The 53,592-nt window shown below is 59.0% G+C and carries 64 protein-coding genes and 1 tRNA gene (1 of these 65 only partly in view); 25 read left to right on the forward strand and 40 right to left on the reverse strand.

Annotation, left to right across the window (positions count from 1 at the left end):
• Positions 1-574 precede the first annotated feature (574 nt).
• Genes F3G95_RS11335 through F3G95_RS14000 form a run of 3 tightly spaced genes read left to right on the forward strand, consistent with a single transcriptional unit; the run spans position 575 to position 2,298 of the window.
• The gene (locus F3G95_RS11335; RefSeq protein ID WP_149795020.1) at positions 575-880 is read left to right on the forward strand and encodes a helix-turn-helix domain-containing protein; all 306 of its coding nucleotides are present in this window, start codon (positions 575-577) and stop codon (positions 878-880) included.
• Between the two features lie 14 nt (positions 881-894).
• Positions 895-1,863, forward strand: coding sequence for an Arm DNA-binding domain-containing protein (locus tag F3G95_RS11340; protein ID WP_243130369.1), 969 nt, complete (start codon positions 895-897; stop codon positions 1,861-1,863).
• Positions 1,864-1,878: 15 nt separating this feature from the next.
• Positions 1,879-2,298, forward strand: a complete 420-nt coding sequence (locus F3G95_RS14000) for a tyrosine-type recombinase/integrase (protein WP_243130371.1) — start codon at positions 1,879-1,881, stop codon at positions 2,296-2,298.
• Between the two features lie 423 nt (positions 2,299-2,721).
• Here the strand turns inward: F3G95_RS14000 and F3G95_RS11345 are convergent, their stop codons facing one another.
• Entirely contained in the window at positions 2,722-4,149 is a 1,428-nt protein-coding gene (locus tag F3G95_RS11345) for a tyrosine-type recombinase/integrase (RefSeq protein WP_149795021.1), read from the reverse strand.
• Between the two features lie 38 nt (positions 4,150-4,187).
• A complete protein-coding gene (locus F3G95_RS11350; protein WP_188117548.1) occupies positions 4,188-4,853 on the reverse strand; it encodes a helix-turn-helix domain-containing protein in 666 nt (221 codons plus the stop codon).
• Positions 4,854-4,935: 82 nt separating this feature from the next.
• Here F3G95_RS11350 and F3G95_RS11355 point away from each other — a divergent pair, with 82 nt between their 5' ends.
• The 9 genes from F3G95_RS11355 (at position 4,936) to F3G95_RS11390 (ending at position 9,631) form a co-directional block, all read left to right on the forward strand.
• On the forward strand, positions 4,936-5,154 hold the full coding sequence (locus F3G95_RS11355) for a helix-turn-helix domain-containing protein (protein ID WP_149795023.1): 219 nt from the start codon (positions 4,936-4,938) through the stop codon (positions 5,152-5,154).
• A gap of 3 nt (positions 5,155-5,157) precedes the next feature.
• Positions 5,158-5,388, forward strand: coding sequence for a helix-turn-helix domain-containing protein (locus F3G95_RS11360; protein WP_149795024.1), 231 nt, complete (start codon positions 5,158-5,160; stop codon positions 5,386-5,388).
• 4 nt (positions 5,389-5,392) lie between these two features.
• Positions 5,393-6,169: a DnaD domain protein gene (locus tag F3G95_RS11365; RefSeq protein WP_149795025.1), complete on the forward strand. Its 777-nt coding sequence runs from the start codon at positions 5,393-5,395 to the stop codon at positions 6,167-6,169.
• A complete protein-coding gene (locus F3G95_RS11370; protein WP_149795026.1) occupies positions 6,166-6,438 on the forward strand; it encodes a hypothetical protein in 273 nt (90 codons plus the stop codon). The genes F3G95_RS11365 and F3G95_RS11370 overlap by 4 nt, the downstream gene beginning before the upstream one ends.
• Before the next feature lie 21 nt (positions 6,439-6,459).
• The gene (locus tag F3G95_RS11375; protein WP_149795027.1) at positions 6,460-7,368 is read left to right on the forward strand and encodes a DnaB-like helicase C-terminal domain-containing protein; all 909 of its coding nucleotides are present in this window, start codon (positions 6,460-6,462) and stop codon (positions 7,366-7,368) included.
• Positions 7,365-7,532: a hypothetical protein gene (locus F3G95_RS13835; RefSeq protein WP_188117549.1), complete on the forward strand. Its 168-nt coding sequence runs from the start codon at positions 7,365-7,367 to the stop codon at positions 7,530-7,532. The genes F3G95_RS11375 and F3G95_RS13835 overlap by 4 nt, the downstream gene beginning before the upstream one ends.
• 69 nt (positions 7,533-7,601) lie before the next feature.
• Positions 7,602-7,841, forward strand: a complete 240-nt coding sequence (locus tag F3G95_RS11380; RefSeq protein WP_149795028.1) for a hypothetical protein — start codon at positions 7,602-7,604, stop codon at positions 7,839-7,841.
• 426 nt (positions 7,842-8,267) lie between these two features.
• Positions 8,268-8,561, forward strand: a complete 294-nt coding sequence (locus tag F3G95_RS11385; RefSeq protein ID WP_149795029.1) for a hypothetical protein — start codon at positions 8,268-8,270, stop codon at positions 8,559-8,561.
• Positions 8,562-8,656: 95 nt separating this feature from the next.
• Entirely contained in the window at positions 8,657-9,631 is a 975-nt protein-coding gene (locus F3G95_RS11390) for a sigma-70 family RNA polymerase sigma factor (RefSeq protein ID WP_149795030.1), read from the forward strand.
• Positions 9,632-9,815: 184 nt separating this feature from the next.
• On the opposite strand, the gene F3G95_RS11395 is transcribed toward F3G95_RS11390, so the two are convergent.
• The 3 genes from F3G95_RS11395 to F3G95_RS11405 form a co-directional block, all read right to left on the reverse strand.
• Entirely contained in the window at positions 9,816-10,244 is a 429-nt protein-coding gene (locus F3G95_RS11395) for a type II toxin-antitoxin system HicB family antitoxin (protein WP_149795031.1), read from the reverse strand.
• A 91-nt stretch (positions 10,245-10,335) separates the two neighbouring features.
• Positions 10,336-10,557 (reverse strand): type II toxin-antitoxin system HicA family toxin, encoded by a 222-nt coding sequence (locus F3G95_RS11400; protein ID WP_347562914.1) that lies wholly within the window; start codon positions 10,555-10,557, stop codon positions 10,336-10,338.
• Between the two features lie 270 nt (positions 10,558-10,827).
• A tRNA-Lys gene (locus F3G95_RS11405) sits at positions 10,828-10,903 on the reverse strand.
• A gap of 281 nt (positions 10,904-11,184) precedes the next feature.
• On the opposite strand from F3G95_RS11405, the gene F3G95_RS11410 reads away from it, so the two are divergent.
• Positions 11,185-12,402, forward strand: a complete 1,218-nt coding sequence (locus tag F3G95_RS11410) for a DUF3048 domain-containing protein (RefSeq protein ID WP_188117550.1) — start codon at positions 11,185-11,187, stop codon at positions 12,400-12,402.
• 19 nt (positions 12,403-12,421) lie between these two features.
• Entirely contained in the window at positions 12,422-13,519 is a 1,098-nt protein-coding gene (locus tag F3G95_RS11415) for a DUF3048 domain-containing protein (protein ID WP_149795032.1), read from the forward strand.
• Positions 13,520-14,210: 691 nt separating this feature from the next.
• Here F3G95_RS11415 and F3G95_RS11420 read toward each other — a convergent pair.
• From F3G95_RS11420 to F3G95_RS11425, 3 genes are read right to left on the reverse strand one after another with little or no spacing between them, the layout of a single operon-like run.
• Positions 14,211-14,816, reverse strand: coding sequence for a Tat pathway signal sequence (locus F3G95_RS11420; RefSeq protein ID WP_149795033.1), 606 nt, complete (start codon positions 14,814-14,816; stop codon positions 14,211-14,213).
• 37 nt (positions 14,817-14,853) lie between these two features.
• Positions 14,854-15,015 (reverse strand): hypothetical protein, encoded by a 162-nt coding sequence (locus F3G95_RS13840; RefSeq protein WP_188117551.1) that lies wholly within the window; start codon positions 15,013-15,015, stop codon positions 14,854-14,856.
• Positions 14,999-15,673: a histidine phosphatase family protein gene (locus tag F3G95_RS11425; RefSeq protein WP_149795034.1), complete on the reverse strand. Its 675-nt coding sequence runs from the start codon at positions 15,671-15,673 to the stop codon at positions 14,999-15,001. Before F3G95_RS11425 ends, F3G95_RS13840 begins: the two co-directional genes overlap by 17 nt.
• A gap of 280 nt (positions 15,674-15,953) precedes the next feature.
• Here F3G95_RS11425 and F3G95_RS11430 point away from each other — a divergent pair, with 280 nt between their 5' ends.
• From F3G95_RS11430 to F3G95_RS11455, 6 genes are all read left to right on the forward strand, one after another.
• On the forward strand, positions 15,954-16,655 hold the full coding sequence (locus tag F3G95_RS11430; protein ID WP_149795035.1) for a helix-turn-helix transcriptional regulator: 702 nt from the start codon (positions 15,954-15,956) through the stop codon (positions 16,653-16,655).
• 126 nt (positions 16,656-16,781) lie between these two features.
• Positions 16,782-17,405: a twin-arginine translocation signal domain-containing protein gene (locus F3G95_RS11435; protein ID WP_149795036.1), complete on the forward strand. Its 624-nt coding sequence runs from the start codon at positions 16,782-16,784 to the stop codon at positions 17,403-17,405.
• Between the two features lie 162 nt (positions 17,406-17,567).
• On the forward strand, positions 17,568-18,122 hold the full coding sequence (locus F3G95_RS11440) for a twin-arginine translocation signal domain-containing protein (RefSeq protein WP_149795037.1): 555 nt from the start codon (positions 17,568-17,570) through the stop codon (positions 18,120-18,122).
• A gap of 247 nt (positions 18,123-18,369) precedes the next feature.
• A complete protein-coding gene (locus F3G95_RS11445) occupies positions 18,370-19,005 on the forward strand; it encodes a phosphoribosyltransferase (RefSeq protein WP_015566035.1) in 636 nt (211 codons plus the stop codon).
• Positions 19,006-19,154: 149 nt separating this feature from the next.
• On the forward strand, positions 19,155-19,478 hold the full coding sequence (locus tag F3G95_RS11450; protein ID WP_149795038.1) for a type II toxin-antitoxin system Phd/YefM family antitoxin: 324 nt from the start codon (positions 19,155-19,157) through the stop codon (positions 19,476-19,478).
• Positions 19,475-19,804, forward strand: a complete 330-nt coding sequence (locus tag F3G95_RS11455; RefSeq protein ID WP_015566037.1) for a hypothetical protein — start codon at positions 19,475-19,477, stop codon at positions 19,802-19,804. The genes F3G95_RS11450 and F3G95_RS11455 overlap by 4 nt, the downstream gene beginning before the upstream one ends.
• Before the next feature lie 42 nt (positions 19,805-19,846).
• Here the strand turns inward: F3G95_RS11455 and F3G95_RS11460 are convergent, their stop codons facing one another.
• The 13 genes from F3G95_RS11460 to F3G95_RS11520 all read right to left on the reverse strand — a co-directional run bounded on the left by F3G95_RS11460 (position 19,847) and on the right by F3G95_RS11520 (position 32,265).
• On the reverse strand, positions 19,847-21,217 hold the full coding sequence (locus tag F3G95_RS11460; protein WP_149795039.1) for an MATE family efflux transporter: 1,371 nt from the start codon (positions 21,215-21,217) through the stop codon (positions 19,847-19,849).
• Between the two features lie 71 nt (positions 21,218-21,288).
• On the reverse strand, positions 21,289-22,113 hold the full coding sequence (locus F3G95_RS11465; protein WP_149795040.1) for a histidinol-phosphatase HisJ family protein: 825 nt from the start codon (positions 22,111-22,113) through the stop codon (positions 21,289-21,291).
• Positions 22,114-22,119: 6 nt separating this feature from the next.
• Complete coding sequence (gene hisIE, locus F3G95_RS11470) at positions 22,120-22,755, reverse strand: bifunctional phosphoribosyl-AMP cyclohydrolase/phosphoribosyl-ATP diphosphatase HisIE (RefSeq protein ID WP_149795041.1); 636 nt, start codon at positions 22,753-22,755, stop codon at positions 22,120-22,122.
• A 66-nt stretch (positions 22,756-22,821) separates the two neighbouring features.
• A complete protein-coding gene (gene hisF, locus F3G95_RS11475) occupies positions 22,822-23,577 on the reverse strand; it encodes an imidazole glycerol phosphate synthase subunit HisF (RefSeq protein ID WP_149795042.1) in 756 nt (251 codons plus the stop codon).
• 11 nt (positions 23,578-23,588) lie between these two features.
• Complete coding sequence (gene hisA, locus F3G95_RS11480; RefSeq protein ID WP_149795043.1) at positions 23,589-24,308, reverse strand: 1-(5-phosphoribosyl)-5-[(5-phosphoribosylamino)methylideneamino]imidazole-4-carboxamide isomerase; 720 nt, start codon at positions 24,306-24,308, stop codon at positions 23,589-23,591.
• Positions 24,309-24,446: 138 nt separating this feature from the next.
• Entirely contained in the window at positions 24,447-25,055 is a 609-nt protein-coding gene (hisH, locus tag F3G95_RS11485; RefSeq protein ID WP_149795044.1) for an imidazole glycerol phosphate synthase subunit HisH, read from the reverse strand.
• Positions 25,052-25,642, reverse strand: a complete 591-nt coding sequence (gene hisB, locus F3G95_RS11490) for an imidazoleglycerol-phosphate dehydratase HisB (protein WP_149795045.1) — start codon at positions 25,640-25,642, stop codon at positions 25,052-25,054. Before hisB ends, hisH begins: the two co-directional genes overlap by 4 nt.
• Before the next feature lie 3 nt (positions 25,643-25,645).
• A complete protein-coding gene (gene hisC, locus F3G95_RS11495) occupies positions 25,646-26,707 on the reverse strand; it encodes a histidinol-phosphate transaminase (protein WP_149795046.1) in 1,062 nt (353 codons plus the stop codon).
• 87 nt (positions 26,708-26,794) lie between these two features.
• Positions 26,795-28,069, reverse strand: a complete 1,275-nt coding sequence (gene hisD / locus F3G95_RS11500; RefSeq protein ID WP_149795047.1) for a histidinol dehydrogenase — start codon at positions 28,067-28,069, stop codon at positions 26,795-26,797.
• Positions 28,066-29,664, reverse strand: coding sequence for an ATP phosphoribosyltransferase (gene hisG, locus F3G95_RS11505; RefSeq protein ID WP_149795048.1), 1,599 nt, complete (start codon positions 29,662-29,664; stop codon positions 28,066-28,068). The genes hisD and hisG overlap by 4 nt, the downstream gene beginning before the upstream one ends.
• A 280-nt stretch (positions 29,665-29,944) precedes the next feature.
• Positions 29,945-30,253: a thioredoxin gene (gene trxA, locus F3G95_RS11510; protein ID WP_149795096.1), complete on the reverse strand. Its 309-nt coding sequence runs from the start codon at positions 30,251-30,253 to the stop codon at positions 29,945-29,947.
• A 211-nt stretch (positions 30,254-30,464) separates the two neighbouring features.
• A complete protein-coding gene (locus F3G95_RS11515; protein ID WP_149795049.1) occupies positions 30,465-31,412 on the reverse strand; it encodes a transketolase family protein in 948 nt (315 codons plus the stop codon).
• A gap of 1 nt (position 31,413) precedes the next feature.
• Positions 31,414-32,265, reverse strand: a complete 852-nt coding sequence (locus tag F3G95_RS11520) for a transketolase (protein WP_149795050.1) — start codon at positions 32,263-32,265, stop codon at positions 31,414-31,416.
• 409 nt (positions 32,266-32,674) lie between these two features.
• Here F3G95_RS11520 and F3G95_RS11525 point away from each other — a divergent pair, with 409 nt between their 5' ends.
• Positions 32,675-33,211, forward strand: a complete 537-nt coding sequence (locus F3G95_RS11525) for an ECF transporter S component (RefSeq protein ID WP_149795051.1) — start codon at positions 32,675-32,677, stop codon at positions 33,209-33,211.
• Between the two features lie 128 nt (positions 33,212-33,339).
• On the opposite strand, the gene F3G95_RS11530 is transcribed toward F3G95_RS11525, so the two are convergent.
• The 3 genes from F3G95_RS11530 to F3G95_RS11540 form a co-directional block, all read right to left on the reverse strand.
• Entirely contained in the window at positions 33,340-34,680 is a 1,341-nt protein-coding gene (locus F3G95_RS11530) for a gluconate:H+ symporter (protein WP_149795052.1), read from the reverse strand.
• A 112-nt stretch (positions 34,681-34,792) separates the two neighbouring features.
• A complete protein-coding gene (locus F3G95_RS11535; RefSeq protein ID WP_149795053.1) occupies positions 34,793-35,317 on the reverse strand; it encodes a 3-isopropylmalate dehydratase small subunit in 525 nt (174 codons plus the stop codon).
• A gap of 25 nt (positions 35,318-35,342) precedes the next feature.
• Positions 35,343-36,602 carry a 3-isopropylmalate dehydratase large subunit gene (locus F3G95_RS11540; RefSeq protein WP_149795054.1) on the reverse strand — a complete coding sequence of 420 codons (1,260 nt, stop codon included), beginning with the start codon at positions 36,600-36,602 and terminating at the stop codon, positions 35,343-35,345.
• Positions 36,603-36,901: 299 nt separating this feature from the next.
• On the opposite strand from F3G95_RS11540, the gene F3G95_RS11545 reads away from it, so the two are divergent.
• Complete coding sequence (locus F3G95_RS11545) at positions 36,902-37,552, forward strand: GntR family transcriptional regulator (RefSeq protein ID WP_149795055.1); 651 nt, start codon at positions 36,902-36,904, stop codon at positions 37,550-37,552.
• Positions 37,553-37,596: 44 nt separating this feature from the next.
• Here F3G95_RS11545 and sstT read toward each other — a convergent pair whose 3' ends face one another.
• From sstT to F3G95_RS11600, 11 genes are all read right to left on the reverse strand, one after another.
• Positions 37,597-38,844 carry a serine/threonine transporter SstT gene (gene sstT / locus F3G95_RS11550; RefSeq protein WP_149795097.1) on the reverse strand — a complete coding sequence of 416 codons (1,248 nt, stop codon included), beginning with the start codon at positions 38,842-38,844 and terminating at the stop codon, positions 37,597-37,599.
• A 287-nt stretch (positions 38,845-39,131) separates the two neighbouring features.
• Positions 39,132-40,232, reverse strand: coding sequence for a dipeptide epimerase (locus F3G95_RS11555; RefSeq protein ID WP_149795056.1), 1,101 nt, complete (start codon positions 40,230-40,232; stop codon positions 39,132-39,134).
• A 12-nt stretch (positions 40,233-40,244) separates the two neighbouring features.
• Positions 40,245-40,754, reverse strand: a complete 510-nt coding sequence (locus tag F3G95_RS11560; RefSeq protein WP_149795057.1) for a GNAT family protein — start codon at positions 40,752-40,754, stop codon at positions 40,245-40,247.
• Between the two features lie 157 nt (positions 40,755-40,911).
• Positions 40,912-41,298 carry a helix-turn-helix transcriptional regulator gene (locus tag F3G95_RS11565; RefSeq protein WP_149795058.1) on the reverse strand — a complete coding sequence of 129 codons (387 nt, stop codon included), beginning with the start codon at positions 41,296-41,298 and terminating at the stop codon, positions 40,912-40,914.
• Positions 41,299-41,538: 240 nt separating this feature from the next.
• Positions 41,539-42,207 carry a phosphate signaling complex protein PhoU gene (gene phoU, locus F3G95_RS11570; RefSeq protein ID WP_149795059.1) on the reverse strand — a complete coding sequence of 223 codons (669 nt, stop codon included), beginning with the start codon at positions 42,205-42,207 and terminating at the stop codon, positions 41,539-41,541.
• Between the two features lie 17 nt (positions 42,208-42,224).
• Positions 42,225-42,989, reverse strand: coding sequence for a phosphate ABC transporter ATP-binding protein PstB (gene pstB, locus F3G95_RS11575; RefSeq protein WP_149795060.1), 765 nt, complete (start codon positions 42,987-42,989; stop codon positions 42,225-42,227).
• 10 nt (positions 42,990-42,999) lie between these two features.
• Positions 43,000-43,857: a phosphate ABC transporter permease PstA gene (gene pstA, locus F3G95_RS11580; RefSeq protein WP_149795061.1), complete on the reverse strand. Its 858-nt coding sequence runs from the start codon at positions 43,855-43,857 to the stop codon at positions 43,000-43,002.
• On the reverse strand, positions 43,847-44,743 hold the full coding sequence (gene pstC, locus F3G95_RS11585; RefSeq protein ID WP_149795062.1) for a phosphate ABC transporter permease subunit PstC: 897 nt from the start codon (positions 44,741-44,743) through the stop codon (positions 43,847-43,849). The genes pstA and pstC overlap by 11 nt, the downstream gene beginning before the upstream one ends.
• Positions 44,744-44,771: 28 nt before the next feature.
• Positions 44,772-45,656, reverse strand: coding sequence for a phosphate ABC transporter substrate-binding protein (locus F3G95_RS11590; RefSeq protein WP_149795098.1), 885 nt, complete (start codon positions 45,654-45,656; stop codon positions 44,772-44,774).
• Between the two features lie 332 nt (positions 45,657-45,988).
• Positions 45,989-46,591, reverse strand: coding sequence for a GNAT family N-acetyltransferase (locus F3G95_RS11595; RefSeq protein WP_149795063.1), 603 nt, complete (start codon positions 46,589-46,591; stop codon positions 45,989-45,991).
• Positions 46,592-46,691: 100 nt separating this feature from the next.
• Positions 46,692-47,123, reverse strand: a complete 432-nt coding sequence (locus F3G95_RS11600; protein WP_223386688.1) for a glucose PTS transporter subunit EIIB — start codon at positions 47,121-47,123, stop codon at positions 46,692-46,694.
• Between the two features lie 207 nt (positions 47,124-47,330).
• Here F3G95_RS11600 and prmA point away from each other — a divergent pair, with 207 nt between their 5' ends.
• Complete coding sequence (gene prmA, locus F3G95_RS11605; protein ID WP_149795065.1) at positions 47,331-48,245, forward strand: 50S ribosomal protein L11 methyltransferase; 915 nt, start codon at positions 47,331-47,333, stop codon at positions 48,243-48,245.
• 84 nt (positions 48,246-48,329) lie between these two features.
• Entirely contained in the window at positions 48,330-49,073 is a 744-nt protein-coding gene (locus F3G95_RS11610) for an RsmE family RNA methyltransferase (protein WP_149795066.1), read from the forward strand.
• Positions 49,074-49,126: 53 nt separating this feature from the next.
• Here F3G95_RS11610 and F3G95_RS11615 read toward each other — a convergent pair whose 3' ends face one another.
• The 4 genes from F3G95_RS11615 to F3G95_RS11630 form a co-directional block, all read right to left on the reverse strand.
• On the reverse strand, positions 49,127-49,396 hold the full coding sequence (locus tag F3G95_RS11615) for a type II toxin-antitoxin system RelE/ParE family toxin (protein WP_015566063.1): 270 nt from the start codon (positions 49,394-49,396) through the stop codon (positions 49,127-49,129).
• On the reverse strand, positions 49,393-49,614 hold the full coding sequence (locus tag F3G95_RS11620) for a DUF6290 family protein (protein ID WP_149795067.1): 222 nt from the start codon (positions 49,612-49,614) through the stop codon (positions 49,393-49,395). The genes F3G95_RS11615 and F3G95_RS11620 overlap by 4 nt, the downstream gene beginning before the upstream one ends.
• A gap of 62 nt (positions 49,615-49,676) precedes the next feature.
• A complete protein-coding gene (locus tag F3G95_RS11625; RefSeq protein WP_149795068.1) occupies positions 49,677-51,287 on the reverse strand; it encodes a putative PEP-binding protein in 1,611 nt (536 codons plus the stop codon).
• Positions 51,284-52,456, reverse strand: a complete 1,173-nt coding sequence (locus tag F3G95_RS11630) for a patatin-like phospholipase family protein (protein WP_149795069.1) — start codon at positions 52,454-52,456, stop codon at positions 51,284-51,286. Before F3G95_RS11630 ends, F3G95_RS11625 begins: the two co-directional genes overlap by 4 nt.
• Before the next feature lie 135 nt (positions 52,457-52,591).
• Between F3G95_RS11630 and F3G95_RS11635 the strand changes: the two genes are divergently transcribed.
• Complete coding sequence (locus F3G95_RS11635; protein ID WP_149795070.1) at positions 52,592-53,242, forward strand: HAD family phosphatase; 651 nt, start codon at positions 52,592-52,594, stop codon at positions 53,240-53,242.
• Positions 53,243-53,278: 36 nt separating this feature from the next.
• On the opposite strand, the gene F3G95_RS11640 is transcribed toward F3G95_RS11635, so the two are convergent.
• A protein-coding gene (locus F3G95_RS11640) for a LytTR family transcriptional regulator DNA-binding domain-containing protein (protein WP_149795071.1) crosses the window boundary here: on the reverse strand, positions 53,279-53,592 show its end. It continues 418 nt past the right edge of the window; the window shows 314 of its 732 coding nt (coding positions 419-732); the start codon falls outside the window, past its right edge; the stop codon is at positions 53,279-53,281.

A 53,592-nucleotide genomic window follows, 5' to 3' on the forward strand; every position in this document is an offset into this window, starting at 1 on the left:
CCTGCTGAAAAATGCCGGGAAGTATGGCCTGACCTTCTCCAAGCACATCGAGGGAAAGTATCGCGGCTTCCGGGGCGTATGCGTCCACCCCGCCTTTGCTGCGGCATAAAACACACGAAAAGTGAAAATCTCCCGCCCCACGCGCCCTAAATCGACGGTTTTTACCTGTTATCGCTATTTTCTCCGGGTTTGTATCCGCCCTTTCCGGGCGGATGCGGGGCGGCAACACGCCCTTCGGGACGGGAGAGAAACCCGGACGCGCCCCAAGAGGGCGCGTGCATCCCAGCCATGCGCCCCCATAAAATCAACACAGAAAGGTACTTTACAGCAAGGCTCAGTGGCTCTAAAATTTTCAACGGCATCTTTGCTGCACGCGCTCCAACGCTGTTGCCAGCCTTTTGAAATGTTGGAGCGCAGTGTGTGGTTTGGGGCGCGTGGGGCGCGTAAATTCAAGTTCTCGCACTTTTTTGGGCTGCTGCTTCGGGTCAGGAGCGGCAGCCCCTTACATATTTACCGGCCCACAGGGTGCAGCTCAACCGGAGCTGCACCGGGTCTGGAGAAGTGCAAAGGAGACATGCCTATGACGAATGTCCGCAAAAATTCCACCAAACTGACCCGTGAGGACTTGAAAATCGCGCCCGAATCTCCTACAATGGAATTGTCCGAAACCCCTGCCGTAGAACCTTCTGACCAGACCAGCAAAACCGTCCGACACGCCCCGCTTGTCTACCGGGTGGAGGAGATTGCCCAGCTTTTGGCGATCTCCAATCGTGCTGCGTATAACCTGTGCAACACCACGAAGGACTTCAAGGTGATCCGCCTCGGTACCAGCATCCGGGTAAGCAAGCAGAGCTTTGACGATTGGTTCGATGCGGTCTGAGGGAGGGAACATCTATGGCATCTATTCTCAGGCGCGGAGATTCCTACTCCGTTCGTTTCAAATACAAAGACCATACTGGCCGGATCTGTGAAGGCTGGGAGAGCTTCAAAACCAAGAAGGAAGCGCAAGACCGCAAGATCTCGGTAGAGAAAGAACTCTTGGACGGTACGTTTCTCATACCCGATGCAATGACGGTAGCGGAAATGCTGTACAAGTGGCTCCCCATCCAGTCCAGCAAGCACAAGTGGGCACCCAAAACCTACACCCACACGGTAGCCATGATTCAGAATCTTGTCGTGCCCTATCTCGGCAAGAAGCAGATTCAGAAGGTTCAGACGTATGACCTCGAACAGTTTTACGCCACGCTGAGCCGGACACCGCGCGGACTGTATAAGCAGGGTGTCAAGCAAACGCTCACCGACAAACAGAAGCGGCAGTTTCTGACGGGTGCTTCCATCCGGGAAGTCCACGCCATGCTCAAGACTGCTTTTTCCTATGCCGTTGAGTGGGGTCTGCTCCTCAAGTCACCGATTCCGAGAGAAGCCCCGAAATCGACCTCGGAAGAACGTGCCATCTGGGACGAAAAGACCATGCTTGCTGCGTTGCAGACCATGACCGACCCTACGCTCCACCTTGCTGTTCATCTGAGCATGATTCTCTCGCTGCGTGTCGGAGAGATCCTTGGCTTGCAGCCGGGAGACATCGACTTCGATGCAGCGGATGGACGGGGAACCATCACGGTCGGCAGGAGCTTACAGCGCACCGAAAAGGCTGCACTGGAAAAGACCGACCCGAATCAGATCTACCACATCTTCCCCGACCAGCGTGAGGGCAGCAGCTCCGCACTGGTGCTGAAGAAGCCGAAAACCAAGAAATCCAGCCGCACCCTTTATCTGACGAGACCCTTGAAAGAGGAACTGCTGGCTTGGCTGGAAAAGCTCCGGCAGGACGAGCTTGCCATGGATGGCAGGTATCGCAACTGAGGTCAGCTTTTCCGCTTGCCCAACGGTATGCCTGTTGCCCCGGAAGCCCTTTCTAAATGGTACCGCACTTGGCGTGCGGAGCACCCGGAGTTTGAGAAGATCGTGTTCCACGGTCTGCGCCACTCCAGTGCCACCTACCAGCTGATTGAATCCGGCGGCAACATCAAGGCCGTGCAGGGCAACACCGGTCACGCCACCACGGGCATCCTGATGGACACCTACGCCCACACGCAGGACAAACCCCGGTTGGAGCTGGCTGAGAAGCTGGAAGCAGACTTCTATTCGCAGGACATCGGCTCCCCTAAATCCGGCTCTGTGCCGGTAAAAGAAAATCTGCCGGACAGCATCCAGATCACCCCCGAAGGGATGCTGAAAGTTGTCCGGCAGATGAACCCCGAGCAGCGGCGTGAGTTCACCCGCCTGCTGTTCGCCTGAAAAAAGTATGGAAAAAACGCTCACGATGCACAGAATGCAGACAATGCAAGGAAAAACACGGCTTTCCCGCCGGTGTGCAAAAAGTGTGCAAAAGTGTGCAGAGCCCCAGAAAATGGAAAATCCCACGAGGAATCTTACGATTCTTCGTGGGATTTTGGTGCGCTCGAGGGAACTCGAATCCCTGGCCCTCTGATTAAAAGAATGGCCGCTCTAGGATTTTGCCGTTTTTCGTCGTTCATTTTTATATAGAATCATCGTTGTTTTTGTTCTCAGTCGTGCATCTGCGCACCCAGCCTTTCTCGGTGGATAAGGCACAAATAAGGCACTTTCCAGAGGACACCCAACAATGAACAGAAAAAGAAGCAGCCCACAGACCCGGCGGAATTATCCCCGCCCTCTGTGGGCTGTATTTTTGTTTCCCGGTCATGCGTGGTTCTCTTCCCGAATGCGGGTGAACACATCCGTTAGAGCGTCCGCCGCCGCTGCATCCGCCGAACGGATAAACCCTGCGTAAATGTCGGTGGTGGTGCTGGTCTTGGCATGGCCCAGACGGCCAGAAACCGCCGTAACGGGAACATGGGCGGCTATCAGCAAGCTGGCATTGGTGTGCCGCAGACTGTGGAAGTGTACCGGCAGCAGGTCATACGCTGCCAGAAAGCCCGGAAACCACGTTGTTACCGTCTTGGGGTCGATGGGTGCGCCGTTCCATTTGGTAAACAACAGGTCATTTTCCACCGTCTTACCCTCTATTTCCACCTTGCGCACCCACTCGGAACCGATTTTGAACCGTTCCGCTTTTTGGTGTTTGCGGTATTCCTGTAGGAGCTGCACACAGTCTACGCCCATCTTGATGCACCGCCGGGAGCGTTTTGTTTTAGGCGAGGTGAACACCGTGCCTTTGCCCGGGATGTATTGCAAGGTGCGTTCAATGGAAATTGTACCCGCGTCCAAATCCACGTCAGACCAGCGCAGGCCGCAAATCTCGCCGCGCCGTGCGCCCGTGAACAAGGCAAGCTGTGTAATGACACTGAATTGTGTGGGAGCATCCTGCAAGGCGTCCAGTAGCTTGGCAACGTCCAGTTCTTCGAGGGCCTGCACGTCTATCTCTTCGGCTTTGGGTGCTTCTGCCCGCTTGCAAGGGTTTTCCGGCACAAGCCCCCACTGTACCGCCTTTGTGAATACGCTGGACAACATCCGGTGATAGTGCTGCACTGTGTTTCCGTTGAGCCTGCCGCCCTCTCTGGTGTGCTCTGTGAACGCTTTGGAAAGCGGAAGCCCAGCGGCCCGGGAAACCTTTTCCGCCGTGCTCTGGCTCACGTTCGCGCCCCTGTGTACGTTCCGCATGGTATCTTCCCCAATGCCTGCCGCTTTCGCAATCCCGCCCCGCTTGCCGTGCGGCAGCAGTTCCAGCAAAACAGGCGTTGCCGTACAGGTGCTATCTTCCCGCACGCCCTGTTCCTCTAGGTTCGAGTAAAAGGCCATAAGGTGCGAGGGCTTGACTTGGCAGACCTTGAGCTGCCCCAGCCCGGCGGAAATACGCGGCATGAGCCGCCGATAGTTGTAAACAGTCTTGGGCTTGAGTTTCTTTTCTGCGTACTCGGTGAACCACCGCTCTATCAAATCATCCATCTTCATAGACGCTTCAAGCGAAATGCCGTTGCGCACTTCCTGCTCGAATGCGTCCGCCTGCCGTTTCAGCTCTCTTTCCAGCTTCTTCCCGGTCATTCCCGGCGGGGGCATATAGGTGCGGTTTACCAGCACTTGACGGCCTGCCCGGTCATAGCCGTTGGAAACCCGGATGCCGTAGGAGCAGGAGCCGTCTTTCTTCATCCGCTTTGTTATCTTTGCCATGTGTCACCCCTCCGACATCCTGTGTTTGCTTGCTCTACTCAACCCATTTTAAGCTCTGCAGCGGCATCTTTGCACTGATATTTGGGGATTTGCGTCAGCTCTTCAACACGCTCTACTGCAACTTTTTTTCCAGTTTTGTTCAAGCGTCTAAACTTTTCCAAAAGCTTTTTCTCTTCCTCTGCTCTGATAGCCTCACCAGCCTCCCAGTTGACTTTTTCTATAAACCGCCGCAAATCATCTTCACCGTACAGCGGGACAGCATTTCTTAACTCAGCCTCCGAAATTTTACGATTGACCTTCATCAGCTTCTGAACAAGCTTATCCCACTCCTCCTGTGCGCTCTGTAAGGTTATTGTTTTCTCTGCTGCCATCTGGCGTTCAATGAATTCTCTCATCCTCTTATCCAGAACAAATGTCGGAGAAAGCTTATCTGTCGCAAAAGATTCCGAATCAAGCGTATAGTAGTCAACGCCTAAAGCCTCCGCAATTCTTGTAACCGTTTCAGTCTTTGGAACTCGGCCTCCGGATTCATATTGACCATAAGCCTGTTGACTTATGCCCATAAGAGAAGCCACTTCCTTTTGTGTCATTCCCTTCTTTTCTCGAATCTGCTTTATTTTTTCCGCGAGTGTCACAACACCACCTCCGCCTTTACTATAACAGCTTTTTTTGTAAAACACAAGAATTTTCTTTTCCAATCTCATTGACAAACGATTTCTCTTGTTGTATATTCTTGTTGAACAAGATTTTGCTTGTTTCGAAATCGACAGTTGAGGTGATAGAAGAATGGCTAAAACCGTAACCGTAGACCGAGTGAAAGTCATCGCTGAAATGGCACGGCAGAATCTAACCGGTGAAGAACTGGCCCAGAAGGCTGGAACTGGCAACAGTGCCATCTACAAAATGCGCAAGGGTCAGCCCGTCTGGCGCACCACTGCCGTCCACGTTTCCCGTGCTCTTGGCGTCTCTGTGGAAAGTCTGATGGAAGATAGAAAGGAGAGTTGAAGCATGGGTGACGCTATCCGCTATCCCAATATGGGAACCGTCAAAAAGGCTGCTGAAATCTATGGACTGTCACCATCCTATATCCGGCGGCTCTGCAAGACAGGGAAAATCCGGTACGTCAACGCTGGGCATATGTGGCTGGTCAATCTGGACAGCCTGGCCCGGTATTTTGAACAGGGCGACCCGGCGGAAAACAGCCAGACCGTCGGGGGCATCCGCCGGGTAGCGAGGTAGGCAAATGGCTGTAAAACGAATGTTCTCAAGTTCCGTGACTGAAACAGACAACTTTCTGGAATTGCCGCTAAAATCGCAGGCACTATACTTCCATCTCGGGATGCAAGGCGATGATGATGGATTCGTGGCAAACCCGCGCGCCATTATCCGTTCTATCGGCTGTACGGCCCGCGATTTGAAGCCTTTGGAAGCTGCCGGATACGTCATTTCTTTCCCTTCAAAAGTGCTTGTTATCACCGATTGGAAAGTCAACAACAATTTACGCAATGACCGATACAAACCGACCGCGTTTCAAAATGAACTTGTACAGTTGAAGGAAAGCACGAATAAGCGATATATTTTAACCAGTCTTGGTATACCAACTGGCAACCAAATGGATACCATTGGTATACCATCTGACAACCAAGTGACAACCCAGCATAGCATAGCAGAGCATAGCTTAGAAAGAAGTAGTAAGAAAGCCGCCACAACCGCCGCCGATTCTCGCACAGATTCAGGTCTTGCCGAAGTCGTTCAACACTTCGAGCAGGTGATAGGCAGCTTCCCACGCTCTGCACTGGACAAGCTGCAACGCTACCGCGATTCCATTCCCGCCGAGGTAATCTGCAAAGCCTTTGACGAGGCTGCCGAAAGCGGTCACCGGTCATGGAAGTACGCCAACGGCATTTTGAAAAGCTGGCAGGCTGACGGAGTAAGAACCCTTGGCGATGTAGAGGCCCGCCGGGAAGCCCGGAGAAGGCCCGCACAGCCGCTTGAGCAGGAAAGGAAGATGGCAACATGAATCTGCAAAAAGTTCTGCTTGGAGCGCTTCTCATCAAACCAGAGCTGGCCCCCTATGCTTTGCCAAACTTGGAAATCGAACACTTTCCGGCAGACTTGCAGCCAGTATTTGCCGCCATATCTGGCCTCTGGAATGCAAGGGGCCTTCTGGACGCGGTGGAAGCCTGCACCCGCTACCCAGAGCAGCAAAAGGTCATCATGGAATGCGTAGGAGAATGCGAAAGCGAGTGTATTGCCATAACCCGCGACCGCGTAGAAGAATGGACGTAGCTTGTCAGGGAACAGGCTGCCTTGACCCAATTCCAGAGTTTGGCCCTTCAGGCTGGAAGCAGCCTGACCACCTTTGCAGACCTGCCCGACCTGTATTCCCAGATGGGCGAAGCCTTGACCCTTGACCGGGAAGAACAGGACTTCAAACCCATCGGGGAGCTAGTAGACAATTATGTGTGCAAGCTGGATGAAAAGCCACGCTATATTCCAACCGGCCTTTCTGTACTTGACAAGCACTTGCATCTGTCCCCCGGCAACCTGTTTATCATCGGCGGCAGGCCAAGCGCAGGCAAAACGGCGCTGTCCTTGCAAATGGCCTGTGAGCAGGCCCGGAAAGGCTATAGGGTGTGCTACTTCTCTCTGGAAACCGACCCTGACACCCTGACAGCCCGCATCATTGCGAACCGTCTGGCGGTTTCTCTAGCCGATGTGAAAGCCAAGACTGTGCCGCAGTCTGAGCTTGACAACCTCGCAGAGCTGCATAGGCTGCCGCTATTCATCCGTTCCGCATCCGGCAAGGGTGTGGCATGGGTCAAAGCTCAGGCCCAGCGGATGAAAGCGCAAGTCGTGTTCATCGACTACCTGCAGCTGCTGGCCACTGGAAAAGCAAAAGACCGATACCAGCAAATCACCAGCATCTCTATCGCCCTGCATGAGCTGGCACAGACAACCGAAATTCTTGTGGTAGCTCTAGCCCAGCTGAACCGCAATTCAGCTCAATCTCTGCCTACCGTGTCCGACCTAAAAGAATCCGGCCAGATTGAGCAGGATGCAGACGCCATCCTACTGCTTGCAAACGATGTGACCACACAAAACCGCCCTGAGAAGCACTATCATTGCAGTCTGGAAAAAAACAAAGAGGGCAATTTGTGGACACTTCCCATCACGTTCGACAAGGAGCATCAACGCTTTTTGGAGGTAATCACATGAAGCGAAACCCCAACCGCCCGCGTCGCCGGGAACCGTACCACTACGATGCAACCGGCGCGCAGTATATCGCCTGCATCGAAACGGCCCTGCAGCATGGCCAGAGCATCCCGCTGCACGTCTTGCAGGTAGTCTACCATATGCTGCTGCCTTATATGCATAGTTGAACCACCAACCACATCCCGGCGGTGTGATTTTGAGCGCGCCCAGTAAGGGCACAGAAAGGAAACATAACCATGAATGACACCCACAAGACCACGGAATACACCGCATCTGTCCGCGAGTATATCAACAGCCTGTCCGAGAACGAGCTGATTGAGTACGGCCACAACGAATTTGACGGGAAAGACCAGATGTTCGCCGCACTGGACACCATCGACAAGCTGGCCGCCCACAGCGAAGAAGAAGCTCGCATGGCCTATCTGAACTTCCTTGAGGTCAATCTGTGCGGCTTCAGCACTGAATTTAAGGATTGACCCGCCACACAAAGCGAAAGCCGCCTATCCCTGCGCCAACAGGGACGGGCGGCGAATGGGTGGTATTTCGATTTGAGCACCGGTATACCGCCCTCATTGTATCAGAAAATGGAGGTTTTTACCATGTTGACCCACATGAAATTCGAGAATCGCCCTGTCCACCTGTTCAATATCTCTGGCCGAAAGTACTATGTAACCCGCAGCTCTGCCCCTCAGACAGGAGCGGTTGCGCTTACGTCTACCAATGGAGCCGCTGCCGTGCTTGCCCCGGCAAACATGAGTTACCAGCAGGCAGCTATGAAGGCTGCACAGATTTGCTTGACCCTCTGAACACAAGAAAAAAAAGAATTTCCCGAATTTTCGGAGGCCCTAAAAAGACTCCGATTTTTATTCAAGTATATAGGGGAGGGAGGGGGATACCAAACCATGCCCAAAACAAAGAGTGAATCCACAGACGCCGGACGGACGTTGCTTCAAATCATCGACCAGAACGCCGCCGATAACGCCAAGCTGGCCGAGAAGCTGAACGGTGTAGCAGGAGACGTCATTGATACCATCGTGAAGGTGATGCAGGCAGCAGACACACCCAATCCATCGAAACTTCAGGCCGCACAAACCCTGCTGAAAGCCCGTCAAGAGGTCAATGACCGTCTGTTAAAGGACGAAGAGAAAAAGCGTGAAAACAGCTTTGACCCTTTTAGCTTTGCCTCTTCTACCTGACCCATCCACCTGCAGGCGCGATACACGGCCCGCGTGTTATCGTGCCTGCTGTTTATTTTCCGACAATTCCGACGCCTAAAAAAGAGGGCCGAATAATGGAACAGAAATCACAGCAGACCGACCAGCAAGCCACAAACGCAGCTCTTGCCGCTCTGGCTGCCGCCGGGAATAGCTTTGCTCTAGGCCAGCTCTGGGAGATAAACCAAGGCTTTCTCCATCGGCTGTTCTGGCAGTGGTACAGCAAGAACAAGACCACCGCCGACGCCCACGGCTTGACCCTTGAAGACTTCGACCAAGAAGCGTTCTTTGCCGTGCAAGCCGCCGCGCAGGCTTACGACCCCGAAAAAGGCAGATTTCTCACCCTTTTGAGCTACTATGTGCAGAACCAAATCAACAAGGTAGTATGTGGGGAGCGTGGCCGCTATATCTCCACGGAAGACGGCAGACAGGTGAGAATCTCTGCAAACCCTCTGGATGACTGTACCAGCTTTGACGCTCCGCTTGATGCTGGCGACGATGGAAGCGGCACCAGAGGCGACCTCATCGAAGACCCGGCGGCTTCTCAGGCGTTCCAGAAATCCGAGGATGAAATCTATACCGAGGAGCTACATACCGCACTGGAAGAAGCGATGGCCCAGAATCTGACCGTGCGTGAAGCGCATATCTTGCGCCGCCGCTACTACGACTGCCAGAGCCTGCGAGCTGTCGGCAATGAGCTAGGTGTGCAGCGCGAAACCATCCGCCAAATCGAGCGCCGCTGCATCCGAAAGCTCCGAGAGCTGCCCAAGCTCCAGCGCTGGCATGATGACATCATCTCAACGCGAGCATGGCGGGGGACAGGCCTTGATGCATGGAAGCACAACGGCAGCGTTCAAGAGCGCACTGTGGAATATCTGGAAGCTCAAAACAGTGAACAGTATTTCGCCCTCTTGGAAGAAGCCGCCCAGCTTGCCCCTGAGCATCGCGCCACCATCGAAGAGATGAAAGCCGCGTATTACGCCCGGCTGGAACAGGACGGCTACTATGATTGCCATCCTGAGAAGCGGCCTGACGCTGTAGCGGTGGAATAGCGGTGAAAATCCGGCCACTGCAAGCAGTGCTTTTGTACGCACAAAGCCCTCTTGCCTTGCAAGAACTTGTTGGGCCGCATCCCAAACCCTTTGACCGTGTAGCACCCGCCGGGCGCAGCACTCCAGCTACTCGACACAAAGCCCCCAGACCGCGACAGCGCGCGTCTAGGGGCTTTCGTATATTCTATGCCATGTGTAATTGTTCTTTCAACGCTCGCTGCAAGACCTGAGAGAAATTCACTCCCTGAGCCACAGCTGCTTCATTCAACCACGCCGGAATAGATAAAGTTTTCTTGACAGACTTTTCAAAATGTTTCTTGGCATATTCTGCAACATCAACAGACACGAGATTAACGATAGCTTCCCCTACCGGCAAATCGGGGTCAAGCTCTTTAGCAACAGCCACAGGGTCAATATTCACCAGCGAAGAAGGTGCGGGAACATCTTCACCATCACGCTGAGCTATATACAGATAGCTTGCAAGGCACTCCACAGCCATTTCCATAGCATCTTCAAAAGAATCACCCTGTGTTGCAAGGTAGTTCAAATCCGGGAAGATAACAGAATAACCGTCATCTTCCTTGTAAAAGCAAGCCGGATACATCGATAACATATTCAAGCACTCCTATTAGCACTCTTCTTTGTAAAAGCAAATTATATTGTGAAAATTTATATCTATATTGTAATTATCAAAAGCAAAAATCTTATTTTTTTAATCCTGCCTGTCTCAGAATTGATAGCTCTATAATCTTGTTAAGTTCTTTACCTTTGTGAAATGGAATTGTAACTTTTCCCGGCTTAGTCGGATGTACATAATGACGATGTGAACCATTCTGTTCTTTGAACACCCAACCATCAGCAAGGATTTTCTTTTCTAAATCCTTTGGTTTTGACGGCACCGCTTTCACCCCCTTGCCCAATATCATTATATCACAGATACGTATTATGTCAATACGTATCAAGAAATATTCTTTGATAAATCGCCAAAAGCAAAAGGCACCCCCGGACACATAGTGGAATATGATATGAAAGCCCGCCGGGCATCAGAAGCAAGGCACAGCATAAGGCACACGGCAAGGCATTTTTTCAAGAGTAAGGCACAAATAAGGCACATTCCGGCTGTTTCGCACCCCTTGTAAAACAGAAAAGCCCACGATTTACACCGTATTTTCAACGGTCAATCGTGAGTTTTTCTTTGGTGCGCTCGAGGGAACTCGAATCCCTGGCCCTCTGATTAAAAGTCAGATGCTCTACCGGCTGAGCTACGAGCGCATATTTTCAGATTTACAGATACTGCCGAATAATATTACCACACCCGCGCCAAAAAAGCAAGAGGAAAGCGCAAAAAAGTGCCTTTCCGCAGCACACAGACCCCCGCCGGGAGAGCACCCGTTCCTTTTATAAAAGCCAACTTTACTGTCACCTCTCTGGGACGCGGATATTCTGGCGGCAACTTCCTCTTTACAAATGGGGCACGAAACAGTACAATCAAAGCAGAACGAACCGTCCCGGCCCGTATGCGGCGGGGCTTTTTGATAGGAGGCTGTTTTATCATGAAAATCTCTCGTCGGTCTGTCCTTCATATTTCCGGGCTGGCAGCGGCAGCGCTGGCCCTGACCGGCTGCTCTGCGGCCGGAAGCGCCGCGCTGGGCGGCAAGCTGCCCGGCCTGCTCAAGGGTCTGGCAAAAAAAGGGGAGACCGCTGCTTCGTCGGAAGCTGCCAGCGACATGGCCGTCACCCCGCCGCCCGAGGGCGAACAGCTTGACCCGGCCTTCGGCGTCATGCCCGAGTACGACGCCGACATCCTCACCGGCGCCGAGCGCAGCACCAACAGCCGCCCGGTGGCTGTGATGGTGAACAACATCGCCAACTCCCAGCGCCAGAATGCCCGCCCCCAGCGGGGCATCGGCAGCGCCGACCTGCTCATCGAGGCCAAGGTCGAGGGCGGCATCACCCGCCTGTGCGCCGTGTTCAGCGACGCCGACAGCATCCCCGAGGTCGGCCCCCTCCGCTCAGGCCGCGACCAGTTCCTGCAGCTGCTCATGCCCTGGAACATCCTCTACTACCACGACGGCGAGAGCATCTTCTGCACCCAGTTCGTCAGCGTGTACGGCTACTCCGGGCTGAACATCGGCGGCAAGAATTATTTCAAGACCCCGATCCACCCCATCGTCTCTCACCGCAATAACCGCGGCCGCGATGTGGCCTACGAGCACACCGAGTTCACCTCCGGCAAGGAGATCTGCAAGGCCGCTTCTGATGCCGGCATCAGCCTCTACGCTCCCAGCGAGGGGACTTTCTTCCACTTTGCCGACTACCGCACCGACGAGGTCAACAAGCTCAAGGGTGAGCCCTCGGCCAAAAAAATCGCCATCGTACATTCGGAGAGCTACCGCACCTCGTTCAGCTACTCCGCACTCAGCCACACCTACGCGATGCAGATGTACAACTCCTCCAAGAAGGCCACCGAGAACACCGTCGATGAGCTGACCGGTGAGCAGCTCACCTTCGAGAACGTCGTGGTCTGCTTCGCCGACATGGACGCCTACGCAGGCGACTCCCACGACGTGCAGGAGGTGCAGTACATCAAGGGCGGCGATGCCTACCTCTTCACCCGCGGCGGCGTGCAGGTGGGCCGCTGGGAAAAGACCTATCCCACCAACCCCCTCAAGCTTTACACCAAGTCCGGCGAAGAGATGACCCTCAACCGGGGCAAGACCTACTTTGCACTGGTGGACAACGACGAGCTGAGCAATTTCAGTTACCAGTAAGCCCATGAGGAACATGACGATGAAGCGCATTCGAACTGCGCTCTGCCTCATTTTGGCCGCCGCGCTGCTGGCAGGCTGCGCCTTTCTGCCCAGCGACAGTGAGCCGGAAACGCCCGCCCCCACCGACCCGCTCACCGGCCTTGCCCTCGAGTGGCAGGGCCAGCGTCCGGTGGCCGTAGCCATTGAGAACAGCACTGCCTCCACCACGCAGTGGGGCCTTTCCTCGGCGTCTGTGGTGCTGGAAGCCCTCACCGAGGTGGGTACGTCCACTGAGCTCTGCCTCGTCTATCCGGCGCTGGCCGCGACCCCGAAGGTCGGGCCGGTGGCCGCCGGTCAGGACATCTACTGGCGGCTGCTGGTGGGCCAGCAGCCCATTCCGGTGCAGCGGGGCGGGGGACAATTCGACCAGAACTTCCTCGATTACTATTCCATCCGGGCCGTGGATGCTCTGGAAGCCGGGCGCACTGCCTTCGACTGCGGCAGTGAGTGGAGCAACGCACCGCTGTGGTACACCAGCGGCGAGGCCATCTCTAATGTCTTGGACGAGCTGAGCATCTCCTCTGTTCTGACGGAATCCCGGGTGACGAGCGCCGCATCCGCCGCGGCGGACAGTGCGTCCTCCGGGGCCGACGCAGTGCTGTCCATCCCTGCACTTCTCCCGCAGGAAGCAGACGGCAAACTGCCGGACGCCACCGCGCCGGACGCGGTGAATGTCCGGGTCTGCTTTGACGACGACAACGCCACCGGCTTTTCCTACGACGCCGACAGCGGGCTTTACCGGATGCTCCACGCCGACGGCACGCCCCAGCTGGACGCCAACAACGGCCAGCAGGCCGGGTTCGATAATCTGCTGGTGCTGTTCAGCGCCTCCGAGCTGCGGGACGACGGCAAGACCTACGACTACGATTTGAGCATGGGCGGCGGCGTCTGGCTCAACGGCGGGCATCTGTGGACCATCACCTGGACGCAGGGCCGGGACAACACGCTGCTGCTCTACGACGCCGATGGACGCACCATGAACATCGAGGCCGGGACGAGCTATATCGCTCTTGTCACCAGTCTGACCGGACAGGAGCTGACGGTCACCAATTCCAGCGGAGAAGAGATTCTTGGATAAGCAAAAAGACTTCTGCACGACGAAATGCAGAAGTCTTTTTTATTTCCAGGCTGCGGCGCGCGCCTGTGGGCGGGGCAGGTTTTATTCTTTCGGTCAAATGGCTATGCGCTCCGCGCGGGCCAGAGGCAGAGCTGGTTTTTTCTTTAAGCTGGTTCTCGCGCTGGTGGCGCGGGGCTGGTTTTTTCTTTTGGTCAAGTGGCTTGCGCTCCGCGCGGGCCAGAGATAGGGAGGGGTGTTTCGAATCCCCCCTCCCTACCTCTGGACTCCACTCTCCCCGCAACGAGTTAAGGGCTTCTCGCCCTTAACAATTCCGAAGAAGTAGGCTCCAAGCAAAAATGCTGGAGATTCGTGCATTCGCACGAAGATCTCTTAACCGCATTTTAGCTCTCCGCCGTTTTACGGCTTCGCCGAAGATTTCAGGCTTTAGCAGAACTTTACCGTCAGCAGAGAGGTAACACCAGCTGCGGAGCAGCAAATCGGAGAAGTGAGAAAAATGCGTTTAGCGAAGCGACTAGCATTTTTCCACTTCGACTTCCCCTTCGGGGTCTGAAAGGGGCGAGTAGCCCCTTTCTCGTGGATCCAGCGCGTCGAAATCGCTGGTGCTTTTCTGGTTCTCTTTTGGCACGCAAAAGAGAACAATCAGCCTTAATGAAAAAGCGCTCTGCCCCGCGCCACCGGCGCGCGAAGCCGTTTATAAATCCACTACGCTTCCGACTTCCGCCGGCGTCGCCGGCACCGGTCCGAGGCGGACGGCGTCGGCATCCCGGCGCACCACGAACTCCACCGGCTGACCGGCGGCAAAGGCGGGGCGATAGCTCAGCTCCAGCGCCTCCCAATCCTCCGGGACAGCGCAGAAGCAGTGGAGCATCGCGCCCCGCCCGGCGGCGAGGTTGAGCGTAAAGACCGAGGCATCGGCGGCGTTCTCCGCGTAGAGCGGTGCCGCAAAGCTGCCGCAGGGGACGCTCTGGCCCCCGCAGCGGGCGGTCACGCCGCTGTCCAGACTGTAAAGCTCCTTCAGAGTCGAGACGTCCCGGCTGTGGAGGTAGCTTGCGCCCACCGGCAGGGTGCGGGCCGAGAGGTTCTCCACCGAGAGGTAGACCAACACGCCGCCCAGCCCGGGCGCGGGCGCATAGCCCAGCAGCTCCACCGCCGCCTTGCCGTCCAGCAGGGCAGGCTGGCCCATCACGCGGGGCTGTGCCGCAGCCGCCGAAACGCCTGTGAGCAGGGCAGCGGCCAGACTGACCGCGCCCGAACCGGCGCATTTCAGAAACGACCGGCGGGAAAGAGACTGAGACATCGGGGACTCCTCCTTGCAGCGAGAAAAATCATTCACTTTATAGAGTATCGGTTTCTTTGCCCCCTGTCAAGGGTTTGGAAGCGTTCTGCCGCAGGTTTTGCGTTTTCTTTGCCGATTTTGTACCAAAAGAGTACAAAAATGCCGCCCGGCGGCAAAATCGCAGGGCGGCAGAGCGTTCTTTCTTATTCGAATGCTTCATTCTCCTCGGCTTCCGCCTGACCCCGCAGGGTATCGGCATAGCCGAAGGGTACGATGTCGATGGCCTCCACCAGACGGTCGCGCATCCAGAGCTGAACGTCGGTCTGGACGGTGTAGCCGCAGCCGGGGTCTGCCATCCACTGCTCGGGGTGGCGGGAGGGGAGGGCGCGCTGGCTCAGCATACTCATGATGACGCCGCCGTGGGTCACGCAGGCGGCCTCGGTGACGTCCATCCGGATCATATACTCGAACAGCTTGAGCAGCGTCTCCGAGCAGCGGGCGTGGAACTGCTCCGTGGGCTCTGCGCCCTCCGGCACGAAGCCGGAGCCCGGGGTGATCCACTTCTTGAAGTCCTCGTTCTTCACCAGCTCCTTGACGGGATGGTTCTCAAAGACGCCGAAACCGGCCTCCCGCAGGTCATGCACCGAGAACTGGTGGGTCGCATTGGGGAACAGGATGTTGGCCGTCTCCACGGCGCGCATGAGCGGGGAAGAAAAGACGGTATCCACCTGCGGATACTCGAACCGCTCTTTCAGCTCGGCCAGCTGGGCGCGGCCCTCGTCACACAGGGGGATGTCCGTGCCGCTGCCGATGTAAAGGCCCTGTAAGTTGCCGGAAGTCAGGCCGTGGCGGATGAGATGGAGCTTAAAGGTTTTCATGCAAAAACACCTCTTATGAGCTATCTATTCCTGTGCTGATTCGCACAAATCTTGCTTTTCTGCTGATTTTTCCGGCACCATCAGACACTAAATATATGCCGGTAAGGTTTATTTTAACATAGATATGGTAGAAAGAGCAACCCCTTTGACAAAAACACCGAAATTCCGGCGGAAAAACCGTCACTTTTTCGCTTTACAAGTCGTTTTCCATTGTGTATAATCAACGTGCTGTAAACCAAAAATCAAGGAAGTCCTATTTTTATCTGAGGAGCCAAACATCATGGAGTTCAATCGTATCATCAAACTGCTGCGCAAGGAGCGCGGCATCACCCAGAAACAGGCGGCAGAGGATCTGGGCGTTTCGCAGGCCCTGCTTTCCCACTACGAAAAAGGCATCCGGGAGTGCGGCCTGGATTTTGTGGTACGGGTGGCAGACTATTACAATGTCTCCTGCGACTATCTGCTGGGCCGCTCGGCAGAGCGCAACGGCATGATGCTCTCGGCAGAGGACATCCCCAACCCCGACAAGATGAAGGACAACATCTACCACGGCAGCGTCCTGCCCACGATGAACAAAAAGCTCATCTCCAACAGCCTGAACGTGCTCTACGCCAAGATAGGCGAGTGCCACAGCAAGGCCCTGACCACCGAGGTGAGCGCCTACCTGATGACCGCCGTGGCCAAGATGTTCCGTCTGCTCTATTCCGCCGAGTCCCACAATGCCCCCAGCATGTTCAGCGTGGACGCCCGGCGCTGGCCCGGCTACTCCGACGCTGTGATGCACTCGGCCCAGGCCAATGTGGAGGCCCTGCTGGCCGGCGAAGCACTGCCCGGCGGCGAGGGCGTGGCCGACCCGTCCTGCCTCGCCATGACCACCGAGAGCCTGACCCGGGAATACCCGCTGTATACTCCCAGCCTGCTCAATCTGGTCAAGACCAGCGAGACCCGCGCCCGGGAGCTGACCGGAGAGGACCGCACTTAAGTCTCTGTGAAACTAGTGTAAATTATGCCGTTTTTTGCTTGCATCTGCGTGCAAAAGATGTTATAAACAAGACAGAACATTTTCATCGTACTTCATAATAAAGCGAATTTAAGGAGGGACACATCCATGTCCAATAAAATTTCCCGCCGCACCTTCCTCAAGTGTACCGGTGCCTCCGCAGCAGCTCTGGGCGCTGCTGCCATGCTGGGCGGCTGCGGCTCCAGCACCAGCAACGCCATCGAAGTCAAGGTCGGCGACAAGGTCAGCAACTGGAACAATCTGGGCGTCCAGCTCACCAGCGTCTTTACCATGGTCAACACCCCCGACCTGCCCGACCACGAGTATGTCGCTGTGCTCGTCACCGCTGTGAACCGCTCCGGCGCGACTACCTTCAACATCGGCGCACAGAACCTCGCCGAACTGGATGCCGCCTATCCGCTGAATGATGAGGCTACCAAGCTCGATGTCGCCCGTCAGTACTTCCACGCTCTGGCTGCCTCCACCACCGATTTCACCGCTGTCTGCGACGGCGCTGAGGCCGAGGTCGGCGCTTACATCCAGCTCTATGATGCCGCCGCTCAGAGCTTCTCCGAGTCCACCAATCTGCCCCCGCAGGGCGCAGGCTACATCCAGCTGATCTGCTGCGTCCCCATCGGCTGGCAGAAGCTGAGCGTCACCTTCACCCCGACCTTCGTGGCAAACAAGAGCCTCACCTTCTCTCTGAACTCTTCTGACCTGACGCAGGCCTGAGGCATTTTTCCGAGACGAAATTCCGTCATAAAGGGCAGAGCTTCCCCACAAAATTTTTGCGAAAAGCATTGACATCTGCTCATTTTTCGCCTATTGTATAGGCAAGACGCCCTTCGGGGCAGTACAATGATTTCTGTGTTTCTACATAAAGGAGGAACGATCATGTCCTTAGAATTCAACCGCCGCTCTTTCCTGAAGTACAGCGCCGCCGCTGCCGTGGCTGTGGCTGGTTCCAGCCTGCTCGTTGGCTGTGGTGAGGATGAGTATCAGAAGACCGGTAAAATCGGCAGCACCCTGAAGCTGATGGGTACCTTCAAGACCTATAAGAGCACGGATGAGCCCGACAAGGCACCTGCTTATGATAGCACCAATAAAAAATTCACCTGCACCGTCAACATCAAGTGCACCACCAAAAAGGTTCCTCTGTATGTGACCAATGAGTGCTTTGAGCTTACTGTGACCCGCGATAAGACTGAGAAGAACTACGCCAAGCAGTATATCACGATTACCGACCCGGAATTTGATCTGAAAGAGAGCGAGGATGCAAAGGACTTCAAGCTCACCATCAAAGATGTCGATATTAAGGCTAGCGACAAGGTCGAGCTGAAGTACTGGCCCCGCATTCAGGCCAGCAGCGGCAACAGCGGCTACACCCGTGCTTTCTGCACTTGGAAGATGGATGCCGTTGCTGATGGCTCCAACATCAAGCTCCAGTAAGTTTCACTCCGCATACTCCGCCCAAGGCTCACGCCTTGGGCGTTTTTATTTGCACCTCTCCGTCATTCTGCCAAAACGCAAGCGAAGATTTTTAGTGGTTTTGTGTCTTGTGCATAAGGTGCCTTTCCTGCTACAATAAGAGCATACCAACCGGGGAGCGCAGCGGCCGGACAGATGTGCCGCCGCGCTGTTTCCTTTTGAGGGATGGGCGTCCTGCCTGATTTCACAAGAACAGGAGTGTGCAGTTATGATCAATATGGTAAAGCTTCCCACCAACAAGAGCAGTCTGTTCCTGCGCGTGGCAAAGGGCCACTTCGCCACCAGCCACAGCCACATCAACTACTACATCGACGTCACCACCCAGAAAGCCCGCCTCTCGGAGGCGAAGGCTGTCGCCAAGGAGCTGGTGGCTGCCTATCAGCACAGCACCATCGTGGACACCGTGCTCTGTCTGGACGGCACACAGGTCATCGGCACCTGCCTGGCCAACGAGCTGACCAAAGACGGCTTTGCCAACATGAATGCCCACCAGACCATCTACGTCATCACCCCCGAGTACACCAGCGGCAGCCAGATCATCCTCCGCGACAATCTCGCCCCGATGGTCAGGGGCAAGCACGTCCTCATCCTGTCGGCCTCCATCACCACCGGCTACACCGTGCAGGCGGCCATCGAGGCGGTCAACTACTACGGCGGCACCGTAGCGGGCCTGTCGGCCATCTTCGCCACCACCCACGAGTGTCTGGGCATCCCGGTCACCTCCATCTTCGACCCCTCCAGCCTGCCCGACTACGCCAGCTTCGACAGCCGCGACTGTCCCATGTGCAAGGCCGGCCAGCACATCGACGCGCTGGTGAACAGCTTCGGCTATTCGGCCCTCTGAATCTAAAATTTTCCTCCCTCTTTCTCCCCGCTGTGCAGCTGCATGGCGGGGAGTTCTTTTATATATCGCAGTGAATCCACTGATATTTTTCTTGACATTTTCGCCGTCTTTGCATATACTAAAGATGAAAAAGATTGGAGGCATGTATTATGGCAGACATTTCGAGCGCGCTGCGCAGCACCATCCCCATCTCTCTGTTCAACCGCGGCATGGCCGGAAAGGTCTTTGAAGATGTCCGCCGTCAGGGCGCGAAGGTCGTCATGAAGAACAATTCCCCTGAGTGCGTCCTTCTCTCGCCGGAAGAATATCTCCGCCTCATCGACGAAGTAAACGACGCAAAGCTTGCTGCCCTTGCCGCCCAGCGGATGCAGGGCTTCGACCCCGCAGATGCCATTCCCGCCGAAGAGGTCTATCGGCAGAACGGCATTACCAAAGCTGCGCTTGACAGCATGGATGAGGTCGAATTTGAATGAATTGGACTCTGAAATTCCTGCCGGAGGCCCAAAAGGACTTCGAACAGCTCGCCGGAAATCAGAAGCTTCTGGTCGCAAAAGCTCTGGACAAGGTCGTGCAAAATCCCGTTTCCATCTACGAGGGCGGTTACGGCAAACCGCTTGGCAGCAAAAGCGGCACCGACCTCTCCGGCCTGCTGAAGATCAAGCTTCGTGATGCCGGGCTGCGCATCGTCTACAAGCTCGTCCGTACCGAAACGTCCATGCTGGTCATCGTGATCGGCGCCCGGGCCGACGATGCCGTTTACAAAATCGCCGAAAAGCGTGCTCACAAGCACGAACTATAAAAGGCTCTGCCCCTTTTTTCGGGCAGAGCCTTTTGCTCATCTTCACTTTTTCTTCGGGAACACGAAGGAATTATGCCGGTATGCGATAAGCAGTTCTATGGTCATGAAGCACCAGATGACCGGCTCGCAGAGGATGACCGCGTTATACTCAAAGCGGGGGATGAAGAGCAGGACGAAGACGATCTTGCCCAGAAACTCGATGACGCTGGACAGCAGGGGCAGCACCTTCTCGCCCATGCTCTGCAGAGCGTAGCGGGTGGAGAGCAGCATTCCCAGCACGGCGTAGAAGGGTGCGTTCCAGACCAGATACCGTGCGCCGTTTTCCAGCACCACCGGCTCCGAAGAGCCGGACACCAGCTTTACCATCCACTCCGCACCTGCCGCCATGAGCAGGACAGCAGCCACAGCCGCCACGACACTGTAGAGATAGATGTCCCGCATTCCGCGGCGGACGCGGTCGGGATGGTTCGCGCCGTAGTTCTGGGAGACGTAGGTCGAGCAGGCAGAGGCCATCGCCGACAGGGGCATATCCGTGAACGCGAAGAGCTTTCGGGCTGCGGTGTGGCCCGCGATGACCAGCGTGCCGAGGCCGTTGATGCCGTACTGCAAAACGACGGAGCCCGCCGAGACGATGCTGCTCATGAGGCCCATGGAGATGCTCTGGCTGAACAGCTCCCAATAGAGGCGGCTCTCCACATGGAAGTGCTTTTTCCCGGGCAGGAGCAGCCGGGCGCTGCGGAAGACATAGAGGATGCAGAGCGCCACCGACACGCCCTGAGAGATGACCGTCGCCACACCGGCACCGGCCACGCCCATGCCCAGCACGGCGATGAACCAGAGGTCGAGGATGACGTTGAGCACCGACGAGAGGATGAGGAAGACCAGCGGCATGAAGCTGTTGCCGATGGCCCGCAGCAGGCCGGCGCAGAGGTTATAGGCAAACATGACGATGACGCCGAGGTCGATGATGATGATATAGCCGTAGGCGTCCTCAAAAATTCCCGCCGGGGTGTCCAGCAGCCCCAGCAGCGGATGCGGGCCCGCCGCGCCCGCCAGCGTGATGACCACCGACGCGATGATGCCGATGACGATGGAGCCCGCCACGGTCTGTTTGAGCTGGTCCTCGTCTCCGGCCCCGTAGGCGCGCGCTGCGACGATGGCGAGGCCGTTGCCGATACCGATGCCGAATCCGACCAGAAGCTCGTAGATGGCTCCGCAGGCGCCAATGGCGGCAAGGGCGGTGTCGCCCAGCACATTGCCGACGATCATGGTGTCCACGGTATTATAGAGCTGCTGGAAGAGGCACGACACCAGAATGGGCAGCATAAAGATGAACAGGCTCCTGAAGATGGGGCCGTTCATCAAATCGACGTTCCGGTTGAAGAATGATTTTTTCGCGGGGGACTGGGTCATAAGCGTCTCCTTTTTGCCCATAAAAGGGAGCTGTTGCACACAACAGCTCCCTTTAAGCATTTCATCTGATTTTACAGCTCCTGCGTCTCGAAGCCGTTGACGGTCAGCACTTCCACACTCTTGAAGCCTGCGGCCTTGACGGCGGCGGCAGCCTCGTCGAAGCCGAAGGTCAGGCTGCCCGCATCGTGGGCGTCGGAGGTGATGATGACCTTGCCGCCCATCTTCTGCCACTCGCCCAGCAGCCATGCGCCGGGGTAGAAGTCCTTGCGGTAGCCGCGGTAGACGCCGCCGGTGTTCACTTCCAGCAGGCAGCCGTGTTCTTTGGCCGCATTCAGCGCCTTGAGGGCTGCGGCCTTATAGCGGGGCGACTCCTCGTCGAAGAACTCACCGGCAGCGTTCAGCTTCTTGATGAGGTCGATGTGGGCGAGGATGTCGGGGCCCATGGCGGCCACCTTCTCCACCTCGGCGAAGTATGCCTCCACAGCGGCCAGAGGGTCGCCGTCGAAGTCGTCGTAGATGCAGTCGTGGAGGTCCTGAGGACGGAAGTCGATCTCGTAGTACTTGCCGGTGTTCTTGCCGTAGAGGTGGTGCGCAGAGCCGATCCAGTAGTCGTAGCCGGTGCGCTTGTCCTCGCTCAGCAGGTCCCACTCGATGCCGCAGAGGATGTCCACCTTGCCCTTGTACTCGGTCTTGAGCTTGGCGATGGTGGCCTTGTACTGGGCCGTGCGGCTGGGGCTCATGCAGTATTCACGGTCGCGCTGGGTATAGCTATGGCCCGTGAAGCCCAGTGTGGTCAGCCCCTTCGCACACGCAGCGGAGGCCATCTCCTGCAAGGTGTTTTTGCCGTCGCACATCGTCGAGTGACAATGGACACTGGACTTCTTATAATCTGCCATAGTGAATCACTGCATCCTTTCCTGTTTGACCTTGTGGTCGATAACGTGTCGTTTTTCCAGTTCGCGGGTGATGTCCTCCACCGTGATGCCGGCCTGCACCATCAGCACCAGCACATGGTATGCCAGATCGCTGATCTCGTAGACCGTCTCGGCCTTGTCTTCCTTTTCGCCCGCGATGATGACCTCAGTACACTCCTCGCCCACCTTCTTGAGGATCTTTTCTTTGCCCTTCTCGAAGAGATAGGTGGTGTAGCTGCCCTCTTTGGGGCTGGTCTTGCGGCCCCTGATGAGGTCATACAGCCCCTGCCAGCTGAACTGCTTCAGCTCCGGGGAAACATACACTTCGTTGAAAAAGCAGCTCTCGGCACCGGTGTGGCAGGCGGGGCCGCTCTTGACGACCTCCACCACCAGCGCGTCGGCGTCGCAGTCGGCGGTGATGGACACCACACGCTGGACGTTGCCGCTGGTCTCGCCCTTGCGCCAGATCTCCTGACGGCTGCGGCTCCAGAACACCGTCCGGCCCTCCGCGATGGTCAGCGCCAGCGTCTCGGCGTTCATGTAGGCGAGGGTCAGCACCTCTTTGGTGTAGTGGTCCTGTACGATGGCAGGGATGAGGCCCTTTTCGTCAAATTTCAGATCCATGATGTTTCTCCTTCCCCGCAGGGGGACAGCTATAGTTTAGCGTATTCGGCGGGCAAACGCAAGGGCTCAGAGCCGCATTTCCACGCCATTTTCGTTTAAGTATTCCTTTAGCTCCCGGATGGTGAGCAGCTTCTGGTGGAAGATGCCCGCCGCAAGGCCCGCGTCGATGCCTTTATGATGGAACAGCTCGAGGAAGTCTTCCTTTTTGCCCGCGCCGCCGCTGGCGATGATGGGGACGTTCACCCGGGCCGCCACGGCGTCCAGCATCTCGAGGTCGAAGCCGTTCCGGACGCCGTCGGTGTCGATGCTGTTGAGGCACACTTCGCCTGCGCCGTTGTCCACGCACCATTTGATCCATTCCAGCGCGTCCCGGCCAGTGTCTTCACGCCCGCCCTTGGCAAAGACGCGGAACCGGCCGTCCACCCGCCTGACGTCGGCGGAGAGGACCACGCACTGGTCGCCGTACCGCTTGGCCGCCGCCGGGATGAGGCCGGGGTCTCTCAGTGCGCCCGAGTTGACGCTGACTTTATCGGCACCGCATTTGAGCACCCGGTCGAAATCGTCCAGCGTGTTGACGCCGCCGCCCACCGTGAGGGGGATGAAGATCTCGCCGGCCACCCGGGTGAGGATGTCGGTGAAGAGGGCGCGGCCCTCGGCGCTGGCCGTGATGTCGTAGAACACCAGCTCGTCCGCGCCCGCCGCGTTGTACATCCGGGCCATCTCCACCGGGTCGGCCACATCCTTGATGCCCTCGAAGTTCGTTCCCTTGACGACCCGTCCGTTCCGGACGTCCAGACAGGGGATGATGCGTTTCGTTATCATGGTCTTGCTCCTTACTTCTGCACCAGCGCGACGCAGCGCCCAAGGTCCAGCGCACCGGTGTACAGGCTCTTGCCGAGGATGGCGGCGGCAGTCCCCATCTCTTCCAGCTCCAGCAGCTCCTTTTCCGAGGAAATACCGCCGCTGGCCGTGATGGCCACGCCCGGCACTTCTTTTGCAAGCTGGCGGTAGAGGGCGAGGTTGGTGCCTTTCATCGCGCCGTCGCAGGCAATGTCGGTGTAGATGATGGCCTTGCATCCAGCCTCAGCCAGACGCTGACAGAAGGCCACGCCCGGCTCAGCGCTGACGTCCTTCCAGCCGTGGATCGCCACATAGCCGTCCCTGGCGTCCACGCCCACGGCAATTTTGTCGCCGTACTTTTTCAGCATCCGGGCCGTGAAGTCAAAGTTCGTCACGGCCACACTGCCGAGGATGCACCGGCCCACGCCCAAAGAGAGGTATTTTTCAATCCGCTCTTCGGTGCGGATGCCGCCGCCTGCTTCGATATACAGGCCGCCCTGCTTTGCCAGCGCGGCGATGGTGTCGTAATTGGAAAGGGTTCCGTCCTTTGCGCCGTCCAGATCGACGACGTGGAGGTTTTTTGCCCCGGCTTCGAGAAAAGCCCGCGCCTGGGCGCAGGGGTCTTCGCCGTAGACGGTCATCCGGTCGTAATCGCCCTGCGTCAGGCGCACGACTTTGCCGCCCCGCAGGTCAATGGCTGGGAATAGCTGCATTTTCGTTTCTCCTTTAGCGTCCTTGCCCTCTCAGGCCGCTTCGCGTCCAGCTCCCCCAAAGGGGGAGCCAAAAGCCTCTCCCTTTGGGAGAGGTGGCAGCGCGGCAGCGCTGACGGAGAGGGCAAGCCGCCTTTCTATTTATAGCTCACTGAATGCTTTCAGCAGCCGCAGTCCTGCGTCACCGCTTTTCTCCGGGTGGAACTGGGTGCCGTACACCTTGCCCGCCTTCACCACGCCGGTGACGGGCAGGGAATAGTCGCTGACGGCCAGTGTGTTGGCGGCGCAGTTTTTGCCGTAATAGCTGTGGACGTAGTAGAAATACTCGCCGTCCCTGACGTACTTGAACAGCGGGTCGTCCCGCAGGATGTGGACGGCGTTCCAGCCGATCTGCGGCACTTTCAGGCTCTTGTCGCCGAGGTCGGGAGCCAGCGGGCAGACCTGCCCCGGCACGAAGCCAAGGCCGTCGTGCTCGCCGTACTCGCAGCTCTTTTCAAACAGCAGCTGCATCCCGAGGCAGATGCCGAGGAGGGGCTTCTGCGCCGCTTCTTCCTTGATGACCGGTACAAGGCCGGTGGCCTCGAGCTTTGCCATCGCGTCCCCGAAGGCGCCCACGCCCGGCAGGATGAGCCGGTCAGCGGCGCGGATGTCGGCGGCGTCCGCGCTGACCTTCGCTTCCAGCCCCAGATGGGCCAGACTCGATTTCAGGCTGAACAGGTTGCCCACGCCGTAGTCGATGATGCATATCATACCAGCAGTCCTTTCGTGGAAGGAATTTCGTCCCGATGGGCCGCGTCGATGCGGACGGCATCGGCCAGCGCACGGCCAGCGCCCTTGAACGCGGCCTCAAGGATGTGGTGGCTGTTCTCTCCCGCGAACTGAACGAAGTGGACGGTGGCCGGCACGCTGCGGGCAAAGCCCAGCCAGAACTCCTTGGCGCACTCCACGTCGAAGTCGCCGACTTTTTCGGTGCTGCAATGGATGTCCCAGTTCAGGGTGCAGCGGCCCGAGATGTCCACGGCGCAGAGGATGAGGGCTTCGTCCATGGGCAGATAGAAGCTGCCGTACCGGTGGATGCCCCGCATATCGCCCAGCGCCCGGGCGAACGCCTGCCCCAGCGCGATGCCCACATCCTCGGTGGTGTGGTGATAATCCACCTCCACGTCGCCGTGGCAGGTAAGCACCAGATCAAAGCGCCCGTGCCGCGCAAACAGCTCCAGCATATGGTTCAGAAAGCCGCAGCCGGTGTCCACCTGATACCGGCCTGCGCCGTCGAGGTTCAGGGTCAGCTCGATCTGGGTCTCGTTGGTGTTCCGCTCGATGGTCACTTCCCGCATGGCTCAGCCCTCCAAAATTTCATCCAGCGCCCGCAGAAGGGCGGTCATGTCGTCCGGCGTGCCGATGGTGATGCGCAGCCAGTTCGAAATACGGGGTGCGTCGAAGTGGCGCACCAGCACGCCTTTTTCTTTCAGTTTCCGATAAAGTTCGCCGCCGCTCTTTTTGTCGGTGGAAGCAAACAGGAAATTGGAGCGGCTGTCCAGCACGGCAAAGCCCCGCGCTTCCAGCTGCTGCTTTGTCCAGCCCCGCGTCTCCACGATAGCGGCGCGGGTCTTGTCGAAGTAGTCCGTATCTTCCAGCGCGGCCTTGCCCGCCTTCAGGGTCAGCCGGTTGATGTTGTAGGGGTTGAGGCTGAACTTGACCCGGTTGAGGTCGGCGATGAGCTTTGCATTCCCCATAGCCAGGCCCAGCCGCGCACCGGCCAGCTGACGGGACTTCGAGAAGGTCTGGACCACCAGCAGATTTTCGTAGTTGTCGATGAGCGGCACACAGCTCTCGCCGCCGAAGTCCACATAGGCTTCGTCCACGATGACCACATGGTTGGGGTTCGCCTTCAGGATCTCCTCGATGGCGCTGCGGGGCAGGGCCAGACCGGTGGGGGCGTTGGGGTTGGCGATGACGATGGTCTCGTTCAGGCCATAATAATCTGCCGGGTCGAGGGTGAAATCTTCTTTCAGCGGGATGATATGGCTGGGGATGTGTATCAGCCCGCACCAGACGCCGTAGCAGCCATAGGTGATGTCTGCATAGGCCAGCGGGTGGTTCTCGTCGCAGAAGGCCCGCAGGGCGAAGAACAGGTTCTCGTCGCTGCCGTTGCCGGGCATGATCTGGTCAGGCTGTAAGTCGAAATGTGCCGCCGCTGCCCGCAGCAGCTCGGCACACGCAGGGTCGGAGTAGAGGCGGAGCTTTTCCACCTCAGCCTCGCTCACCGCCCCCACCACGGCCGGAGAGGGGAGATAAGGGCTTTCGTTGGTGTTCAGCTTAATGTACTGCTGGTCCTGCGGCTGTTCGCCCGGGGTGTAGGGAGTGACAGCTTCCAGCGTGGGAGAAAGAAAACGGCTCATGTTTGCCAGCCTCCGTTTTTATTGCAACTTGACCTCTCTGCCAAAGGCTCCCCTATTAGGGGAGCTGGCGCGAAACGCCTGAGAGGTTTATTCATATCTTATGGTCACACTGCGGGCGTGGGCGTGCAGGCCCTCCCGCTCGGCAAAGTCGGCGATGCGGGGCGCAGCCTTTTCCAGCGCCTCCCGGGTGTAGTAGATGAAGCTGGACTTCTTGACGAAGTCGTCCACGCCCAGAGGGCTGGAGAAGCGTGCCGTGCCGCTGGTGGGCAGGGTGTGGTTCGGGCCGGCGAAGTAGTCGCCCAGTGCCTCGGGGACGTTCCGACCGAGGAAGATGCTGCCTGCATTTTTGATTTCATTCAGCACGCTGAAGGGGTCGTCCACGCAGACTTCCAGATGTTCGGGTGCGATGATGTTGCAGGCTTCGATGGCCTTGCGTAAATCAGAGCAGACGATGATCTTGCCGTTGTCGTCCACGCTGGCGCGGGCGATGGCGGCGCGGGGCAGCTGGGGGATCTGCACTTCCAGCTCTGCCTGCACAGCCTTGGCCAGCTCAGCGCTGTCCGTGACGAGGACGGGGCTTGCCAGCCTGTCGTGCTCGGCCTGACTCAGCAGGTCGGCGGCCACCCAGGCGGGGTCACAGCCGCCGTCGGCCAGAACCAGGATCTCGCTGGGGCCTGCTATCATGTCGATGCCCACCTTGCCAAAGACCTTCCTCTTGGCAGTGGCGACATAGATATTGCCCGGGCCGACGATCTTGTCCACCGCTGGGATGCTCTGGGTGCCGTAGGCCAGCGCGGCCACGGCCTGTGCGCCGCCGGTCTTGAAGATCCTGGTCACGCCTGCGGTGGCCGCAGCGGCGAGGATGACCGGATCGATCTTACCGTCCTTACCGGCGGGAGTGGTCATGACGATCTCCGAAACGCCCGCCACCTTGGCCGGGATGACGTCCATCAGGACGGTGGAAGGATACGCCGCCGTGCCGCCCGGGACGTAGACGCCCGCCTTCTCGATGGGGGTGTATTTCTGGCCCAGCACGATGCCGGGCTTGTCGTTCATCACAAAATTTTTATGCACCTGCTGGCGGTGGAAGGCTTCGATGTTGGCGGCGGCCTCCCGCAGCGTTTCGAGGAAATAGCCGTCCATATTCGCAAAGGCTTCTTCAATTTCCTCCTGCGTCACCTGGATGTTATCCAGCTTGGCACCGTCGAACTTGAGGGCGTATTCTTTCAGGGCCTCGTCGCCCCGGGCGCGGACATCGGCAATGATGCCGTCCACCACATCTTCCACATTCTTCTCCGCGCGGATGTCACGGTTCAGGATCTCTTCGGGCTTCAGTTCATCAAACTTATACAGCTTTATCATTTTTTCTCCTCCTTTGCGGCAAGGGCGGCACGCAGCTTTTCGAGCATCTCGTCCATTTCGCGGTGCTTGAACTGGTAGCTGGCCTTATTGGCGATGAAGCGGGCCGAGATGGGCATGAACTCCGTCACCACCCGCAAACCGTTTTCCCGCAGGGTCGTACCCGTCTCCACAATATCCACGATGACGTCGGACAGGCCCAGGATGGGGGCCAGCTCAATGGAGCCGTTCAGCTTGATGATGTCGATGTCCCGCCCGATGGATGCATAATAGCTCTTGGCGATGTTGACGAACTTGGTTGCCACCCGCACCGGGCGGCTGGGGTCGTCTTTGTGATCTGCCGGGGCGGCGACGCACATCCGGCACTTTCCGAGGCCGGTGTCCAGCAGCTCGTAGACATCGGCAGACGCTTCCGTCAGGATGTCCTTGCCCACGATGCCCACGTCTGCCGCGCCGTGCTCGACGTAGATGGCAACGTCGCTGGGCTTGACGAGGAAGTATCGGATGCCGGCGGCGGGGTTCTCCACCACCAGCTTGCGGGTGGCGTTGTAGTCTTCGGGGCAGCCGTAGCCGATACCAGCCAGCAGGTCATAGACCTTGTCGCCGAGACGGCCCTTCGGCAGAGCTACGTTCAGCATGGTCTTTTCGGTTTTCTGCTGCTGTACCGGCGGGAGCGGGGCGCTCAGGCGGTCCAGCTCGTCGAGATAGACCGCAAAGCCGATGGCCCCCGCGCCCGGGGTGAACTTCTGCATCAGCAGGTCATACCGCCCGCCCTTGAGCACCGGACGGGGAAGCGACTCCAGATAGCCCTGAAACACAAGGCCGTTGTAATATTCCATCTCACCGGCCAGCGTCATATCCAGACGGATGCTGCCGCCTGCACCAGCCAGCTCTTCGGTGATGGCTTTCAGCTCGGCAGCGGCGGCTTCCATCCGCTCGTTCCGGCAGGTGGCTTCCACACGGGGAAGCAGATCCTCACAGCTGCCGCAGAGGCTCATCAGCCCCGCCAGCGCGTCGGCACCGGCCTCATCCAGCCCGGCGGCGGATGCCGCCGCTTTCAGCTCGTGGAGGTTTTTCGCTTTCAGCTTTGCCAGCAGGGCGGCGCGGGAAGCTTCCGGCACGTCCAGCGCATCCAGCAGACCGAACAGGTAGCCCATATGGCTCACTTCCAGCACCCACGGCTGGCCCAGCTGCTCGAGGGACTGTGCCGCCAGCGACACCGCCTGCCGCACCTGTCCTTCGCCCACATCGCCCAGCATCTCAAGGCCCATCTGGCCGATCTCCTTGAAGGTGTGGCTCTCCGCCGAGGGGCGGTAGACGTTTTCGTGATAGTAGTAGCGCAGTGTCTCGCCCGGCGCGGGCTGGGCCGTCTTGGCAATGGAGAGGGTCACGTCAGGTTTCAGTGCCAGCAGCCGCCCGTCCAGATCGGTGAAGGTGATGACCTGCTCCGACGAGAGGAAGCTGCGGTTCTCCTGATACAGCCCGTACTCCTCGAACCGGCCCATGTGATATTTGCGGCAGCCCGCCGCCTCATACAGCGCCCGCAGCGCGAAAGAGGCCTGTTCCTTCGGCTGTAAGCAGGAGATGTCAAATTTCATACCTTTTCCCTCACTTTTCACCGGGCGCTTGCCCGCCCCGGCCCCTGCGCCCCGCCTTTTCCCGGGCGCTTTTGTCTTATGATAAGGTTATTTTACTTTATCTAGATAAAGTTGTAAAGTGTGAAAGTGACAGTGTTTTCATTTTTATGATACGATTTTTCTGTGCGTTTGTACAGAAAGGCGAAATGATTTCACGAAAGCCCGCTTTGAGATGATGCAGGCGCAAAAAAGGAGCCGCCGCACAGCGTTTTCCGTGCAGCGGCTCCTCGCCGTTTTATCCTCAGCCCAGCAGTTCCAGCACGCCGCTCTTGGGACGTGCGCCGACGGCCTGACGAACCAGCTTACCGTTCTCGAACAGCAGCAGGGTGGGGATGCTCATGACGCCGAACTCGGCGGCCAGATCGGGCTGCTCGTCCACATTGACCTTGCCCACCTTGACGTCGGTGCGCTCCTCGGCCACCTCGTCCACGATGGGGCTCAGCATCCGGCAGGGGCCGCACCAGGCGGCCCAGAAATCGAGCAGGACGGGCTGAGCGCTCTTCAGCACCTCGGCCTCAAAGTTTTCTTTCGTGATGGTGATGACTGCCATATCGTTTCCCTCCATAAAGAGTGTTTTTTCATCTGACAGGGACAGTATACCCCAAACTCCGGCGTTTTTCCGTGAGCAAGTCACATAAAAAGCCCGGGGCAAAGTCTTCGCCGAGGTGTACGCCGAGAGGGAAAAGCTGATAAAAGCTCTGTGAGATGCAAAAACGCCGCCGTGCAATGCACAGCGGCGTTCGTTATTTCAGAGAAAGAGCTTACTTGCCCAGCATTTCCTTTGCGGTCTTGCAGATGGTGGCAGCATCCAGACCGTACTCCTTCAGCAGGTCCCAGGCGGGGCCGGAGCAGCCGAACTTGTCCTGCACGCCGACGCGGCGGACAGGGGTGGGCAGCTTCTCGCTGAGCAGGGAGCAGACAGCCTCGCCCAGACCGCCGATGACGTTGTGCTCCTCGGCGGTGACGATCTTGCCGCACTCCCGGGCAGCCTTGAGGATGATGTCCTCATCCAGAGGCTTGATGGTGTGGATGTTGATGACGCGGGCGTGGATGCCCTCGGCAGCCAGAGTCTCAGCGGCCTTGCGGGCCTCGTTGACCATCAGGCCGGTGGCCACGATGGCAATATCACTGCCCTCGGTGAGCTGCTCGCCCTTGCCGATCTCGAAGTGATAGTTGGCCTCATCGTGGAACACGGGAACCGCCAGACGGCCAAAGCGGAGGTAGACAGGACCCTGCATCTCGTAGGCGGCGCGGACAGCAGCGCGTGCTTCCACGTCGTCGGCGGGGCAGATGATGGTCATGCCGGGCAGGCTGCGCATGAGGGCGAAGTCCTCGCAGCACTGGTGAGAAGCGCCGTCCTCACCGACGGAGATGCCGCCGTGGGTAGCGCCGATCTTCACGTTCAGGTGGGGGTAGGCCACGGAGTTGCGGATCTGCTCAAAGGCACGGCCCGCAGCGAACATCGCAAAGCTGGACACGAAGGGGACATAGCCCATGGTGGACAGGCCGGCGGCGACGCCCATCATGTTGGCCTCGGCGATGCCGCAGTCAAAGTGGCGGTCCGGGTGAGCCTTCCGGAACACACCGGTCTTGGTAGCGGCAGCGAGGTCGGCGTCCAGGACCACCAGGTCGTCGTGGCCCTCAGCGGCCAGTGCTTTCAGAGTATTGCCGTAGCTCTCGCGGGTAGCGATCATTTTTACATCTGCCATCTTACTTGTCCTCCTGTTCCAGCGCGGCGTAGGCTGCGTTCAGCTCCTGCATGGCCACAGCGTACTCCTCGTCGTTGGGGCCTTTGCCGTGCCAATCCACAGAGTTGGTCATAAAGGAGACGCCGGTACCCTTGACGGTGTCCAGAATGATGCAGGTGGGCCTGTCGTTCTCGGCGTGGAACGCCTTGATAGCAGACTCGATCTGGTCGTAGTCGTGGCCGTTGATGGTCAGGACGTTGAAGTTGAACGCCTTGAGCTTTTCTTCCAGCGGGGCGCTGTTCATGACCGTCTCGGTGGTGCCGTCGATCTGGAGGTGGTTGCGGTCCAGCATGACGCAGAGGTTGGAGAGCTTATAGTGGGCGGCAAACATGAAAGCCTCCCAGCACTCGCCCTCTTCCACCTCACCGTCACCGAGGATGGTGTAGACATTGATGGGCTTGCCGCTGTGCTTTGCGCCCAGAGCCATGCCGCAGGCGGCAGACACGCCCTGACCCAGACTGCCGGTGGACATATCCACGCCCGGAGTCTCATTCATGTTGGGGTGGCCCTGCAGGTAGCTGCCGATCTTGCGCAGGGTCTTGAGGTCTTCCACCGGGAAGAACCCGCGCTCGGCCAGCGTGGCGTAAAGTGCCGGAGCTGCATGGCCCTTGGACAGCACGAAGCGGTCGCGGTCCGGTTTTTTCGGCTCCTTGGGGTCGATGTTCATATCCACGAAGTAGAGGTAAGACAGCACCTCGGCGATGTCCAGACTGCCGCCCGGATGGCCGCACTTGGCGCTGTGAGTTCCCTCGATCACGCCCATGCGGATGTGACAGGCGTGCTTGGCAAGGGTAAGCTTTTCTGCATTTGTCATGATGGTCCTCCCGTATGAACCTCAGAAGTTGCAAGTATACAGCCGCGCAAGGCACAGCTCCCGCCGCCCCATTGCGCTATAATTCAAGTTTATATTATCTATTCTGTGCAAAAAGGTCAAGCTTCTTTCAGCAAAATGTACACAGGCGGTCAAAAACTGCTCCAAACGCTTTCTTTTTTGGTCAATTTGCAGCCTGTCCGGGAGCGGTCTTGACAAATCCTGCGGCACTCTGCTATAATTTTCACGATCTCCGGCAGGAAGCCGGGCCTGCGGGCCGAAGCCCGCCTTACACTATTTTCAGCCGCCGCATTTTTGAAACAGACGCCATGAAGGGGTCTGCCGTTGGCTTGCAAGCCAACTGGCAGGCCCCTTTTTTGTTTTTCTGCGGCGCAGTCACAGGAGGAAACAGATGAAAACCAAAAACTCTTCTCCGGCCCGCAACGTCGTGCTGGCCGCACTCTTTCTGGCGCTGGCCTTCGTGCTGCCCATGGTGACGGGCCATCTGCCGCAGGTAGGCAATATGCTCTGCCCGATGCATTTCCCCATCCTGCTCTGCGGCTTCGTGCTGGGCGGGCCCTGGGGTCTGGCTGTGGGCTTTGCGGCCCCGCTGCTCCGCTCGGTGCTCTTCGGGATGCCCCCGATGTTCCCCATCGCCATCTCGATGGCTTTTGAGCTGGCAGCTTACGGTGCTGTCTCCGGCTGGCTCTATCGCCGGGTGAAGCACACCCTGCCCATGACCTACGCCACCCTCGCGGCGGCCATGGTGGCTGGCCGCCTCGTCTGGGGCGCAGTCCGCTTCGTGCTGGCGGGCCTGTCCGGCTCGAGCTTCCCGTTCTCGGCCTTCCTGTCCGGTGCGCTCTTCACCGCTGTGCCGGGCATCATCGCACAGCTGGTGCTCATCCCCCTCATCATCACCGCTCTGCAGAAGGCAAGGCTCATGGACTAAATCCTTATAAAACAGCCAGACCGTGCCGCCGGGAGCTTAGCTCCCGGCGGCACGGTCTGTTTTTGGCTGAGCTGCTTTTGGTTGGAGAAAATGAGCGTGGAAAAAGGCTTAGGAGAATACTGTTTTTATCACAGCCACAGGCTGCAGATAAAGGTGGCAAGCAAGCCGCCCAGCGACATAGACAGATTGCTGATGGACAGGGTCTTGAGGCCCGTCTTCATATCAAAGCCCATGCAGTTGGTGTAGACCCAGAAATAGCTGTCGTTGACGTGGCAGCACAGACGGGCACCCGCACCGGAAGCCAGGAAGATAAGGATGGGGTCGAGGCCGAGGCTGGCTGCAATGGGAGCGCAGAGCGTTGCCGCCGTCGTCACTGCGACCGTGCCGGAGCCCTGCACGACTTTCAGCAGGCCGGAGATGACGAAGGGAATGAGGATGAAGGGCAGACCGGTGTTCAGCACCATCTGTGCCAGACTGTCGCCTGCGCCGGAAACTTTAAGTACTTGGCCCAGTGCGCCGCCCGCTGCGGTGATGAACACGATGGGGCCGGCGTCCTTCAGAGTCTTGTCCATGATGTCGATGATGGCTTTGCCGCCCAGACGCTTGCCCAGGGTGATGATGGACAGGACTGCGCCGATGGCCAGAGCGATGTTGGAATCACCAACGAAGGAAACGATGGACAGGATGGGGGAATCCTCAGGCAGGATCATGCCGCAGGTGGTGTTGAGCAGGATGAGCACAATAGGCACGACAAGGGGCATCAGGCTGGCAAAGGTGCCGGGCAGGTCCTTGTCATCGTCGATGGACGGGGTAGCCTCGTCCTCTTTCTGCGCTTCTTCGTCCCGGAATGTATAGTAGCTTTCGGGCTTATTACGGAAGTAGAGCTCCGCGAAGATCCAGCCTGCGGCCGTCATGAACACTGCGCCGAATGCGCCGTAGAGGATGGCACGGCCAATGTCGATGCCCAGAAGGCCCGCCGCGGCCAGAGGACCGGGCGTGGGAGGCACGAAGACATGGGTGGACAGCAGACCGGCAGAGAGGCTGACGGCCAGAATGGCAAGAGGGATCTTCGTTTTCTTGTGGATAGCCTTGACCAGCGGGGTCAGGATGACGAAGGCCGCGTCCGAAAAGACGGGGATGGAAACGATATAGCCGGTGATGGCCATTGCCAGGCCTGCACGCTTCTGGCCGACCAGTTTCACCGCATCATAGGCCATCCGGTTCGTACCTTTGGCCGCGTCCAGATAGTTGCCCAGCATGATGCCAAAAATAATGACGATGCCGATGCTTTTGACCGTGCCGGAAAAGCCACTGGTGATGGCGCTGACGGTGTCCGCGCCGCTCATGCCGCTGAGCATACCCATGACCAGCGCCGTCGCCAGCAGAGAGATGAATGCATTTGCCTTGACTTTGATACACAGGATCAGAAGGACCGCCATTCCGATCACAAAAACAAGTTCCATTGGCATAATTTTTCCTCCCGGGAGCCGTTCCTCACGAACTGCCCCCGTATCTTTCTCTTCAATTTACACTTCTTATAACTCTTCTAACTCTTTTCTCCAGATTTTTCCACGCGTCACATTACTCTGCTTTTTGTTCTGCTTTTTCTTTTGCGAAGCGGGCGCGCATCAGAGGCTTGATGCCGCCTGCGGCAAGGATCTTCATGGCCTGTTCGCCCAGTGCCTCGCAGGGGTAGCTCTCGCCGGTCTCCTGCACGGTGACGACGCCCTTGACAAAGTCGAGGGTCAGGGTCTGACCTTCTTTTACCTTTTGGCTGATGCCCTTGCAGATGACCGGAACAAGGCCCAGATTGACCGCATTGCGGAAGAAGATGCGGGCGAAGGAATCTGCGATGACCGCCTTTGCGCCCATGTTCAGCAAGGCGATGGGGGCGTGCTCACGGGACGAGCCGCAGCCGAAGTTGCGGCCTGCCACCACAATGCCGCCCTGCGGGAAGTTGGCGGCGATGTTCACGTCCACGCCGCTCAGGCAGTGGCTGCCGATCTCCTTCGGGTCGGTCAGGGCCAGATAGCAGCCGGGGTAGATCTGGTCGGTGTCGATGTTGTCGCCCACGACGATGATCTTTCCAGTGATCTCACTGTTCATAAGAATGTTCCTCCTTTTTCAAATCTCACAGAAAATCTCTGGGGTCGGTGATGCAGCCGTTCACCATGCTGGCGGCAACGGTGGCCGGGCTGGCAAGGTACATCAGAGCCTCGGTGGAGCCCATGCGGCCCGGGAAGTTGCGGTTGGTGCTGGTGATGCAGACCTCACCCGGAGCAAGGATGCCCTCATGTGCGCCGAGGCAGGCACCGCAGCCGGGGGTGGTGATGGTAGCACCGGCATTCATCAGATCCTGAATGTAGCCGGCCTTCATGCACTCCTGCATGACCTCGTTGGAAGCGGGAACGACGATCAGACGGGTATACTCGGGGATGTGTCTGCCCTTCAGGATCTTGGCAGCGATGGCGATGTCTTCCACGCGGCCGCCGGTGCAGCTGCCGATGTAGCCCTGATTCAGCTTGATGGGGCCGTTTGCCACCACCTCAGACAGGGGATGGACATTCTCGACGCTGCTGGGGCAGGCAAGGTTCGGCTCGATCTTGGAGACATCGAACACATAGCTCTCTTCGTACTGGAAATCGGGGTCGGTGAACTGCACCTCGTAGGGGCGGACAGCACGCTTATCCACGTAGTTCAGCACGTCGGCGTTGGGCTGCATATAGGCGGTCTTGGCGCCCATCTCGACCGCCATATTGCAGATGGTCATGCGGCCTGCGACGTTCAGCTTCTCGACGTAACTGCCGGTGAAGTCGATGGCTTTATACACAGCACCGTCAGCACGGATGCGGCCCAGAACTTCGAGGATGACGTCCTTGGGGTAGACGCCCTTCTGCGCCTCGCCGTCCAGACGGACTTCGATGATCTCCGGCACACGGAACCACAGCTCGCCGGTCATCAGGATGGTAGCCATATCGGTGGCGCCGCAGCCGGTACCCATCGCACCGAAAGCACCGTGGGTGGTGGTGTGGCTGTCGGTGGCGACCACGATCATGCCCGGGTAGATGACGCCGGCTTCCGGCATGACCTGATGGCAGACGCCGCAGTTGGTGTCAAAGTGGAAGCGCAGGTCGTTCTTTTTGGCAAACTCGCGCATCTCCTTGTGGTTTGCTGCGCTCTTGATGTCGGGGCAGGGGGCGTAGTGGTCAAAGACGAAAGCCGCCCGCTCCCGGTTCCAGACCTTCTCGCCGCCCATCTCGTAGAAGGAATAGACCGTCTGGAGATAGAGGTCGTTGATCTCGGCAAAATCGACCTTGGCGGTCACGATCTCGCCGGTGTGGACCTCGGCTCTGCCGCTGTTCTTGGCCAAGATTTTTTCGATGGCGTGCATGGTGGAATCCTCCCGTTCTCTTTTTTAAATTTTGAATATCGTATACAATTTCTTTTCGGTGGCTCTACAGTACCACGTTTCAACGCTGTTTTCAAGAGGGATGAGCCGCTTTCTCCGCTATCTCTAAATTTCAGACATCTTTTTTGTGGAGAACGACGAATATCGTATACGATATTCCATTTCTAAAATGTTTGACACGATATTTCGGAAATGATATTCTTAAATAGAAAAATAATAATATCCCGGTCTTTCCGTCCGGAAAAGCCGGGATTTCAGATCCTATGGAGGCACACCACACTATGGACAGCTTAAAAAAAGCCATGCCCGTTCGGGTACAGATCACCGCCATCCTGCGAAAAGCGCTCTTTTCCGGCGAGTACAAGAGCGGCGATGAACTGAGCCTGACCGAGACTGCCGAGCGGCTGGGCGTCAGCCGCACGCCGGTGCGGGAAGCATTCCAGACTCTGGAGGCCGAGGGCCTCATCGAGCTGCGGATGAACCGGGGCGCCATCGTCAAGACCATCGACGAGAAATACATCACCGACCATTACGAAATGCGCATCCTGCTGGAATCGGAGGCCGCAAAGCGCGCCGCCCAGCGGGGGATGCCGGACGCCGCCGACTACATCAAAAAGCTGGAAGCTCTGCAACGCCATATGGACAGCGTTTCAACGGAGGAATACGAAGAGCTGAACCTTGCCGTCCACTCCGCCATCTGGACAGCGGCAGACAACGAGCGGCTCTACAAATTCCTGTCCAGTCTCTGGAACGGCCCCAGCGTGGGCATTGCCTCCCCGAAGCTGGACCATTATATCAAGTCCACTCAGGAGCATATTGACATCCTCAAGGCCATCCAGAAACAGGATGCCAAGGCCGCCCAGAAGGAAATGGCAAAGCACATCGAGCGCAGCCTGAACAATATCCTCAAGAACTTCAAATTCCGCACATGAAAAACGGCTGGGGCCTCGCGGCCCCAGCCATTTTGTTTTGCCTATTACTTGCGGAGGAAGTCCGGCAGGAGTTTGCCCTGCTTGAGCCACTGATGATACTCGGCGGTCGCGGCGAACTCCACGTCGCCGGCAGAGTTCAGCGCAGTCTCCACAGAGTCCTGGATCACGCCGATGATGAAGCCGACACCGACCATCTGCATGGCCACATCGTTGGAGATGCCAAACAGGGAGCAGGCCATGGGGATGAGCAGCAGAGAGCCGCCGGCCACGCCGGAAGCGCCGCAGGCACCCAGAGCGGACATGGCGCTCAGGACGATGGCGGCAGGCAGGGTCACGGGGATGCCCAGCGTGTTGGCCGCAGCCAGCGTCATGATGGTGATGGTGATCGCCGCACCATCCATATTGATGGTAGCGCCCAGAGGGATGGAGACGGAATACATATCCTTATCGAGGCCCAGCTTCTCGCACAGGGCCATGTTGACGGGGATGTTGGCCGCAGAGCTGCGGGTGAAGAAAGCGGTCAGGCCGGACTCCTTCAGGCAGCGGAACACCAGCGGATACGGGTTGCAGCGCAGATAGAGGAACATGATGAAGGGCGAAACGATGAACGCCATGAAGAGCATGGTACCCACCAGCAGGGCCAGCAGCTTGCCGTACTGGGTAAAGATGGCCAGACCGTTGCCGGCCACGTTGGTGTACACCAGACCCATGATGCCGAAGGGCGCCAGATTGATGATCCAGCGCACCACCTGCGACACAGCGTCGGCAGTGTCGGCGAGGAACTTCTTGGTGGTGTCAGAGCCGATGTTCTTCATGGCAAGGCCGAACATGCAGGCCCAGAACAGGATGCCGATGTAGTTGCCGCTCATCAGAGAGCTGACAGGGTTGGCGACGAAGTTGGTGAGCAGGGTGCCCAGCACCTCGCCCAGACCCTGCGGCACCACATCCGACTGCGCAGCGTCTGCCAGAACGACCGACACAGGGAACATGAAGCTGGTGATCGAAGCGATCGCAGCCGCAAGGAAGGTGGTGAGCATGTACAGCCAGATGACCGTACCGAAGCGGCGGTCCAGCTTGGAGCTGCCCTGTGCCAGCGCGCTCGCCACGATGACGAACACCAGCACCGGAGCGATGCCCTTCAGTGCGCCGACGAACAGGCTGCCCAGCTCGCCGACCCAGCCTGCACCCGGCACCGCAAGCGCCAGCACCGCGCCGATGACCAGACCGACGACGATGCGAAGGATGAGGCTGACCTCATTGTACTTCTTCACAATGGCTTTTGCACCATTCATCATATAAAACACTCCTCTGTATTTGTGCGTCCTCGACGCACACTTTTCCTGTCTCTTACCCAAAGACAGTTGTTATTATAGCACACACGGAAGAAAAGTCAAAGGTTTTCAGTGAATTTTTCGGGCTGCTTCGGCAGATTTTTTCGTTTTCAGCCTTCCTCCGCGCCGCCTTATGTGTGCGTCATAGAAATACACAATTAAAATATTTCACCGCTCAGGGCAGAAAAATCCCCCGGCAGAGTTCGTCTGCCGGGGGGTAGTCATTCTTATTTATTTTTTCTGATCTTTCAGTCGTCCAGATAGGTCACTTTGCCGGGGACGAAACCCTGGATGCCCATGCCGGGTGCATCCGAAACGGTGATATTCTTCTCGTCGAAGACCGCGCCGCCGAGGATGTGGTCCTCGCTGCAGAGCACCGGGCCGTCCAGGTCCACTTTGGTGATGATCTTCTTGGCGCAGGCCAGCTCCACGGCTGCGTTGACCGAGATCTTGGCTTCCAGCATACAGCCGATCATGCACTCCACGCCGTAGACCTCTGCCGCCGAGGCGATGCGGAGGGCGTTGGTGATGCCGCCGCACTTCATCAGCTTGATGTTCACAAAGTCGGCTGCGCCGGTCTGCATGATGCGCAGGGCATCCGCCGGGCTGAACACGCTCTCATCGGCCAGCACCGGCACACTGGCGTGGCGGGTGACGTACTGCATCCCCTCGAGGTCAGCCGCAGGGACAGGCTGCTCGACGAACTCGATGTCCAGGCCCTTCTCCTGCATCTGGTCGAGGATGCGGACAGCCTGCTTTGCATTCCACGCCTGATTGGCGTCGATGCGGAGCTTGACGTCCTTGCCCACGGCCTCGCGGACGGCGGCCAGACGGGCCACGTCCAGCTCCGGGTCGATGCCCACCTTGACCTTCAGGCAGTCATAACCGCGCTGGATGGCGGTGCGGGCGTCCCGGGCCATCTCCTCAGGCGGGTTGACGCTGATGGTGATGTCCGTCACGATATTGCTGCGCGCACCGCCCAGCATCCGGTAGACCGGGGCGCTGTACTTCTGGCCCAGCAGGTCCCACAGGGCCATATCCACGGCAGCCTTGGCGCTGGTGTTGTGGACGAGGGCCTTCTGCACGGCGGCGGTCAGATCCTCGAACTCGTCGAGGTTGCGGCCCAGAATGGCCGGAGCGATGTGGTCACGGATAGCGCCGATGATCGCTCCGGTGGTGTCGCCGGTGATGACGCCGGTAGGAGGTGCCTCACCGTAGCCCACCGCGCCGGTGTCGGTGTGCAGCTCAACGATGACGTCCTCCACGCTGCTCACGGTGCGCAGCGCTGTCTTGAAGGGGACGCGGAGCGGGGTCGAGATACGGCCCAGCTTTACCTGTGTGATCTTCATGCCAGTCCCTCCTTATTCTTCCTGCATGTGTACGGTGGCCGACAGCTTCTGATAGGCGACGCGGGGCGTGCCGTCTTCCACATGGATGATGCCGCAGCGGGCAAAACCGTTCTTCTCGAGAAGATGCTGCATGATCTTGTTGTCGGCGTGGGTATCGGCCCGCAGGCTCTCGCAGTGCTCGAGGCACCATGCGATGACCTCAGACGCCACGCCCCTGCGGTCACCTGCCGAGGCCAGCCGGTGGATGGTGCCGTAAGGCACCTCATCGTTGAGCCACTGGCCGTCTTCGATTTTCGCGTAGGTGGGGTCCGGCCCGAGGATGAAGGCAAACACCGCCTCGAGACGGCCGTTCACCATATAGACGAACAGCCGGTTGGAGTCGATGTCTTCTTCCAGCATCTCCTGCGGCGGATAGCTGTCGCCCCACTGGGTCGGGTTGCCCGAATCCGCCATTGTTTTCCGGGCATGGGCATAGATCTCTAAAATTTGCTCCAGATCAGAGCGCCGTGCTCCACGAAACATTCCGTTTCCACCTTCTCTTTCCGTGCGCCGCAGCGCACTCCCACATTTTTGCAGGTCTGGCTTTTATTGTAACACACTCTGCATCGTTTTTCCATCTTAAGACATCAAAAGACGTCCCGCAGACACGGGACGTCTTTTTTCGCGGTGTGCTCAAAGGTCAGGCCGGTGTGCGGGTGCGGGCCGCGCGGCTCTGACGGTACTCACGGGGGCTCTGGCCGTACCGCTCGTGGAACAGGCGGTAGAAATAACTGGTGTTCTCGTAGCCGACATAGGTGATGATTTGCTGGATGTTCCAGTCGCTGCGGCGCAGCAGGCGGGCGGCAGTCTCCATCCGGTGCTTCTGGAGCAATTCCTTGTAAGTACGGCCTGTCTGCGCCCGGACGCACTCGCTGACATAGGCCAGAGAGACGCCGTAACTGCGGGCCACATTGGAGAGGCTGGCCTCACGGTAATTCTTGGTGATCTCATCCAAAGCCGCCTGCACCAGCTCTTCGCGGCTGACGGCCGCGCCGTAGGCTTCCAGCGGGAAATTCTTGGTGTTCATCGGTATCCTCCGTTGCGGCGCAGCCGGGGACAGGGGGGATGTCGGAGCCGGGCCGCGCTCAGGTCTCATAAGCATCCCTCTGTTGGGAGGCTTCTGCCTATAATACGGCGCAGCCGGGCCGGAAATTGCATAAGACAAGAAAAAACTCCAAAATTTTTCAGACGGGGTTTCGACAAAGCAAAAGCTGCCGCCCGCCTCGGGCAGCAGCTTTTCAGGAAAAGAAAAAGAGGAAAACAGAACTCAGAACATCTTCTCGTGGTGATACCGGCCCGTGCGCAGGAACTCCACCCACTCGGCGATGTTCACGGCGTGGTCGCCGATGCGCTCGAGGTACTTGATGACCATCAGCACATCCAGCGCGGCGTCCACCTTGCCGGGGTCGGCGGCGATCTCCGCCGCCAGCATCCGCTTGATGCTGTTGAAGTCGTAGTCCACCGCGTCGTCGGCGTCGATGACGGCTTTTGCCGCCGCCTCATCTTCTGCCGCAAAGGCGCCCATGGCGTCCTGCAGCATCTTGTGGGCTTTGCGGCCCATCTCAATGCTCCTGCTCACGGCAGGGTCGCCCGCCTTGCGGACACCGGCCAGATGGGGGACGATCTCCGCGATGTCGGCGGCATGGTCACCGATGCGCTCCACGTCTGTCACCACCTTCATGGCAGCAGAGATAAAGCGCAGATCACCTGCCACCGGCTGCTGACGCAGCAGCAGGGTCATGCAGCGGTGCTCGATGTCCCGCTCCATCCGATTGACCTCGGTGTCGCCCTTGATGATGCCCTTTGCTTCCTCGGCGTCCGCCGTGCAGAGGGCTTCCAGCGCATCTTCCACCGCGTCGGCAGAGAGCTGGCTCATCTTGGCCAGCGATCCCTTCAGAGCCGCGAGGTCGGCTTCGTACTGTGTGCGTGTGCTCATATCGCAAACCCTCCTTTTTAACCGAAGCGGCCCGAGATGTAGTCCTCGGTGCGCTTATCCTTCGGGGTGCTGAAAATCTCGCTCGTGGGGCCGCACTCCACCAGCTCACCCAGCAGGAAGAATGCCGTGCGGTCGCTGATACGGGCCGCCTGCTGCATGTTATGGGTGACGATGACCACGGTGTAGTTCTTTTTCAGCTCGCTCATCAGCTCTTCCACCTTCATGGTGGAGCCGGGGTCGAGGGCGCTGGTGGGCTCGTCCATCAGCAGGACTTCGGGCTTGACAGCCAGAGCCCGGGCGATGCACAGGCGCTGCTGCTGGCCGCCGGAGAGGCCCAGCGCGCTCTTTTTCAGGCGGTCTTTCACCTCGTCCCAGAGGGCAGCGCCCCGCAGGGAGCTTTCCACCAGCTCATCCAGCTCCGCTTTATTGCGGACGCCGTGGAGCTTGGGGCCATAAGTAATATTGTCGTAGATGCTCATGGGGAAGGGGTTCGCCTTCTGGAAGACCATGCCCACGCGGCGGCGCAGGTCGGTCAGCTGCATCTCCTTTGAGAAAATATCCTCACCCCGGAGCCGGACGTCGCCCTCGATGCGGACGTTCGGCACAAGGTCGTTCATCCGGTTCAGGGTCTTGAGGAAGGTGGATTTGCCGCAGCCCGAGGGGCCGATGAGGGCAGTGATCTCCTGTTCGCCCACATCCAGCGAGATGCCCTTGAGGGCCTTGAAGTCGCCGTACCAGAGGTTCAGATTTTTTGCCGAGATGACCGGCATATTGTTATCCATAAAATACCCCTTACTGTTTCTGTTTGAGCTTTGTTTTTGCCAGACGGGCTGCGAGGTCGATGAGAAGCACCAGGACCAGCAGCACTGCGCCGATGCCCCAGGCGGAGGCGAAGTCGCCGTCCTCGAAGGCCCGCAGATAGAGCAGGACGGAGAGGGTCGCGCCGTTGGATGTGTACGCCTTGGCGATGCTGCCTGCAATAACTTCCGCCGCACCGGCGGTGAAGAGCAGGGCCGCGCTCTCACCCACGATACGGCCCACGGCCAGGATGCAGCCGGTGACGATGCCGTCGATGCTGCAGGGCAGCACGATGGTGCGGATGATGTGCCACTTGCCCGCGCCGAGGCCCAGAGCACCCTCCCGGTAGCCCTGCGGCACCGTTTTGAGGGACTCCTGCGTGGTACGGATGATGGTGGGCAGGTTCATGACCACCAGCGTCAGGCTGCCGGAGAGCAGGCAGGTCTTAAAGCCCATGGTCTGGGCGAAGACCAGCATACCCACGAGGCCGTAGATGATGCTGGGGATGCCCGCCAGCGTCTCATTCGTGAACTCGATGACCTCAATGAGCTTCCGGTTGGAGGCGTACTCCGTGAGGTAAACTGCCGCGCCCACGCCCAGCGGAAGGACGATGAGCAGGGTGAGCAGGATGACATATAACGTGTTGAGGATAGCGGGCAGGATGCCGTCGGTGCCTTTGAGGACGCTGGCGGTGGTGGAAAGGAATTCCCAGCTGATGTTGGGGATGCCCCGCACCAGTACCAGCCCGATGACGCCCACCGTGAGGGCGATGACCAGCACTGCCGCCGCCCAGACCAGCGCGGTCATGATGACGTTCCATGCGCGGCGGGAGGGGGAGAAGTCACTTTTCATCCTTGTTTCCTCCCTTCAGCACAGCGTTGAGCAGCACATTGATGACCATGATGAAGACGAACAGCACCAGCGCGATGCTGAACAGCGCCTGCTTCTGCAGGCCGCTGGCGTAGCTCATCTCCTTGGCGATGGCCGTGGTCAGGAAGGTGACGCTGCGGAAGAGGCTGTCCGGCATATTGGGGCTGTTGCCGGCCACCATCATGACGGCCATTGCCTCGCCGATGGCGCGGCCAATGCCCAGAACGATTCCGGCTGCAATGCCGCTCCTGGCCGCCGGGATGCTGATCTTGAACCACGTTTCCGTATCGGTCGCACCCAGTGCCAGACTGCCCTGCTCATACTCGGGCGGCACGGCGTTGAGGGCCGTCACCGACACGGACACGATGCTGGGCAGTATCATGATGGACAGCACCACGATGGCCGACAGCAGGCAGGCGCCCGACGCCTTGCCAAACACCTTCGCCACCGCAGGCACCAGCACCTGCATACCCAGCAGACCGAACACCACGCTGGGGATGCCGCTCAGCAGCTCCACCGCCGTGACGACCACATTGCGCACGCCGGGAGCTGCCGCTTTCGAGAGGAACACCGCTGTCAGCAGGCCCACCGGCACACCGATGAGGGACGCACCCAGGGTGCCGTAAATGCTCGAAAGCACGAAGGGCAGGATGCCGTACTTCGGCTCCGACGCCGTGGAGGCCCACTCGGTGCCGAAGAGGAATTTCAGCGGGCCGATCTTTCCGATGGCGGGCAGGCCCGACAGGAACATATAGATGGTAATGACAGCCACGCAGCCCACGGCGAGGATGCCGCAGAGGAAGAAGATGGCGTTCATGACAGCTTCCAGCCATTGGGCCGGGGTGCGGGGAAGCTCGAATTTTTTCATAAAAACACCTGAGGGATCCCTCACAAAGTTACTCGTTCACCGGCACAGCGCCTGCGGTGCGGATGAGGTCGGCTGCATCGGTGCTGGTGGCGAAGTCGAAGAACGCCTGAGCCTGAGCGGAGAGGGTGACGGAGTCGTTGGTGACGAACACGAAGGGACGCTGCACCTCATAGCTGCCGTCCTTGACGGTCTCCTCGCTGCACTCCACGCCGCCGACGGTCACAGCCTTGACGGTGTCGCCGATGGCAGACAGAGAAGCGTAGCCAATGGCCAGAGGATTGGCCTCCACAGCGCTGATGACAGCGCCGGTAGCCGTCAGCTCCTGCGCGTACTTGCAGGAATCCTTGACGTCCACGATGCTCTCGAAGCCATCGCGGGTGCCGGAGCCAGCCTCGCGGCCCACCAGAACGATCTCGCCGTCGTCGCCGCCGACCTCGGACCAGTTGGTGATCTCGCCGGTGAACATCTGCTTGAGCTGGTCAACGGTCAGGTCCTCGACCTTGCTGTCCTTGTTGACGATGATGGCGATGCCGTCCAGAGCCACGGTGGTGCCGGTGACGCCGGTCTCGTCAGCCTTCAGGGCGCGGGAAGAAAGGCCGATGTCCAGAGTCTTATCGGCAGCGCCGGTGATGCCTGCGCCGGAACCGGTGGGGTCATAGCTGATGGTGACATCCGGCTCGAGCTCAGCGAAGCCCTCGGTCAGGGCGGCGATGACGTTCTTCATAGAGGTGGAACCGCCGGTGGCGACATTGCCGGACAGCGCAGCCGTAGAAGAAGCGGAAGCTGCGGTGCTGGATGCGGCGGCAGAAGAGGCAGCAGTGGAAGAAGCTGCACCGCCGCAGGCGGTCAGGGCAGCAGCAGCGGCAGCAGCGCCGCAGATGGACAGGAACGAACGACGAGTGATCTTTTTCATCATAATATCTCCTTCAACTGGGCCGGCCCTTTTGTTCTGGCCGGACTGTTTTCCTTTTCCTCGTTGTGTCTCTCTTGGGACGCCTTTATTGTAGCGCACCGCCCATCCGGCTGCGACCATGGCGGCGCAAAATGCAGGTAAAGCTTTGTGCAGTGTTTTTGCGCTGTTGTCATCCTCTGGTAAAGTCGGTGTGGAAAACAGGACACTTGATTTTACATTTCCGGTCAAACTGTCAAAAATCCGCACGTTCGTTTGTGCATCCCGCCCGCTGAAGGGTGCAAAAAAGGCTGCTTCACAGAACGTAAAGCAGCCTTTCAGACCCTATGATCGAATCAGAATTTCTCTTCCGTGCCGTCCGGACGGTAGAGCCGGACATATCTGCGCCACTTGTCCGCGCCCATCACCCGGCTGTAGCAGTCGGCCAGCTCTTTGTTGGCCGTCTCTGCATCCAGCGTCTCCCCCTCGGCAGGCAGGACCAGCACCCGGAACCATGCGTCGAAAAGATGCTCCGTCCAGCCGGTGTCAACGGCCCCGCAGCGGGCATAAAAGCCCAGACGCCGGACGGCCATAGCCTCGTCGTCGGCCTTCTCGGGACACTCGGCCTCGATGAGGATGGCCTTTGCGCCCTCCTCGTGAGCGGGCAGAGCGGCCAGCAGACGTGCGCCAATGCCGGTGCTGCGGTAGGCGGGCAGGACGGAGAAATAGTCCAGCTGGCTCACTTCACAGCCCATCGGCCGCACCATCAGCAGATAGGACACCAGCGTCTCCCCCTCGAACACGCCCCAGGTGTGGGCCATGCCGGCGGCTTCGCTGTTGAGAATCATGCTCAGGGGTTTCAGCTCGCTGGGCGGGAAGTCGCGGCGCATCTCGTCCAGATACACCCGCGTCAGCTCGTCGGCGGCGAGTTTCTTCCACGTAAAGGTCTGGGGCTTCATATCAAAACTCCTTTCCGATAAAAATACCGCCGGGCCGGGCGCGGCGGCCCGTTCCCGGCGATGTTCGAGAAGCTGTTTGCGTAAGAAAACAGCTTTTTCGTTACAGCTGCTTGCGCAGGGCATCGTACACAGCCTGCACATCGCCCTTGATGACCACCTGGCAGGCGTTCTTGGCCGGGCGGATGACGCCCTCTGCGCCTGCGGCCTTGGCAGCGGCCTCGTCCACGGAGGCGTAGCTGTGTACCTCAAAGCGGAGGCGGGTGGCGCAGTAGTCCACCTTGACGATATTGTCCTTGCCGCCGAGGGCTTTCAGGATGCCGGAGGCCAGTGCCTCGCTCTCGGCAGAGCTCATGCTGGGCGTCTCGGCCCCGCCGTTCTTATGATTGTGATAATACTTGCGTCCAAAGTAGAAGCAGGCCATGGCCACCATGGCAAGAACGATCTTGAACGGCAGCGTGATGGGAAGGAATGTGACGATGAGCGCGATGACGATAGCAGCGATCCAGCTGTAAATATCCATTCCTAAAAACATACGATAATTCCTCCTTTGGGGAACGATGCGGCGGGCGCTTCCGGCAGGAAGCCGCCCGGACCCAGTCCGGGTACAACACCATATTAACATACTGCCGGGAAAAAAGAAAGCCCTTTCGGGTATCTTTCGGCCCGAGAGCTTGCATCCCGGGCCGGAATCGGGTACTATAAAGACAGTATATCCCCAATACACGGAAGGAGCATCCTTATGGAATGGACTGATATTCGCCTGACCGTATCCAAAGCCGACGCCGAGGCCGCCGAGGCCGTGGCCACCATGATCGCGGAGGGCGGCATTTATATCGAAGACTACAGCGACATCGAGGAACAGGTGGAACAGATCGCCCACGTGGACCTCATCGAGCAGGAGCTGCTGGACAAGCCCCGGGACACCGTCATCATCCACATGTACCTCGAGCCGGGCGCTTCGCCGGTGGAGACGCTGGCCCTCATCGCGGCCCGGATGGAGGCCGCAGGCATCCCCTACACCTCCGAGACCGAGGGCGTGGAGCAGGAGGACTGGCAGAACGGCTGGCGCAAGTATTACCACCCGATGGACGTGGGCCAGCGCCTCGCCATCGTGCCGTCCTGGCAGGACTATGATACCGACCGCGTCAAGCTCATCCTCGACCCGGGCCTTGCTTTCGGCACCGGCGGCCATGAGACCACCAACCTCTGCCTCGAAGTGCTGGACGAGCGTGTCAAGGGCGGCGAGCGGGTGCTGGACATCGGCACCGGCAGCGGCATCCTCGCCATCGCAGCCCTCAAGCTGGGCGCAGCCGTGGCTGAGGGCGTGGACATCGACCCCGTGGCCGTCCGCACCGCCGGCGAGAACGCCGCCCTCAACGGCGTAGCCGACAAGTTGACCGTCCTCGTGGGCGATCTGTCCGACAAGGCCAGCGGCAAGTACGACATCATCACAGCCAACATCGTGGCCAACGCCATCATGTCGCTGGCCCCCGCCGTCCCCGGCCTGATGGCCGACGGCGCCGTCTTCATCGCCAGCGGCATCATCGACAGCCGGAAGGATGAGGTCATCGCTGCGCTGGAAGCCGCCGGCCTCGCTGTGCTGGAAGTGAAGGAGAAGCGCGGCTGGGAGTGCATCGTCTGCAAAAAGGCGTAAAATTTTTAACGGACTTGCCCTCTCAGGCCGCTTCGCGTCCAGCTCTCCCAAAGGGAGAGCCCAAGATGTAAAGGATCAAAAAATATGCCGCACCGTTATTTTACCACTGAAATTTCCGACGGCACCGCCGTGCTGCGGGGGGCCGACGCCCACCATCTCTCCCGCGTGATGCGGGGCAAACTGGGGGACACCGTCATCCTCTGCGACGGCAGCGCCGTCGAGTATACTGCCACCATCACCGGCTTCGGCGACGAGACGGTGGAGTTCAGCGTGGAGCCGGGCTACCCCAGCGCCGCAGAGCCCACCGTGGACGTCACCCTGCTGGTGGGCTACCCCAAGCAGGACAAGCTGGAGCAGGTCATCCGCCACGGCGTCGAGCTGGGCTGTGACCACTTCATCCCGTTTTTCAGCCGCTACTGCGTGGCCGCGCCCAAGAAAGAAGAGCAGAAAAACGAGCGCTACAACCGCATCGCCTTTGAAGCCGCCAAGCAGTGCGGCCGGGGCATCCTGCCGGATATGGCCCTTCCGCTGCCCAACTTCGGGGCCGTCTGCCGCAGCCTCGACCAGTATGACCTCGTGCTCTTCTGCTACGAGTGCGGCGGCGCACCCCTGCGCCAGCTGCTGGCTGAGGCCACGCCCGCCGATGGCAAAAAGCTGAAGATCGCCATCATCACCGGTGCAGAGGGCGGCTTCGCCGCTGAGGAAGCCGAAATGGCCGCCAAGGCCGGCGCAAAGACCGTCGGCCTCGGCCCCCGCATCCTCCGCTGTGAGACGGCCCCGCTGGCCGTCGTCTCTGCCGTCATGACCCTGACGGGGAACCTCGAATAAGTTCTGACATCAGAAACGGCGTCCCGCCGAGGTGGGACGCCGTTTTGCTGTATTCAGTTCTGATACACTTCACGCCGATGGCCTACTGTCAAAGCCAGGATCACCAGCTCTTCATCCTCAATGAGGCAGAGCAGACGGTAATCTCCAATGCGATACCTCCACTGTCCGCTCCGGTTGGCCGTCAGGCCCTTGCCGTGGGCGCGTGGGTCAGCGCAGTCCACGAGGTTTTTGTCTATCCACGCTTTCAGCATCCGCTGGGTATAGCGGTCTAATTTTCGAAATTCCTTTTCAAATCGCGGCGTCGTTTCCACCCGGTATTTCATAAGTCGAGTTCCTTCCAGAACTCACCCACCGGGCGGCTCTTCTTTCCGCTGCGCTGATACTCGCCATAGGCTTCCTCTGCGGCGGTAATGTCATAATCCTCTTCGATTTTGTCGAACAGCGCCCGCTTGAACGCTTCGCCCATCGACATGGAATGGAGCTTTGCATAGCTGTCGGCCAGCTGCCGTTCTTCTTCCGATAACCGAATCGAGAATGCCATACCATCATCTCCTTTTCATAGTACATTGTACTACATCAACTTCAACCTGTCAATGGCACGGTTTATTTCGCATCCGCATCCCGCAGGGCCTTTTTGATGGTCAGCAGGTTCTGTGGGCTCATGGAGAAGCTGCGCAGGCCGAGGCGGAGATACTGGGTCGCGTTGACGGCATTGCCGACGGCGAGGCCGCAGATGGTGACGGGGATGTCCGCTTTCCTGGCGGCGTCCACCACCATGGCGATGAGCTTTTTCATGGCCGGGCTGGCGGGACGGTAGTAGTGCTCGGCAATGGCCAGTTCCCGGCTCACCGCGTGGGTGTACTGGGTCAAATCGTTGGTGCCGATGACAAAGAAGCGGCAGCCGTGAGCCGTGAAGTCCTCTGCCGTCATGCAGGCGGCGGGTACGCTGAGCATGACGCCGAAGGGGACATCCGGCTCGAACTCCACGCCCCGCTCGGTGAGCTTGCGGCGGCAGTGGTCTACCACCTGCATGGCGGAATCCCAGTCCTCGATGTCTGTCACCATGGGGAACATGACCCGCAGCGGGCCTTTTGTGGCGGCACGCATGAGGGCGCAGATCTGAACTGCCATCTGGGGCAGATTGCGCAGGCTGCTGCGGATGCCCCGCAGGCCCAGCTTGGAGGACTGGACGCCCTGATAGGCGTCGGCCATGGTGCGGTCAGCACCGAAGTCGAAGGTGCGCACCGTCACCATCCTGCCCCTGGCGGCGGCGAGGCAGGAGGTGTAGAACAGATACTGCTCCTGCTCGTCCATGGCGTGGCCGGGCATCATCATGTAGCTGCTGCGCAGCAGGCCCACGCCGGACGCGCCGGACTCCATCGCGGTCCCCACGTCCTCGGGGCCGAAGCAGTTGGCCAGAAGCTCGAATTCTTCGCCGTCCCGGGTGCGGTTGGGCAGCTCGAGCTGGGCGTTCAGCTCCTCGTTCTGGCGCTGCATCTCGCAGATGCAGGTGACGGCGCTCTGCCGGGCGGCGGCATCCGGGTCAAGGATGCACTCACCCTCGGTGGCGTTCAGGATGACCTCGCGGCCGTCGCAGTCTTTCAGGAAATCTTCGCCCACCTGGGTGATGCCCGGGATGTTCAGCGAGCGGGCGATGATGGCCGCATGGCTCTGGCCGCTGCCCTCGGCGGTGATGAGGCCGAGGATGCGGCCCGCCGGGACGCTGAACAGATCGGTGGGCATGAGCAGGTCAGACGCAAGGATGACCGGGTGGTCGAGGGCCAGCCAGCTGCGGAGCCGGTGGCAAAGGATGTTGGTGATGCGCTGGGTCACGTCGAGGATGTCCACGCTCCGCAGCTGCATGTAGGCGTTGTCCTTCATGGCGGCCAGCTGGGCGGCGTAGCGGCGGCCCACACGGTCCATCGCCTCGGCGGCACCGACGCCGGCTTTTATCTGGAAAGCCACCTCATTCATGAAGCCCTCGTCTTCCAGCATCATGCTCTGGAACAGGAAGATGGCCTGCTCCGAGGGCGCGGCGCGGCCGGCCATCTCGTCCAGCTCCTGCTGAGCGACCTTGATGGCGTCTTCCAGCGCCTGCTTTTCCTGTTCGGGGTGGAAAGGCCCCTCGCCGAACACCAGCGGCGGGCGGTCCAGCCGGCTGACCTGACCCAGCACGAGGCCGGGCGATGCGGTAAAGCCCTTATATACCTTCATGTTTCCATCTCCTCCGGCGGCACTCTGCCGGTCAGCGCCCGGCAGACCAGTGCCTGCAAAAAGGTGTTGGGCAGCAGAGCGGCCCGCGCGGCCTGCGCCGGGCCTGCTTCACCCTCGAACAGCGGCTCGAAGCTCCTGAGGCGCTCGAAGTCGCATTTTGCAAGGAAAGCTTCTCCCAAAGTACGGGTGGTGTAGTAGGGGGCGGGGTCTACGCCCACGTCCTCGGCCGCGGCTTCCAGCGGGGCAAGCTCTGCATCCGAGAGTTTTGCCAGCAGGAGAGCCGCGTCTGCCGTCAGGGTGGAGGGGTGCTTTTCCCGCACGTCCTTCTGGACGGCCTCGAAGGCCGCATGGAATGCGGCGGCATCCGCGCTGCTCTCAGCCCCGCTGTCCACAGCGTAGGCGCAGCCCCGCAGCCGCCCGAAGGCCCGCAATGTATCGTGGTAGCCCAGCTCGATGTTCCGCCGGGCAGTGGCGGGCTCGAAGCGGAGGATGTCGCCCAGCTCCCAGTAGCTTCGGATGAGGGTGGTGGGCAGGCCGGTGCGGTTGGGGCGGGTGATGCCCACACCCTCCAGGTCCACACAGACCAGCTCTTCTGCGCCCATCTTCTGGGCCAGCGCGGTGGGCATATTGTCCCGGTAGCCGCCGTCGAGGTAAGACACCCCGTCGATGGTGTGGGCCCGCAGGGCGGGGAAGCAGGCTGCAGAGGCCAGCAGGTAGTCTTTCACCTTGCCCTCGGGGATGTCTTCCAGCGGAAGCTCCCGGGCCTTGAGGGTCTTCTGCTCCACGGTCACGAGGCCCAGCCGGATGGGGCTTTTGCGGAGTTTCTCTTCGTCCAGCACCCGCTCGACGATCTCTTCCAGCGGAGTGACGTCCATGCCGCCCTGGGTCACAGCGTCTTTGAGGAATGCGTGCAGCTCGGGAAGCGGCGCATCCTCGGCGGGCAGCTCCATCACATCCTGGCTGCGGATGGTCAGCCACATATCCCGGGCCGTCTCGTAGAGGTCGAGGGCGAACATAGCGCCGTTCAGGCTGCCGACGCTGGTACCCGTAATGATCTGGGGCCGCCAGCCCAGCTCGGTCAGCGCCCGCCAGACGCCCACCTGATAGCTGCCGCGGGCGCCCCCGCCCGCCAGCACCAGCGCCTTTACGGGGGTGTTGTTCTGCGCCATGTTTTCTGCCTCCTTTGATGTGTTCCGGTTTTGCCTAGATTATAGCATATTTCCCGGGAGATTTCTCTCTGTTTTTGTAACAAAAAATGTGCTATAATAAATTCACTTTGCCAGAACGATTCAGGAGGACGACAGATGCACCGCAAGCAATGGATTTTCGACATGGACGGCACCCTCACCGACAGCATGACCGTGGTGTGGCAGGGCGCACCGCTGGAGCTGCTCCGCCGCTATGGCCGCACCGCAAGACCCGGCATCCACGATGTTCTGCTGAGCATGGGGATGGTGGAGGGCGCGGAATATCTCATCCGCACCTACGATCTGCCCCTGACCCTCCGGGACTACGAGCCTGCCATGCGGCAGGTCATCCGGGACCTGTACAAAAAAGTCGAGCTGAAGCCCGGCGTCCGGGAGATGCTGGCCCGGCTGAAAGCCGAGGGCGTGCGGATGTGCATCTGCTCCAACACCTGGGCAGAGCAGTGCGAAGAAGTGCTCACCCGGCTGGGCGTCGCAGACTATTTCGAGTTCTTCTACACCGCGCAGGGCGCGAAGAGCAAAGCCCACCCCGAGGTGTTCCGCGAAGTCCTCGAGCGGCTGGGCGGCAGCGAACCCGCCGACGCCGTTGTCTGTGAGGACGCTGTCTACGCCACCCGTACGGCCAGGCAGTGCGGCTTTTACCTCATCGACATCGAGGATGAGACCAGCGCCGCCGATCAGCCCGAATTGCAGCGCCTCGCCGACCAGTACATAACGGATTGGACACAGCTGGACTGGACAAAATTATAAAGCAATGGGGAGGCTCTTCCGGGCCTCCCCATTGTTTTATCGGAACTGCTTTTCCAGATAATCTTTCAGCGCCGTGCGGGCTGCAGGCTCCCGCCCGCGGGGGACAGGGACCCGTGCGCCGCTCTGCATCCAGAACTCACCCGCCGCCAGCTGGGACACCGCCGCCAGATTGACCACATAGGAGCGGTGGAGCTGGACGAAGCGCTCATCCGTTAAAAGCGGCTGGGCCACCTGCGCGAACGGCACCCGGACGGACAGGGACGGCACATCCTCGCCGCTGGCGAGATGGAAATGCACCACATGGTGGGTACACTCGAGGTATTCGATGTCCGCGAAGGGCAGCACCCGCA

It is taken from the genome of Faecalibacterium sp. Marseille-P9312 (assembly GCF_902497445.1).
Classification (GTDB): Bacteria; Bacillota; Clostridia; order Oscillospirales; family Ruminococcaceae; genus Faecalibacterium; species Faecalibacterium longum.

Coding starts and splice junctions, on each gene's coding strand:
- hisG (WP_149795048.1), bottom strand. CDS start 29,664: ATGAAATTTGACATCTCCTGCTTACAGCCGAAGGAACAGGCCTCTTTC.
- F3G95_RS11635 (WP_149795070.1), top strand. CDS start 52,592: ATGCACCGCAAGCAATGGATTTTCGACATGGACGGCACCCTCACCGAC.
- phoU (WP_149795059.1), bottom strand. CDS start 42,207: ATGAGCACACGCACACAGTACGAAGCCGACCTCGCGGCTCTGAAGGGA.
- F3G95_RS11535 (WP_149795053.1), bottom strand. CDS start 35,317: ATGAACAGTGAGATCACTGGAAAGATCATCGTCGTGGGCGACAACATC.
- F3G95_RS11590 (WP_149795098.1), bottom strand. CDS start 45,656: ATGAAAAAGATCACTCGTCGTTCGTTCCTGTCCATCTGCGGCGCTGCT.
- F3G95_RS11520 (WP_149795050.1), bottom strand. CDS start 32,265: ATGACAAATGCAGAAAAGCTTACCCTTGCCAAGCACGCCTGTCACATC.
- hisA (WP_149795043.1), bottom strand. CDS start 24,308: ATGCAGCTATTCCCAGCCATTGACCTGCGGGGCGGCAAAGTCGTGCGC.
- F3G95_RS11420 (WP_149795033.1), bottom strand. CDS start 14,816: ATGTCTCAGTCTCTTTCCCGCCGGTCGTTTCTGAAATGCGCCGGTTCG.
- F3G95_RS11400 (WP_347562914.1), bottom strand. CDS start 10,557: ATGATATTGGGCAAGGGGGTGAAAGCGGTGCCGTCAAAACCAAAGGAT.
- F3G95_RS11380 (WP_149795028.1), top strand. CDS start 7,602: ATGAATGACACCCACAAGACCACGGAATACACCGCATCTGTCCGCGAG.
- trxA (WP_149795096.1), bottom strand. CDS start 30,253: ATGGCAGTCATCACCATCACGAAAGAAAACTTTGAGGCCGAGGTGCTG.
- F3G95_RS11595 (WP_149795063.1), bottom strand. CDS start 46,591: ATGAAGCCCCAGACCTTTACGTGGAAGAAACTCGCCGCCGACGAGCTG.
- F3G95_RS11555 (WP_149795056.1), bottom strand. CDS start 40,232: ATGAAGATCACACAGGTAAAGCTGGGCCGTATCTCGACCCCGCTCCGC.
- F3G95_RS11445 (WP_015566035.1), top strand. CDS start 18,370: ATGATCAATATGGTAAAGCTTCCCACCAACAAGAGCAGTCTGTTCCTG.
- F3G95_RS11610 (WP_149795066.1), top strand. CDS start 48,330: ATGCCGCACCGTTATTTTACCACTGAAATTTCCGACGGCACCGCCGTG.
- F3G95_RS11565 (WP_149795058.1), bottom strand. CDS start 41,298: ATGAACACCAAGAATTTCCCGCTGGAAGCCTACGGCGCGGCCGTCAGC.
- F3G95_RS11350 (WP_188117548.1), bottom strand. CDS start 4,853: ATGAGATTGGAAAAGAAAATTCTTGTGTTTTACAAAAAAAGCTGTTAT.
- pstA (WP_149795061.1), bottom strand. CDS start 43,857: ATGAAAAGTGACTTCTCCCCCTCCCGCCGCGCATGGAACGTCATCATG.
- F3G95_RS11415 (WP_149795032.1), top strand. CDS start 12,422: ATGAAGCGCATTCGAACTGCGCTCTGCCTCATTTTGGCCGCCGCGCTG.
- hisIE (WP_149795041.1), bottom strand. CDS start 22,755: ATGGATCTGAAATTTGACGAAAAGGGCCTCATCCCTGCCATCGTACAG.
- F3G95_RS11385 (WP_149795029.1), top strand. CDS start 8,268: ATGCCCAAAACAAAGAGTGAATCCACAGACGCCGGACGGACGTTGCTT.
- F3G95_RS11540 (WP_149795054.1), bottom strand. CDS start 36,602: ATGCACGCCATCGAAAAAATCTTGGCCAAGAACAGCGGCAGAGCCGAG.
- hisH (WP_149795044.1), bottom strand. CDS start 25,055: ATGATATGCATCATCGACTACGGCGTGGGCAACCTGTTCAGCCTGAAA.
- F3G95_RS11515 (WP_149795049.1), bottom strand. CDS start 31,412: ATGGCAGATGTAAAAATGATCGCTACCCGCGAGAGCTACGGCAATACT.
- F3G95_RS11525 (WP_149795051.1), top strand. CDS start 32,675: ATGAAAACCAAAAACTCTTCTCCGGCCCGCAACGTCGTGCTGGCCGCA.
- F3G95_RS11430 (WP_149795035.1), top strand. CDS start 15,954: ATGGAGTTCAATCGTATCATCAAACTGCTGCGCAAGGAGCGCGGCATC.
- prmA (WP_149795065.1), top strand. CDS start 47,331: ATGGAATGGACTGATATTCGCCTGACCGTATCCAAAGCCGACGCCGAG.
- F3G95_RS11455 (WP_015566037.1), top strand. CDS start 19,475: ATGAATTGGACTCTGAAATTCCTGCCGGAGGCCCAAAAGGACTTCGAA.
- F3G95_RS11395 (WP_149795031.1), bottom strand. CDS start 10,244: ATGTTATCGATGTATCCGGCTTGCTTTTACAAGGAAGATGACGGTTAT.
- F3G95_RS11425 (WP_149795034.1), bottom strand. CDS start 15,673: ATGAAAACCTTTAAGCTCCATCTCATCCGCCACGGCCTGACTTCCGGC.
- F3G95_RS11335 (WP_149795020.1), top strand. CDS start 575: ATGCCTATGACGAATGTCCGCAAAAATTCCACCAAACTGACCCGTGAG.
- F3G95_RS11440 (WP_149795037.1), top strand. CDS start 17,568: ATGTCCTTAGAATTCAACCGCCGCTCTTTCCTGAAGTACAGCGCCGCC.
- F3G95_RS11345 (WP_149795021.1), bottom strand. CDS start 4,149: ATGGCAAAGATAACAAAGCGGATGAAGAAAGACGGCTCCTGCTCCTAC.
- hisC (WP_149795046.1), bottom strand. CDS start 26,707: ATGAGCCGTTTTCTTTCTCCCACGCTGGAAGCTGTCACTCCCTACACC.
- F3G95_RS11630 (WP_149795069.1), bottom strand. CDS start 52,456: ATGGCGCAGAACAACACCCCCGTAAAGGCGCTGGTGCTGGCGGGCGGG.
- F3G95_RS13835 (WP_188117549.1), top strand. CDS start 7,365: ATGAAGCGAAACCCCAACCGCCCGCGTCGCCGGGAACCGTACCACTAC.
- F3G95_RS11450 (WP_149795038.1), top strand. CDS start 19,155: ATGGCAGACATTTCGAGCGCGCTGCGCAGCACCATCCCCATCTCTCTG.
- F3G95_RS11390 (WP_149795030.1), top strand. CDS start 8,657: ATGGAACAGAAATCACAGCAGACCGACCAGCAAGCCACAAACGCAGCT.
- F3G95_RS11435 (WP_149795036.1), top strand. CDS start 16,782: ATGTCCAATAAAATTTCCCGCCGCACCTTCCTCAAGTGTACCGGTGCC.
- F3G95_RS13840 (WP_188117551.1), bottom strand. CDS start 15,015: ATGAAGCATTCGAATAAGAAAGAACGCTCTGCCGCCCTGCGATTTTGC.
- F3G95_RS11340 (WP_243130369.1), top strand. CDS start 895: ATGGCATCTATTCTCAGGCGCGGAGATTCCTACTCCGTTCGTTTCAAA.
- F3G95_RS11370 (WP_149795026.1), top strand. CDS start 6,166: ATGAATCTGCAAAAAGTTCTGCTTGGAGCGCTTCTCATCAAACCAGAG.
- F3G95_RS11620 (WP_149795067.1), bottom strand. CDS start 49,614: ATGGCATTCTCGATTCGGTTATCGGAAGAAGAACGGCAGCTGGCCGAC.
- F3G95_RS11615 (WP_015566063.1), bottom strand. CDS start 49,396: ATGAAATACCGGGTGGAAACGACGCCGCGATTTGAAAAGGAATTTCGA.
- F3G95_RS11625 (WP_149795068.1), bottom strand. CDS start 51,287: ATGAAGGTATATAAGGGCTTTACCGCATCGCCCGGCCTCGTGCTGGGT.
- F3G95_RS11545 (WP_149795055.1), top strand. CDS start 36,902: ATGGACAGCTTAAAAAAAGCCATGCCCGTTCGGGTACAGATCACCGCC.
- F3G95_RS11465 (WP_149795040.1), bottom strand. CDS start 22,113: ATGGCAGATTATAAGAAGTCCAGTGTCCATTGTCACTCGACGATGTGC.
- F3G95_RS11360 (WP_149795024.1), top strand. CDS start 5,158: ATGGGTGACGCTATCCGCTATCCCAATATGGGAACCGTCAAAAAGGCT.
- F3G95_RS11365 (WP_149795025.1), top strand. CDS start 5,393: ATGGCTGTAAAACGAATGTTCTCAAGTTCCGTGACTGAAACAGACAAC.
- F3G95_RS11355 (WP_149795023.1), top strand. CDS start 4,936: ATGGCTAAAACCGTAACCGTAGACCGAGTGAAAGTCATCGCTGAAATG.
- pstC (WP_149795062.1), bottom strand. CDS start 44,743: ATGAAAAAATTCGAGCTTCCCCGCACCCCGGCCCAATGGCTGGAAGCT.
- F3G95_RS11460 (WP_149795039.1), bottom strand. CDS start 21,217: ATGACCCAGTCCCCCGCGAAAAAATCATTCTTCAACCGGAACGTCGAT.
- pstB (WP_149795060.1), bottom strand. CDS start 42,989: ATGGATAACAATATGCCGGTCATCTCGGCAAAAAATCTGAACCTCTGG.
- hisD (WP_149795047.1), bottom strand. CDS start 28,069: ATGATAAAGCTGTATAAGTTTGATGAACTGAAGCCCGAAGAGATCCTG.
- F3G95_RS11560 (WP_149795057.1), bottom strand. CDS start 40,754: ATGTTTCGTGGAGCACGGCGCTCTGATCTGGAGCAAATTTTAGAGATC.
- F3G95_RS11600 (WP_223386688.1), bottom strand. CDS start 47,123: ATGTTTTTAGGAATGGATATTTACAGCTGGATCGCTGCTATCGTCATC.
- hisF (WP_149795042.1), bottom strand. CDS start 23,577: ATGATAACGAAACGCATCATCCCCTGTCTGGACGTCCGGAACGGACGG.
- F3G95_RS11530 (WP_149795052.1), bottom strand. CDS start 34,680: ATGCCAATGGAACTTGTTTTTGTGATCGGAATGGCGGTCCTTCTGATC.
- hisB (WP_149795045.1), bottom strand. CDS start 25,642: ATGCGGGAAGTGACCATCGAGCGGAACACCAACGAGACCCAGATCGAG.
- sstT (WP_149795097.1), bottom strand. CDS start 38,844: ATGAATGGTGCAAAAGCCATTGTGAAGAAGTACAATGAGGTCAGCCTC.
- F3G95_RS11410 (WP_188117550.1), top strand. CDS start 11,185: ATGAAAATCTCTCGTCGGTCTGTCCTTCATATTTCCGGGCTGGCAGCG.